Annotated in this window: 47 protein-coding genes and 5 tRNA genes (2 of these 52 running past the window's edge); 3 read left to right on the top strand and 49 right to left on the bottom strand. The window is 34.5% G+C overall.

Annotated elements, in window-relative coordinates; genetic code table 11:
* The 14 genes from rlmN to NQ558_RS10100 all read right to left on the bottom strand — a co-directional run.
* Positions 1-810 carry the 5' portion of a dual-specificity RNA methyltransferase RlmN gene (rlmN, locus tag NQ558_RS10035; protein ID WP_459539772.1) on the bottom strand. 249 nt of this gene lie to the left of the window's left edge, so the window shows 810 of its 1059 coding nt (coding positions 1-810); its start codon is at positions 808-810; its stop codon lies off the left edge, out of view.
* An 11-nt stretch (positions 811-821) separates the two neighbouring features.
* Entirely contained in the window at positions 822-2168 is a 1347-nt protein-coding gene (rsmB, locus tag NQ558_RS10040; RefSeq protein WP_005360735.1) for a 16S rRNA (cytosine(967)-C(5))-methyltransferase RsmB, read from the bottom strand.
* Entirely contained in the window at positions 2158-2865 is a 708-nt protein-coding gene (locus NQ558_RS10045) for a zinc metallopeptidase (RefSeq protein ID WP_005360732.1), read from the bottom strand. Before NQ558_RS10045 ends, rsmB begins: the two co-directional genes overlap by 11 nt.
* Positions 2866-3031: 166 nt before the next feature.
* A complete protein-coding gene (gene fmt, locus NQ558_RS10050) occupies positions 3032-3958 on the bottom strand; it encodes a methionyl-tRNA formyltransferase (RefSeq protein ID WP_005360726.1) in 927 nt (308 codons plus the stop codon).
* Positions 3959-3960: 2 nt separating this feature from the next.
* A complete protein-coding gene (gene def, locus NQ558_RS10055; protein ID WP_005360724.1) occupies positions 3961-4458 on the bottom strand; it encodes a peptide deformylase in 498 nt (165 codons plus the stop codon).
* A 21-nt stretch (positions 4459-4479) separates the two neighbouring features.
* The gene (gene priA, locus NQ558_RS10060) at positions 4480-6711 is read right to left on the bottom strand and encodes a replication restart helicase PriA (RefSeq protein WP_259907521.1); all 2232 of its coding nucleotides are present in this window, start codon (positions 6709-6711) and stop codon (positions 4480-4482) included.
* Positions 6712-6792: 81 nt separating this feature from the next.
* Positions 6793-7638 carry a bifunctional methylenetetrahydrofolate dehydrogenase/methenyltetrahydrofolate cyclohydrolase FolD gene (gene folD / locus NQ558_RS10065; protein ID WP_005360716.1) on the bottom strand — a complete coding sequence of 282 codons (846 nt, stop codon included), beginning with the start codon at positions 7636-7638 and terminating at the stop codon, positions 6793-6795.
* Between the two features lie 39 nt (positions 7639-7677).
* Entirely contained in the window at positions 7678-9348 is a 1671-nt protein-coding gene (locus tag NQ558_RS10070; RefSeq protein WP_005360713.1) for a formate--tetrahydrofolate ligase, read from the bottom strand.
* Positions 9349-9381: 33 nt separating this feature from the next.
* Entirely contained in the window at positions 9382-12150 is a 2769-nt protein-coding gene (locus NQ558_RS10075; protein ID WP_050750953.1) for an FtsK/SpoIIIE family DNA translocase, read from the bottom strand.
* A gap of 78 nt (positions 12151-12228) precedes the next feature.
* Positions 12229-13101, bottom strand: coding sequence for an undecaprenyl-diphosphate phosphatase (locus tag NQ558_RS10080; RefSeq protein ID WP_005360706.1), 873 nt, complete (start codon positions 13099-13101; stop codon positions 12229-12231).
* A 144-nt stretch (positions 13102-13245) separates the two neighbouring features.
* Positions 13246-14739 (bottom strand): threonine synthase, encoded by a 1494-nt coding sequence (thrC, locus tag NQ558_RS10085; protein ID WP_005360703.1) that lies wholly within the window; start codon positions 14737-14739, stop codon positions 13246-13248.
* A 39-nt stretch (positions 14740-14778) separates the two neighbouring features.
* Complete coding sequence (gene leuD, locus NQ558_RS10090) at positions 14779-15267, bottom strand: 3-isopropylmalate dehydratase small subunit (RefSeq protein WP_005360702.1); 489 nt, start codon at positions 15265-15267, stop codon at positions 14779-14781.
* A gap of 32 nt (positions 15268-15299) precedes the next feature.
* Positions 15300-16565: a 3-isopropylmalate dehydratase large subunit gene (gene leuC, locus NQ558_RS10095; RefSeq protein ID WP_005360700.1), complete on the bottom strand. Its 1266-nt coding sequence runs from the start codon at positions 16563-16565 to the stop codon at positions 15300-15302.
* 396 nt (positions 16566-16961) lie between these two features.
* A tRNA-Ser gene (locus NQ558_RS10100) sits at positions 16962-17047 on the bottom strand.
* Between the two features lie 60 nt (positions 17048-17107).
* On the opposite strand from NQ558_RS10100, the gene NQ558_RS10105 reads away from it, so the two are divergent.
* On the top strand, positions 17108-18013 hold the full coding sequence (locus tag NQ558_RS10105; protein WP_005360697.1) for a tRNA modification radical SAM protein MnmL/YtqA: 906 nt from the start codon (positions 17108-17110) through the stop codon (positions 18011-18013).
* Here NQ558_RS10105 and NQ558_RS10110 read toward each other — a convergent pair.
* From NQ558_RS10110 to NQ558_RS10195, 18 genes are all read right to left on the bottom strand, one after another.
* Positions 18010-19017 carry an anti-sigma-I factor RsgI family protein gene (locus tag NQ558_RS10110; protein WP_005360695.1) on the bottom strand — a complete coding sequence of 336 codons (1008 nt, stop codon included), beginning with the start codon at positions 19015-19017 and terminating at the stop codon, positions 18010-18012. The two genes, NQ558_RS10105 and NQ558_RS10110, sit on opposite strands and share 4 nt — an antisense overlap.
* A gap of 9 nt (positions 19018-19026) precedes the next feature.
* Positions 19027-19581: an RNA polymerase sigma factor gene (locus NQ558_RS10115; protein ID WP_005360693.1), complete on the bottom strand. Its 555-nt coding sequence runs from the start codon at positions 19579-19581 to the stop codon at positions 19027-19029.
* Positions 19582-19884: 303 nt separating this feature from the next.
* The gene (gene ilvC, locus NQ558_RS10120) at positions 19885-20910 is read right to left on the bottom strand and encodes a ketol-acid reductoisomerase (protein ID WP_040446384.1); all 1026 of its coding nucleotides are present in this window, start codon (positions 20908-20910) and stop codon (positions 19885-19887) included.
* 59 nt (positions 20911-20969) lie between these two features.
* The gene (gene ilvN, locus NQ558_RS10125; RefSeq protein WP_005360691.1) at positions 20970-21452 is read right to left on the bottom strand and encodes an acetolactate synthase small subunit; all 483 of its coding nucleotides are present in this window, start codon (positions 21450-21452) and stop codon (positions 20970-20972) included.
* A 510-nt stretch (positions 21453-21962) separates the two neighbouring features.
* Positions 21963-22035 (bottom strand) — tRNA-Thr (locus NQ558_RS10130).
* 62 nt (positions 22036-22097) lie between these two features.
* Positions 22098-22841, bottom strand: a complete 744-nt coding sequence (gene rlmB, locus NQ558_RS10135) for a 23S rRNA (guanosine(2251)-2'-O)-methyltransferase RlmB (protein ID WP_005360690.1) — start codon at positions 22839-22841, stop codon at positions 22098-22100.
* Positions 22838-23305, bottom strand: coding sequence for a Mini-ribonuclease 3 (locus tag NQ558_RS10140; RefSeq protein WP_005360688.1), 468 nt, complete (start codon positions 23303-23305; stop codon positions 22838-22840). The genes rlmB and NQ558_RS10140 overlap by 4 nt, the downstream gene beginning before the upstream one ends.
* A gap of 11 nt (positions 23306-23316) precedes the next feature.
* A complete protein-coding gene (gene cysS, locus NQ558_RS10145) occupies positions 23317-24729 on the bottom strand; it encodes a cysteine--tRNA ligase (protein WP_005360687.1) in 1413 nt (470 codons plus the stop codon).
* 4 nt (positions 24730-24733) lie between these two features.
* Positions 24734-25396: a serine O-acetyltransferase gene (gene cysE / locus NQ558_RS10150; RefSeq protein WP_005360686.1), complete on the bottom strand. Its 663-nt coding sequence runs from the start codon at positions 25394-25396 to the stop codon at positions 24734-24736.
* A 36-nt stretch (positions 25397-25432) separates the two neighbouring features.
* Entirely contained in the window at positions 25433-26449 is a 1017-nt protein-coding gene (locus NQ558_RS10155) for a GNAT family N-acetyltransferase (RefSeq protein ID WP_005360685.1), read from the bottom strand.
* Between the two features lie 17 nt (positions 26450-26466).
* Positions 26467-27378, bottom strand: a complete 912-nt coding sequence (locus NQ558_RS10160; RefSeq protein WP_005360684.1) for a DUF2156 domain-containing protein — start codon at positions 27376-27378, stop codon at positions 26467-26469.
* Between the two features lies 1 nt (position 27379).
* Positions 27380-27850, bottom strand: coding sequence for a 2-C-methyl-D-erythritol 2,4-cyclodiphosphate synthase (gene ispF, locus NQ558_RS10165; protein ID WP_040446382.1), 471 nt, complete (start codon positions 27848-27850; stop codon positions 27380-27382).
* Between the two features lie 154 nt (positions 27851-28004).
* Positions 28005-28078: transfer RNA gene (locus NQ558_RS10170), tRNA-Met, on the bottom strand.
* Between the two features lie 61 nt (positions 28079-28139).
* A tRNA-Met gene (locus tag NQ558_RS10175) sits at positions 28140-28213 on the bottom strand.
* Between the two features lie 26 nt (positions 28214-28239).
* Positions 28240-28312, bottom strand: a tRNA-Val gene (locus NQ558_RS10180).
* An 80-nt stretch (positions 28313-28392) separates the two neighbouring features.
* The gene (locus NQ558_RS10185) at positions 28393-31014 is read right to left on the bottom strand and encodes an alkaline phosphatase family protein (RefSeq protein WP_040446380.1); all 2622 of its coding nucleotides are present in this window, start codon (positions 31012-31014) and stop codon (positions 28393-28395) included.
* A gap of 198 nt (positions 31015-31212) precedes the next feature.
* On the bottom strand, positions 31213-31368 hold the full coding sequence (locus NQ558_RS10190; RefSeq protein WP_005360681.1) for a hypothetical protein: 156 nt from the start codon (positions 31366-31368) through the stop codon (positions 31213-31215).
* Between the two features lie 33 nt (positions 31369-31401).
* Positions 31402-33360 carry a discoidin domain-containing protein gene (locus NQ558_RS10195; RefSeq protein ID WP_005360680.1) on the bottom strand — a complete coding sequence of 653 codons (1959 nt, stop codon included), beginning with the start codon at positions 33358-33360 and terminating at the stop codon, positions 31402-31404.
* A 184-nt stretch (positions 33361-33544) separates the two neighbouring features.
* Here NQ558_RS10195 and NQ558_RS10200 point away from each other — a divergent pair, with 184 nt between their 5' ends.
* Complete coding sequence (locus NQ558_RS10200; protein WP_005360679.1) at positions 33545-34402, top strand: LysR family transcriptional regulator; 858 nt, start codon at positions 33545-33547, stop codon at positions 34400-34402.
* 3 nt (positions 34403-34405) lie between these two features.
* Here NQ558_RS10200 and NQ558_RS10205 read toward each other — a convergent pair whose 3' ends face one another.
* Positions 34406-36541, bottom strand: a complete 2136-nt coding sequence (locus NQ558_RS10205; protein ID WP_005360678.1) for a Tex family protein — start codon at positions 36539-36541, stop codon at positions 34406-34408.
* Positions 36542-36847: 306 nt separating this feature from the next.
* On the opposite strand from NQ558_RS10205, the gene NQ558_RS10210 reads away from it, so the two are divergent.
* A complete protein-coding gene (locus tag NQ558_RS10210; RefSeq protein WP_005360677.1) occupies positions 36848-37570 on the top strand; it encodes a phosphatase PAP2 family protein in 723 nt (240 codons plus the stop codon).
* 428 nt (positions 37571-37998) lie between these two features.
* Here the strand turns inward: NQ558_RS10210 and NQ558_RS10215 are convergent, their stop codons facing one another.
* The 16 genes from NQ558_RS10215 to infB all read right to left on the bottom strand — a co-directional run.
* Positions 37999-38751, bottom strand: coding sequence for a nucleotidyltransferase domain-containing protein (locus NQ558_RS10215; RefSeq protein ID WP_040446378.1), 753 nt, complete (start codon positions 38749-38751; stop codon positions 37999-38001).
* The gene (locus tag NQ558_RS10220; RefSeq protein WP_005360675.1) at positions 38729-39994 is read right to left on the bottom strand and encodes an RtcB family protein; all 1266 of its coding nucleotides are present in this window, start codon (positions 39992-39994) and stop codon (positions 38729-38731) included. The genes NQ558_RS10215 and NQ558_RS10220 overlap by 23 nt, the downstream gene beginning before the upstream one ends.
* 139 nt (positions 39995-40133) lie before the next feature.
* Positions 40134-40949, bottom strand: a complete 816-nt coding sequence (locus NQ558_RS10225; protein WP_252969519.1) for a WYL domain-containing protein — start codon at positions 40947-40949, stop codon at positions 40134-40136.
* A gap of 90 nt (positions 40950-41039) precedes the next feature.
* Complete coding sequence (locus NQ558_RS10230; RefSeq protein WP_040446376.1) at positions 41040-42278, bottom strand: WYL domain-containing protein; 1239 nt, start codon at positions 42276-42278, stop codon at positions 41040-41042.
* 105 nt (positions 42279-42383) lie between these two features.
* On the bottom strand, positions 42384-44468 hold the full coding sequence (locus NQ558_RS10235; protein ID WP_040446374.1) for a polyribonucleotide nucleotidyltransferase: 2085 nt from the start codon (positions 44466-44468) through the stop codon (positions 42384-42386).
* Positions 44469-44895: 427 nt separating this feature from the next.
* Entirely contained in the window at positions 44896-45162 is a 267-nt protein-coding gene (gene rpsO / locus NQ558_RS10240; protein WP_005360662.1) for a 30S ribosomal protein S15, read from the bottom strand.
* Positions 45163-45375: 213 nt separating this feature from the next.
* Positions 45376-46584 carry a M20/M25/M40 family metallo-hydrolase gene (locus NQ558_RS10245; protein WP_005360660.1) on the bottom strand — a complete coding sequence of 403 codons (1209 nt, stop codon included), beginning with the start codon at positions 46582-46584 and terminating at the stop codon, positions 45376-45378.
* A 78-nt stretch (positions 46585-46662) separates the two neighbouring features.
* Positions 46663-47946 carry an MFS transporter gene (locus NQ558_RS10250; protein ID WP_005360658.1) on the bottom strand — a complete coding sequence of 428 codons (1284 nt, stop codon included), beginning with the start codon at positions 47944-47946 and terminating at the stop codon, positions 46663-46665.
* Positions 47947-48016: 70 nt separating this feature from the next.
* Complete coding sequence (locus tag NQ558_RS10255) at positions 48017-49732, bottom strand: BCCT family transporter (protein ID WP_005360656.1); 1716 nt, start codon at positions 49730-49732, stop codon at positions 48017-48019.
* A gap of 21 nt (positions 49733-49753) precedes the next feature.
* Positions 49754-50764 (bottom strand): hydroxyacid dehydrogenase, encoded by a 1011-nt coding sequence (locus tag NQ558_RS10260; RefSeq protein ID WP_005360653.1) that lies wholly within the window; start codon positions 50762-50764, stop codon positions 49754-49756.
* Positions 50765-50859: 95 nt separating this feature from the next.
* Positions 50860-51972: a histidinol-phosphate transaminase gene (gene hisC, locus NQ558_RS10265; RefSeq protein WP_005360652.1), complete on the bottom strand. Its 1113-nt coding sequence runs from the start codon at positions 51970-51972 to the stop codon at positions 50860-50862.
* 982 nt (positions 51973-52954) lie between these two features.
* Positions 52955-53875 (bottom strand): bifunctional riboflavin kinase/FAD synthetase, encoded by a 921-nt coding sequence (locus NQ558_RS10270; protein ID WP_005360651.1) that lies wholly within the window; start codon positions 53873-53875, stop codon positions 52955-52957.
* Positions 53876-53888: 13 nt separating this feature from the next.
* Complete coding sequence (gene truB / locus NQ558_RS10275; RefSeq protein WP_005360649.1) at positions 53889-54797, bottom strand: tRNA pseudouridine(55) synthase TruB; 909 nt, start codon at positions 54795-54797, stop codon at positions 53889-53891.
* Positions 54798-54828: 31 nt separating this feature from the next.
* Entirely contained in the window at positions 54829-55779 is a 951-nt protein-coding gene (locus tag NQ558_RS10280) for a DHH family phosphoesterase (protein WP_005360646.1), read from the bottom strand.
* Positions 55780-55799: 20 nt separating this feature from the next.
* Positions 55800-56177: a 30S ribosome-binding factor RbfA gene (rbfA, locus tag NQ558_RS10285; protein ID WP_040446372.1), complete on the bottom strand. Its 378-nt coding sequence runs from the start codon at positions 56175-56177 to the stop codon at positions 55800-55802.
* A 32-nt stretch (positions 56178-56209) separates the two neighbouring features.
* Positions 56210-57671, bottom strand: the 3' portion of a protein-coding gene (gene infB / locus NQ558_RS10290; protein WP_005360643.1) for a translation initiation factor IF-2. 1511 nt of this gene lie beyond the right edge of the window; 1462 of the gene's 2973 nt are visible here — the last part of the coding sequence; its start codon lies beyond the right edge, outside the window — the gene reads right to left on this strand; it ends in the stop codon at positions 56210-56212.

The raw sequence follows: 57671 nt of genomic DNA on the forward strand, positions 1-57671 counted from the left end.
TTCCACTGTGTCATTTACACCTGCCACAAGACTGTATTCAAAAGTTATACGTCTGCCCGTCTTGTCGAAATAATACTTGCAGGCATCCAAAACTTCAGCTATGGTATATTTTCTTGCTATAGGTAAAAGTTCCCTTCTTGTATCATCATCTGAAGCGTGAAGTGACAATGCCAACGTAATCTGAGGATGCATATTTGCCAATTCCTTCATTCTTGGAACCAAGCCACAGGTTGACAACGTTATATTTCTCTGGCTTATGTTTAACCCATTTTCATCGCTTATTAATTCAAGAAACTTTGTCACATTTTCAAAATTATCAAGAGGCTCTCCACTTCCCATTAAAACAATGTTGGAAACTCTCTCTCCTATGTTCTTTTCTATTTCATATATCTGTTCTAACAATTCAGAAGGTCTTAAGTTTCTATCCAGTCCGTTAAGAGTTGAGGCACAAAATCTACAGCCCATTCGACATCCTGATTGTGTTGAAATACATACGGAATTACCGTGATGGTATCTCATAAGTACACTTTCGATTACTGCTCCACCTTTTATTCTAAACAAATACTTTCTTGTTCCGTCAATCTTTGAAATCAACACCCTTACAGGCTCTAATGTGACAATTTCAAACTGCTCATCTAATGTTTCTCTTAGGTTTTTTGAAATATTAGTCATTTCATCAAAAGACTGAACCTTTTCAATATGTATCCATTTATATATTTGTCCTGCCCTAAAAGGCTTTTCGCCCATATTAGCTAATTCCTGTTTTAATTCATCTAAATTATATGATTTAATATCCTTCTTTTCTGTCATAACCATAACCTTTATTCTCTTATAAATAATGACACGAAAAATCCATCCATGCCATATTGTCCCGGATAAATCTGAAGACAACCCTTTTCACATTTAAGCTGCTCCGGCACAATTCCATTTAATGATTGTAATTTAAAAGGAAGATTGTCCTGTATCCATTTAACATTACTATCATTTTCCTGTCTGTTTACCGTGCAGGTACTATACAAAAGCTTTCCACCTTGCTTAACATATTTGCTTACCTGCTTTAGTATCTTTCTTTGTAATTCTACTAATTCATCGATCTGATTCTGTGTTACATTATACTTTATATCACTTTTATTGCCAATAACTCCAAGTCCTGAGCATGGAAGATCAGCAATAACAATATCCGCTTTCTCAATTGCTTCTTTATCTAATACTGTGGCATCACTTACTTTTGTTATTATGTTTTCATTACCTACTCTGGCAACATTTTCTTCTATAAGCCCTATCTTATACTCTGTTAAATCTCTCGCCTCAACAGTTCCTGTTCCATTAAGAAGTTCTGAAACGTGAAGACTCTTTCCTCCCGGTGCAGCACACACATCAATTATATAGTCTTTTTCTTTAGGATTTGCTGCAATTCCTACCATCATTGAGCTTTCATCCTGAACGGTAATCATTCCTGCCTTAAAAACATCAAGATTTTCTAACTTGTCATAGCCTGATATTTTAAGTGCCTTATCATAAAGTTTAGATTTTTCAACTGTTGTTCCCTGATATTCAAGACTTTTAACAATTTCTTCTACAGTTGCCCTTGATGTATTGCATCTAACAGAAGTTGCTTTCGGCTTATATAACCCTTCAAGCATCTCTTCTGTTTTTGAAATTCCATACTCTTTTGTCCATTTTTCAATTATCCACTTAGGAACAGAATAAATAACCGACAGTCTTTCTTTCTGTTCCTTTGGATATTCTATTTTTTCAATATTTCGTGCGATATTTCTTAAAACTCCATTTACAAATCCCTTAAGATTTCTAAATTTTCTTTTTTCAGCCAGCTTCACCCCTTCGTTGCAAACTGCCGAAACAGGTACATTATCCATATACTTAATTTGATAAACACCCATTCTCAAAATCTCCCTTATTACAGGTTTCATCTTATTAACCGGAGTTTTTGAAAACTGATTTATAATAAAGTCAATCTCAATTCTTCTCTCTAATGTTCCCTGAAAAAGTCTTGTAATAAAAGATCGTTGATGTTTGTCAAGGCTAACATTTTTGTCTAATGTGCTTTTTAATGCAACGTGACTTTTTTCTCCTTTATTAACCTGCAAAAGCATTTCCAAAACTATATTTCTTAAATTTACCTGATTTACCGGCTTACTAGTCGTCATTTCTTCCTCCAAAAAGAATTCCCAATCTTAATAACTGTAAAATCGATGAAGCTGCTGCTGCAACATAAGTTAAAGCTGCTGCTCCCAAAACTTTTTTAGTATACTTTAATTCAGTATTTCCAAATATTCCTGTGCTTTCCAAAACTCTAATTGCTCTTCCTGATGCATTAAATTCTACAGGCAATGTTACTAACTGGAACAATACTGCCAATGAAAAAGCAATAATACCAAGGTCAAGCAATGTCTGTCCTGTCCCATTACCATAAAATAATATTCCTACAATAATCAAAATCCATGATAATCTTGAGCCCCAGTTTGCAAAAGGAACAAGGGCGTTTCTAACACTTATAGGTGCATATCCTTTTGCATGCTGCATTGCGTGACCGCATTCGTGAGCCGCAACACCAATTGCCGCAACATTAGTCTGATTATATGTTGCATCTGAAAGGCTTAAAACCTTGTTTGAAGGATTATAGTTATCTGTTAAATCTCCACCTATATGCTGAATTGTAACATCATAAATACCCTGTGATTCAAGAATCATCTTAGCCGCCTGGGCACCTGTTAATCCTGAATTACTTCTGTATTTAGAATATTTTCTAAAAGTAGAATTTACATGGGCTGATGCAGCCATGCAAATAACCATACCGATTACAATAAGTACATAGGTTGGATCAAAATAATATCCGTAAAGCATAATATCGTCTCCTTTCTACTATGCCATATGAAAACTATAACGCAAGCACGCTCCCGCTGCCTTCAGCTCGTAGCGGTACTAAGAAGCCGGTGACAGCTTCGCTATCCCCACCTTCTAAGGACCGACGGCTTCAGAGCACTTGCTAATATAGTTTTCATATGTCACATTACAAGCCTAATATATTTTCTTTAATAGTGTAACCATTCAAGAACGCATCCATTGGCATTCGCTTTTTGCCTGCAAGTTGAATTTCGTTTATCTTTAAATAATTCTCTCCTGTGGCTACTTTTATATAGTGTTTTGCGATTTCTACGATTTCGCCGGGTTGTTCTGTTACGTTTCCTTCCTCTACTGTTGCATCCCATACTTTCATGGCCTTGCCATCTAGTGTTGTGTATGCACTTGGCCAAGGGTTTAGTCCTCTAATTAATCTTTCTATTGTAACTGCCGGTTTTGTAAAATCGATTTGCCCTAATTCTTTTGTTATCTTTCCTGCATATGATGATTTTTCATCATCCTGTGGGGTTCTTGTAGCTGTTCCATTTTCAAGTTTTGATAATGTTTCAACTATTAATTTTCCACCTTCTATTGCAAGCTTGTCGAAAAGACTTCCACCTGTTTCTTTTTCATCTAATTTTATGACTGCTGTGTCTATTACGTCTCCTGTGTCAAGTCCTTCTGCCATGTACATTGTTGTAACGCCTGTTTCTTCTTCGCCATCTATTACAGCCCACTGAATTGGTGCTGCTCCTCTATATTTAGGTAATAATGAAGCGTGAACGTTGATACAGCCGTACTTTGGAAGGTCTAATATTTCTTTTGAAAGTATCTGTCCAAAAGCTATTACAACTATAACGTCAGGATTTATCTCTCTTAGTATATCCACAAACTCAGGATTTTTTACTTTTTCAGGCTGATAAACAGGAATATTCAATTCTAATGCTTTCTCCTTAACAGGTGTATACTGCATCTTGTGACCTCTACCCTTTGGTCTATCCTGCTGTGTTATAACTGCTACCACCTGATGTACTTTTGCAAGTTCTTCTAATGCCGGAACTGAAAAATCAGGTGTTCCCATAAATACTATTTTCATTCTTACTGTTCCTCCTCAGGATACAATTCTGAATTATCATAAAGTTTTCCTTCAACTTTGTCTACATAAACAATTCCATCTAAGTGGTCATTTTCGTGAAGAATACATCTTGCAAGTAAACCTTCTGCTTCCATTTCGAATTCTTCCATATTTTCATTAAAAGCCTTAACCTTTACTTTCTGTGCTCTTGGAACCATACCTGACTTGCCCGGTACGCTAAGACAGCCTTCGTATCCTGTCTGAACACCTTCTCTATCAATAATTTCAGGATTGATAAATACATATGGTACTGAATTACCTTCTTCATCTCCACAGTCAACTACAAATATTCTTTTTAAGATTCCCACCTGAGGTGCTGCAAGTCCTACTCCGTTAGCCTCATACATTGTATCAAACATATCCCCAATTAAGATTTTCGTTCTTAGATTAACTTCCTTAACAGGTTTACAAATCTTTCTTAAACATGGTTCTCCTAATTCTCTAATATTTCTTATTGCCATTTTATCTTCCTTTCTGCATATCTATGCTTTAAAATCAAATTGTACATTAATATTTTTGAAATTCTGTGAACTATTTATTACATATTCTAAATAATCCTTTAATCTTATAAGATGTACTCTATTATCACTTTTTAAATATATGATTTTTCTATATATGTCATTTATTTTTGAAACGGGTGGATCAGCCGGTCCGATTACGAACAGTTCATTATATTTCTGCTCTTTTACTTTTCTAATTAATTGAACCACTGATTCTGTAGCCATTTCAAGCTCTGATTCCCCGGAACATTGTAACAAAACCGATACCATGTTTGCAACCGGCGGATATCCCATAAGCTTTCTATAAACTATTTCCTGCTCAAAAAACTCATCATAATCCTGGTGACTTGCAGCTATTATACTGTAATTATCCGGTGCATAAGTCTGTATTACTACCTCTCCCGGATTTTTACCACGGCCTGCCCTTCCTGCTGCCTGACATAAAAGCTGAAATGTTTTTTCTGCCGCAGTATAATCTGATGCATACAAAGACATATCTGCTGCAAGCACTCCAACTAAAGTAACATCAGGAAAATCATGCCCTTTTACTATCATCTGCGTTCCAACCAAAATATCTGCCTGATGGTTGGCAAAGGCTGACAGGATTTCATCGTGACTACCCTTAGTTGATGTTGTATCCGCATCCATTCTGAGAACTCTTGCTGTAGGACATAACTGTTTTATAAGCATTTCTATTTTTTGAGTTCCTATTCCAAATCCTCCTAAGTATGTTGAACCACATTCAGGACATTTGGTTGGAAGCTTTGTTGTGTAGCCACAATAATGGCACACTAGCTTCTTGTTATTATGAAGTTTCAGTGTAACATCACAATGAGGACATTTTATTGCTTTTCCACAATCCCTGCAGGAAACAAATCCCGCAAATCCTCTTCTATTAATAAAAAGCATTGTCTGCTCTTTTTTCTCTAATCTGTCATTAATTAATGTTTGAAGTTTATTACTGAAAATAGATTTATTTCCCTGCTGTAACTCTTCCCTTAAATCTACAATTGATACTGATGGAAGATTGCCTTTCTCTCTTGTTGTTAACTTATGAAGAATATAGGTTCCATTCTTAGCCTTATAATAAGATTCAAGAGATGGCGTTGCCGAGCCTAAAACCACTGTTGCACCTGTGTCATATGCTCTCTTCTGCGCCACTTCAATAGCATGATATTTAGGAACCGATTCACTTTTGTAAGCACTTTCGTGTTCTTCGTCTATTACTATTAATCCCAAATTGGAAAAAGGCGTAAACAAAGCTGATCTTGGACCTATCATTATGGTTACGTCACCATTTTTCGCTCTTTCAAACTGGTCGTAACGCTCTCCTGATGACAGCCTTGAATTTATTATTGATACCTTTTCTTTAAATCTTCTTGTAAATCTCATTACAGTCTGATATGTAAGGGCAATTTCAGGAATCAGAACAATTACTGATTTGCCTTTTTTAATAGTATAATCTATTAAATCCATATAAACTTCTGTTTTTCCACTTCCTGTAATTCCATGAATAAGATGCACATTCACTTTGTCTTTTTTCTTAAAATCCATTGTTTCCTTAATTGCTTCTGAAACTTTTCTCTGATTTTCATTAAGAACTATGTCATATTCAGGCTGTTCTTTTAATTCAATAGGATTTCTGTAATTAATTGTTTTCTCAATTACAATGTCCCCTAACTGTTCCATTGACTTAAGAGTACTTGGTGAAACATTTAATTTATCTACCACAAGCTCTCTTGCCATTCTGTTGTTTATCTTTAATTCTTCTAACAACCTAAGTCTTGCTTTTGCATTTTTCTTTTTATATTGTTTTATTTTTTCTTCCAGTTGTTCACTGTTCAAATTTAATACTATTGTCTTTTTTTCAATATTTCTAATCTTATTCTTTACCGGTATTACAGTTTTTAATGCCTGATTCATTGTGGAGCCGTAATTTTCTTTAATCCAATAAGCCAAATTAATTAACTGACTTTCAACCTTGGCTGCTCCCTCTTCAACTGCCATAATCTCTTTCATTTTTGATATGTCAAAAGATGGCTGGTCTGTTATTTCAATTACATAGCCTTTTATATGTCTGTTGCCTTTACCAAATGGTATGGTAACAGCGGTTCCTACCGTAATCTCTTTTTCCAATTCATCAGGTATAATATATCCAAAGGGTCGATCTAACTTTTCGTGTGAAATGTCTACAATGACATTGGCAAACTTCATATTCTCATTAAACCTCCCTTCAAATATTTTTAATCTTGTATAAGCTATTTGAGCCTATCATATTCGACAGGCTCAAAAATTTTATTTGTTTAATTCAACGCTTCTTAAGCAGTTTACCAAAAGCATTGTTACTGTCATTGGTCCTACGCCACCAGGTACAGGTGTAATGGCTGATGCCACTTTTGAAACTGATTCAAAATCAACATCACCACATAACTTACCATTTTCATCTCTGTCCATTCCAACATCGATTACAACAGCGCCTTCTTTCACGTAATCTGCTGTTACAAACTTAGCTTTTCCTATTGCTGCCACAATAATGTCTGCTCTCTTTGTAACCTCTTTTAAATCTTTAGTTCTTGAATGTGCAATAGTAACTGTTGCATTTTCCTTAAGCATTAACATAGCCATTGGTTTTCCAACAATATTGCTTCTTCCAATAACCACACATTCCTTACCTTCAATATCAATATCTGTTCTTTTAATCATTTCAATAATTCCAGCAGGTGTACAAGGTAAAAATGTATCTTCACCTATTACCATCTTTCCAACATTTACAGGATGAAAACCATCCACATCTTTTGTGCTGTCAATTGTAAGAAGAACCTTGCTTTCATCAATATGTTTAGGAAGTGGTAACTGAACTAAAATACCGTTAACATTTTTGTCTTCATTTAATTCCTTAACAACATTTAAAAGCTCTTCTTCTGTTGTTTCTTCAGGTAATGCTAAAGTCTTTGAGTTTATGCCAACATATTCACAAGCTTTCTCTTTGTTTCTAACATAAACTGCTGATGCAGGATCATTTCCTACTTTTACTACTGCAAGAGTAATCTCAATTCCCTGCTCTTTGTATTTTGCAACCTTTTCTTTTAATTCATTCTTAATGTCTAATGAAATCTGTTTTCCGTCTATAATTTTTGCCATTTCTTTATTGCCTAAAAGGCTCCTCCACTTTTGTATACTTTAGAATAATCCTGTGATTTTTCCATCGTCTGTTAAGTCTATTCCAAATGCTGCAGGAGACTTTGATAAGCCAGGCATTGTCATAATGCTACCTGTCAATGCAACTACAAATCCTGCACCTGCTGAAACATAAACGTCACGAATATTAATCTTAAATCCTGTAGGTCTTCCTAACTTAGTCTTATCATCTGAGAATGAGAACTGGTTCTTTGCCATACATACAGGATATTCTTTGTATCCCATTTTTTCAATATTTGCAATAGCTTTCTCGGCTTCAGGAGAATATGTAACACCATCTGCTCCGTAAATCTTTGTTGCTATTGTTTCAATCTTTTCTTTGATTGACATATCATCAGGATAAAGAGGTGCATAGTTAGATGGCTTGTTTTCAATAGTTTCAATAACTTTTTCTGCTAATGCCTTTCCACCTTCTCCACCTTTAGCCCAAACTTCTGCTAATGCAAATTCGCATCCTCTTTCTTCGCAGAAATTCTTAATATATTCATATTCTGCTTCTGTATCTGTAATAAACTGATTTAATGTTACAACTACAGGAACTCCGAATAACTGAAGATTTTCAATATGTTTTTCAAGGTTTACAATACCTTTCTTTAATGCGTCAAGATTTTCTTCTGATAACTGGTCTTTTGGAACTCCACCGTTGTATTTTAATGCTCTAACTGTTGCTACTAATACAACACAGTCAGGCTTAAGACCTGCTTTTCTGCACTTAATGTCCATAAACTTTTCAGCACCGAGGTCAGCACCAAAACCTGCTTCTGTTATAACATAATCAGCCATCTTTAATGCTGTCTTTGTAGCCTTAACCGAGTTGCATCCATGAGCAATATTTGCAAAAGGTCCACCGTGAACTAATGCCGGTGTATGCTCTAATGTCTGAATAATGTTAGGCTTCATTGCATCTTTAAGAAGTGCTGCCATTGCGCCAACTGCCTTAACGTCTTTTGCTGTAACAGGCTGTCCGTCATATGTGTATGCAACAATAATCTTTCCTAATCTTTCTTTTAAATCCGCATAGCTTGTTGCAAGACAAAGAATTGCCATAATTTCTGACGCAACAGTAATTACAAAATGGTCTTCTCTTACTGTTCCGTCTACTTTTCTGCCCAGACCAACAACAACGTTTCTTAAAACTCTGTCGTTCATGTCAACGCATCTCTTCCAAACAACCTGATTAGGATCAATGTTTAATACGTTGCCCTGCTGAATTGAATTATCAAGCATTGCAGCCAATAAGTTATTAGCTGATGTGATAGCATGAAAGTCACCTGTAAAATGAAGGTTCATATCTTCCATTGGCACAACCTGTGCATATCCGCCACCTGCTGCTCCACCTTTAATACCAAAACATGGTCCAAGTGATGGTTCTCTAAGCGCGATAACTGCTTTCTTATTTAACTGACCAAAAGCTTCTCCAAGTCCAACTGTTACAGTTGTTTTTCCTTCACCGGCAGGAGTTGGGTTAATTGCTGTTACAAGAATCAGTTTTCCATCTTCATTGTCTTTGATTTTTTCATAGTATTCATTGGAAATTTTTGCCTTATACTTTCCGTATAATTCAATGTCATCTTCTGTAATTCCTAACTGTTCTGCCACGTTCTTAATTGGCATCATTTCAGCTTTCTGTGCGATTTCAATATCAGTCTTCATCTTTTTTCCTCTCTTTCACAACATCATTTTTGCTTACTGACCACCGTTAACCATTTGCTCAAAGGCTTCAATGGACATAATAACCTTTCTTGGTTTGTTTGACTCTTCCTGTCCTACAACTCCTGCATCATAAAGCTGTTCCATAATTCTTGCAGCCCTGTTGAAACCAACTTTAAACTGTCTTTGAATCATACTTGTAGAACCTTTTTGCTTCTCAATACATAATCTTCCTGCTTGGGCAAAATAAGGATCTAACTCTCCTCCGTTTGCCATTGCTTCCTGATCCGTTGTAAGTTTTGCATCAATGGTATCGTCATATTCTGCCTCACCACTATGCTCTTTTATATAATTAACGGTATCTGAAATTTCTTTTTCTGAAACGTAAGCTCCCTGTATTCTTACAGGTTTAACGTAACCTGCAGGATAAAACAGCATGTCACCGTTTCCTAAAAGCTTTTCTGCACCGTTCATATCAATAATAGTACGTGAATCCGTACCTGATGCAACTGTTAATGCTACTCTTGATGGAATGTTAGCCTTAATCAGACCTGTAATAACATCAACAGAAGGTCTTTGAGTTGCAATAACCATATGAATCCCCGCTGCTCTTGCAAGCTGTGCAAGACGACATATTGCCTCTTCAACTTCTTTTGCAGCAACCATCATAAGGTCAGCCAACTCATCTATTATAATAAGAATCTGAGGCATTTTTTCAACCTGTTCATCTTCTGAATAGTCGCCACTTTCCACTTTGGCATTATAGCTTGAAATGTCTCTTGCTCCAATATTGGCAAATTTCTTGTATCTTGTTGTCATTTCAGCAACTGCCCAATTTAAAATTCCAGCAGCCTTCTTTGGATCTGTAACAACATCGTACAACAAATGTGGAATCTTATTATATACCTGAAATTCTACCACCTTAGGATCAATTACAATAATTCGTACTTCCTCAGGTGTTGTTCTATATAGAATACTCATTAAAATTGAGTTTGTAAATACTGATTTACCTGAGCCTGTTGTTCCTGCTATAAGCATATGTGGCATCTTTGCAATATCTGCCACAACAACTCGTCCTGCAATATCCTTACCTGCCGGAAAAGCAAGTTTAGATTTATGCTCTTTAAGTTCCTTAGACATAAGCAACTCTTTCAGATACACTGTATCTCTGCTGTCGTTAGGTATTTCAATTCCCACTGCTGCCTTGCCCGGAATTGGTGCTTCAATACGAATATCTGCTGCTGCCATATTAAGCTTAATATCATCAGCCAAACCTGTTATTCTGCTAACCTTTGTTCCCATTTCAGGCTGCAATTCATATCTTGTAACTGAAGGTCCCTTGCTTACATTAGTAACTTCAACTTTTACACCAAAATTAGTCAAAACTTCTTTAAGCTTGTTAGCTGTCTGCATTAATACAGCCTTTGTTGTTCCATTAGAACTTCCAGGATTGTCCGCCAATAACTTGTATGGTGGTTTCTTGTAGCTCATTTTTTTCTTCTTTGGTGCTATTATTTTTCCTTCGGAAGAATTTTTCTTTACCTCAGTCTGCGCTGTTACACCTGATTGCTGCATATTCTCAGCCTCTAAATCAATCACTGCATCACTCTGTCCGGCTGTAGCATTTGCACATGACGAAACACTTGTTCCTGATGTTCCCCCTATTCCTGATGCAGCCTGTGCCATTCCATATGGTTTGCGTTTCATTGCATCCTTTGCAGACTGACTTACAATAATTCTCTCTTTTGGAACAAATTCTCCATTTAAAACAGATTCATCATTCAAACTTTCTTCACCTGAATTGTAACTCTCTTCCGGCTCATATGCCATAGGTTCAGGCTCATCCAATCCTTCAATCTTAATCTGCTTGTTTCCTGCCATTTCTTCATATGTATATGTAACAGGATCCTGTTCCATCTCTTTAAGTGGCTGCTCATCAATACCTTCTATATGTATCTCATGAACATCCTGATTCTTATCCTCAGCTTTGCCACTTTCAGCAGCTTCAGGCTCAATTATTGTGTCTTTAAAATTAACTCCAACAGCCTTCTGTTTTTTCTTTTCAAGACGTCTCTGTTCCCTAATAAGATTGTTCTCTTCTCTTCTATTATTGGCTTCTTCTTTGGCACTCTTATAAGCTTTCTCGCCATTCTTCTTAATAACAGACATAATTGACTTCTCTGTTAAAATCACAACTGAAATCATAAGCAATACTATTGCAATAATATAAGCGCCTGTTAACCCTAATAATGAATGTAATGTCTTCCCTAGGACACTTCCTATAAAGCCTCCACCAAACTCATTAGCTGCACCAACTTTGTAATAATGTGAATATTTATCGTTATCACTACCATAAGCTATTAAGTGGAACAATAATGTCCCATCCATAAAAAACAATAAAAATCCTGTTATTTTTGAAACAACTAAAATGTTAGCTTCATTATACGCCATTAGTCCTACTACTATTACAAGTATAATTGGAAAAACGTATCCCATTGAGCCAAAAACCCCAAGCATTACACCTCTAAGAGTATTTCCCACAATTCCGCAAATTCCAAAATTGCTTAAAAAGAGTAAAAGTGAAACTGCCACAAAAATCCAAAGATACACTTCCTTAACGATTTTTTCATTTTTCTTTGCCAGTTCAGCTTTTCTCTTTCTTTCGGCTGCATTTTGTCTTCTTGTTTCTGCTGCTTTTTTAGCACTAGTTGAACTACTTTTGCTTGTATTTGTAGTCTTTTTTTTAGCTGTAGCCTTTTTAGTATTTGATTTTTTGCCATTACTCTTTGATGTTGTATTGGCCACTTTTCACACCTCGTTTTTAATTTATACTTATTCCTCTTATTCTCTTCTTATTGTAATTCTATTGTAATTTAAATCTAATTATTTAATTACAAATGATGCAATAATGGCTACCAAACCTACTACTGCACAATAATATGAGAAATACTTAAATTTTTTATTTCTAACTACTACTAACATAGTCTTAATACATATGTAACCTACAACTGCTGCAACAATCATTCCCACTACATATGATGCCACACCTGTTGTTGCCATATCTTTTCCCATATCAGGAATTTCTAAAACTGCTGCACCAAGTATAGCCGGAATAGACATTATAAATGAATATTTTACTACAAAATCTCTTCTTAATCCACATAAAAGTCCTGCAACAATTGTTGTTCCTGAGCGTGATAATCCCGGCAATGTTGCTATTCCCTGACAGATTCCCATAAATACTGCATTAAAATAACTTGTATTCTTTGGTGTCTTCTGTCCGTCAGGCATCTGATCTGATATAAAAAGTAAAACTGCTGTAACAAGCAAGCATATGCCCGGAATAATAAGCGTATCACTTGCGTTGCTTACTAATTCCTTTCCAAGATATCCAATAATTCCTGTTGGTATAGTTGACACAATTACAAGAAGTGCGAACTTTCTATATGCTGTTCTTATAACCCTTATGTATTCTACAGGTTCTTTTTTATTCTTGCTTCTAAAAAATCTGTAAACATTAACACATGAATCTGCTACAATTCCTACTCCGTCTACAAAAAGTCTTAAAATATCTTTCCAGAAAACTATAAAAACTGCAATTAATGTTCCTATATGAAGAAAAACATCAAATGATATACCTACTTCATCCATTCCAAACAATTTCTGAAAGATTGCTAAATGTCCTGAACTACTAATTGGCAGGAACTCTGCTATCCCCTGAATAATTCCTAATAGTATTGCTTCTAATATTCCCATAATAATCTCCTAAACTCTTTTGTAACCATAGTCTTTATTATTGTACTATTAAATCGATTTCAATTCAAGAAGATAAAAAAGCTGTGAACACAAGGCCTTAAAACAAGCACTGTGCCACAGCTTATATTTATCTTCTTATATTCATTACATTCCTAAGAATTTCTTTACGATATCCTTCATTCCTGCTACTTCACATAAGTTGTTATGTCTGATTTCTGCATTTCTGATTTCTTCAATAGCATTAGGGACTTTTACATTTCCAATCTTAGATAATTCATCAACTAATTCAAAGTCACCCATTGAGTCATATTTTGGATCAATAGCATTCATTACGCTTCTTGTGAATTTGAATGGACTTGCTGTTGAAGCAATTACAGTTACATTGTCATCCTTTGTTTCTTTCTTGTATTTTTCATATACAGATGCTGCAACTGCTGTATGAGTATCCATAACATATCCTGTTTCTTCATAAATCTTCTTAATGATTGCTGCTGTTTCTTCTTCTGAAGCATAATTTCCATAGAAGTCAGCTAATTTAGCTTTCATTTCAGGTGTAATAGAATACTTTCCGTCTTTTGAAAGTTCTTCCATCATCTTCTTGTTAGCTTCCGCATCATCTCCTGCAATTCTATAAATCAATCTTTCAAGGTTACTTGAAATAAGAATATCCATTGATGGTGAGTTTGTAAGAATAAATTCTCTGTTCTTGTCGTATTCACCTGTTGTAAAGAAATCATATAATACTCTGTTTTCGTTTGATGCACAGATTAACTTATCAATTGGAAGTCCCATGTTCTTAGCATAATAAGCTGCTAAAATATTTCCAAAATTTCCTGTAGGAACTACAACATTAATCTTCTGGTCTTTGCTTACTTTTCCTTCTGCAAATAATTTTGCGTAAGCATATACATAATATGCCACCTGCGGAATAAGACGTCCAATGTTAATTGAGTTAGCTGATGAGAACTGAAATCCCTTTTCATCCATTTCTTTTGCAAGCTCTTTATCACCGAAAATAGCCTTAACCGCACTCTGTGCCTGGTCAAAGTTTCCTTCAATTGCAACAACGTATGTATTGTCACCCTTCTGTGTTACCATCTGTTTTTCCTGAATTGGACTAACACCACCGTTAGGATAGAAAACAATTATTCTTGTTCCCGGCACATCTGCAAAACCTGCCATAGCAGCTTTTCCTGTATCTCCTGATGTAGCTGTTAAAATTACTATTTCATTCTTTACACCATTCTTCTTAGCTGATGTTGTAAGAAGATGTGGTAAAATTGATAAAGCCATATCCTTGAAAGCAATAGTCTTGCCATGGAATAATTCAAGGAAATATGTTCCTTCAACTTCTGCCAAAGGTGCAATTTCTTCTGTATCAAATTTTGAATCATATGCATTGTTGATACAATTCTTTAATTCTTCTTCCGTAAAATCTGTGAAGTATAATTTCATAACTTCATATGCAACCTGCTGATATGTCATCTTAGATAATTCTTCAACTGTTACATCAAGTGCCGGTATTTCCAAAGGAACAAAAAGTCCGCCGTCATCTGCCAATCCCTTTAAGATTGCTTCTGATGCCTTTAAAGTTCCTTCTGTGCTTCTAGTACTCTTATAAAGTATTTCTTTCATCATTGTCTCCTTTTACATTCATTGCCACAAAATAGTTGCGTATTACTTAGCATTATTTATGTAATTAATTAATCCACCGTTTGAAATAATCTTCTGCATAAACTCAGGGAAAGCCTGTCCTTTGTACTCTGTTCCCTTAGTTTTGTTATAAATCATTCCACTGTCAAAATCAACTTCAACCTGGTCTCCTTCTTCGATACCCTTTGCTGCTTCAGGGCATTCAATAATAGGTAAACCAATGTTAATGGCATTACGATAAAAAATTCTTGCAAATGTTTCTGCAATAACACAACTTACTCCTGCTGCCTTAATAGCGATAGGTGCATGTTCTCTTGATGAACCACATCCAAAGTTCTTATCTGCCACAATAATATCTCCCTTAGATACTTTGTTAACAAATTCTTTATCTATATCTTCCATACAATGCTTTGCAAGCTCTGATGGATCCGGAACATTTAAATATCTTGCCGGAATGATAACGTCTGTATCTACGTTGCTTCCAAATTTAAAAACTCTTCCTTCTGCTTTCATAATATGAACCCAGCCTTTCTATAAAATATCTACTATAATCCAAGTTCTTCCGGACCCGAAATCTTTCCTGTAATTGCACTTGCTGCAGCAACAGCAGGGCTTGCAAGATAAACTTCAGATTCAGGATCACCCATACGTCCTACAAAGTTTCTGTTAGTTGTAGCAACTGCTCTTTCACCCTTTGCAAGAATACCCATATGACCACCAAGACAAGGTCCGCAAGTTGGTGTACTTACAGCACATCCTGCCTTGATAAATGTTGTCATAATGCCTTCTTCAATACACTGTAAATAAATAGCCTGTGTTGCAGGGAAAACAATACATCTTACTCCCTTGGCTACTTCTCTGCCTTCTAAAATCTTAGCGGCTGTTCTCATATCTTCAATTCTACCATTAGTACATGAACCGATAACAACCTGATCAATCTTCACATCGCCAACTTCATCAATTGTACGTGTATTTTCAGGAAGATGTGGAAATGCTACTGTTGGTCTTAATGTACTTAAGTCAATAGTATATTCTTCATCATATTCTGCATCTTCATCTGCTTCATATACTGTATATTCTTTTGTTGAATGTTCTTTCATATATTCAATAGTCAAATCATCAACAGGGAAAATACCATTCTTTCCACCTGCTTCAATAGCCATGTTAGTCATGGCAAATCTGTCATCCATTGAAAGGTACTTAATACCGTCTCCAACAAATTCCATTGAACGGTATAAAGCTCCGTCCACACCGATTAAACCGATAATGTGAAGGATAACGTCTTTTCCGCTAACCCACTTAGCAGGCTTTCCTGTCAAATTAAACTTAATAGCTGATGGTACTTTAAACCAAGCCTTTCCTGTTGCCATACCGGCAGCCATGTCTGTACTACCTACACCTGTTGAAAATGCACCAAGTGCACCATATGTACATGTATGTGAATCTGCACCAATAACAACGTCACCAGCAACAACCAGACCTTTCTCAGGTAGTAAAGCATGTTCAATACCTACCCTTCCTGTTTCAAAATAATTAGTAATCTGATTTTCTTCTGCAAAATCTTTAACACACTTGTAAAGTTCTGCTGACTTGATGTCTTTATTTGGTGTAAAGTGGTCAGGTACTAATGCAATCTTATCTTTGCAAAAAACACAATCCACATTCATTTTTTTCATTTCACCAATAGCAACTGGAGCTGTAACGTCATTTCCAAGTACTAAATCTAAGTTAGCTTCAATTAACTGACCGGCTTTAACTTCATCAAGACCTGCATGTTTTGCAAGAATCTTCTGTGTCATTGTCATTCCCATAATGCTTTCCTCCTAGTTTATATTTAAGTTGCCACAAAACCTAAAGTTACGGCAAACCTAATTTTTATTATAATCCCTATTATTCTAAAACAAAAACATTTCTTAGTCAATGATGTAAAGCCACCATATCTTGATTTTAATTAATTACATTTCCATCTTTTAATCTAATTATTGCAACTCTTTGCTGTTGCCCAACGGATAATTCACCCGGCTTTTTATTTATATGTTCCTTTAACCCCATGTCTTCCAAAACTCTGTTGCTTTAATATTAGTGACATTATGCCTATAAATATTAACATTACAATAAAAAAACAGGCTACTATAACATAGAAGTCTGCATTTCTTATACCTTTTTGTAAAATTTTATTTTATAATAGTCTGTAAGTTTCTAAATAGCGGAGACGGTGGGATTCGAACCCACGTGCCCGGGTGGACAACTTGATTTCGAGTCAAGCTCGTTACGACCACTTCGATACGTCTCCATATTTTTACAACATTTATTTTATACCATATTTTGACTTTTGTTACAAGGAGATATTACAATGAGGTACAATTCCCTTAATTCATATTTAAAAGAAAAATTCGGATGCAAAATATATAAACTTGCCCTTTCAGGCGGTCTGTCCTGCCCTAATCGTGACGGAACCATTAGTACAGGAGGCTGTATCTTTTGCAGTAATGGTGGTTCAGGAGATTTTGCTGCGGACAAGATGTTGTCTATTACTGAGCAGATTGAAAGTGCCAAGAACAGAGTTTCAGCCAAAATCAAAAATGGAAAGTATATAGCTTATTTCCAGTCTTTCACTAATACTTATGGGGATATTGATTATCTTAGAAGTATCTTCACGGAAGCTATTAATCACCCGGATATTGTGGCTCTTTCCATTGGCACCAGACCTGATTGCCTTCCTGATGAAGTTTTAAACCTTCTAGGTGAATTAAACAAAATTAAGCCTGTGTGGGTTGAGCTTGGACTTCAGACCATTCACGAAAATACTGCCAAGTATATTAACCGTGGTTACACTTTGGACGTTTTTAATACAGCTGTTAATAACCTGAACAAAATTAACGTTGATGTTATTGTTCATTTAATTATCGGTCTTCCATTTGAATCCAAAGAGGATATTCTTGAAAGTGTTAAGTATGTTTCGTCTATGAATATTTCAGGCATAAAGCTTCAACTTTTACATGTATTAAAAAATACCCCTTTAGAAAAGGAGTATTCTTTAAATAAATTTGAAGTTCTGTCCATGGAAGAATATGTAAACATTATTGCTGAATGTTTACGTTATATTCCCAAAAGCATAGTTATCCATCGCCTAACCGGTGATGGTCCTAAATCAATTCTCGTTGCCCCTCTGTGGAGCGGTAACAAGAAAGCTGTTCTTAATTATATGAACAAGCGCTTCAATGAACTTAATGTTATCCAGGGAAGTCTTTGTTCTTAAGGTTGACTATTCTGTACTGTTTCCGGAATAGTTTCATTCTCATTAACATTCTCTGAAACAGGTGAAGTCTCCTCACCTGTTTCAGTTTCCATATTTTCTGTAGATGATTCGCTTCCAATCTCTGTTGTTTCCTCAATTATTGCTGATTCCGTTTCTCCTGTAGGTTCTTCCGGAACAACATTTATTTCATCATCAATTTCAATATCCGGCTCAACATCTATCTTTGTTTTTTCAACCTGTTTAATAAGTATAAATATGCTCTTCTTGCACATTTTCTTAATACTTACTTTTTCTTTCTTAGCAATCTTTATACAAAGAGCTGCCTTACCTTCTGAAACCTTATTCTTCTTAGCTACTTTCTTTATTTTTTCATTGCTAACACAATTCTGATAAATTGTTGCACATTTTACTTTTTTATCTTTCTTTATCTGCTTTGTGTAGCCTTTTACTTCTTTAAGCTTTTCTTTTCCGGCCTTGCCATCTTCAGTAACTACTGAAACAAGCATTGCACTGTTGTCTTTCTTAAGATATCCTTTCTTTTTTAAGCCTGACACAACCATTTCGACAGCTTCGCCATAAGTTGTATCATCTTTTAATTTTTTCTTAACCTTTTTAACTACTTTCTTTGCATCCTTGTTTGATGCTTTAATACTTTCAACCGTATTATCTTTCTTTACTTTCATTGTAATGCTTGGATTTACGTCTATTGTAATTGTAAAAGCTGTAGCCATCTTTGGATCCGGTGCCGTTGGTGTAACGTTAGGCTTAAACCAAATTGATGACAATACTGCTACAAGCACTAAGCAGGCTACTACTGCAATAACCTGTGGAATCCATAAGTATTTGCCCTTGTCTTTTTTTTCTTCAAATAAAGGTTCGTTGTTAAACAAATTCTCTTCTGATTCTATTGGTTCAATTGGTTTTGCTAAAACCTTTTCTAAAATATCAGGAGCCATTTTGTCAAGTTCCTGATTTAATTTTTCTTTAATATCTTTTTCCTGCATAATGACCTCCTATTCTTTAATAAATTCCCTTAGTTTCTTTAATGACCTGTTATACTTTGAAAGAACCGTCGATAATGGTATTCCTGTTATTTTTGATATTTCCCTGTGTTTCAAACCATCAATCATATGTAATACTACAATTGTCCTTTCCTGTTTATTTAGGATTTCAAATGCCTTTTCTAAAACCATTTCATTCTCTACATCCTTATGTTGCTTAACTCCGGTTCCAAGTCCCTCTGAAACGTATTTTTCAACTTCATCAAAATCAACGCTTACACCTTTGGATTTCTTTCTTACAAAATCCAAGAACTGATTCTTCGCCACCGCACACATCCAGGTCATAGGTGTGCCCTGTTTTCTGTACAAATGACTTCCATTTCTTATTCTTATATATGTGTTCTGTAACAAATCTTCAGCATCTTCCTTATTCTTAGTCAGTGCCAAGAGAAAACCATATATTTGTCTGTATGATGCATAATACAATTCAGTAAAAGCGGCATCATCCCCATTTGCTATTTTTTCAAATAGTCCTTCATCAATGATATTAGTCTGTTCTTTCTCCATAATTAACCCTACTCTTCATTGGTCTGTTATATATAATACGTATGTAATTGCATTTTTATTGCAAACCTTTTTTAATTAATAATCTACTTGTGCCATATATAGATTATAATACATTCCTCTTTTTTCTAAAAGCTGTTTATGGCTTACTTCTTCCATTATTTTTTTAAAAAAAGCGGGTAAGCTAAAAAGCAGCCTACCCGCGTATGATTCAACTTCTACTCTAATAAGAATTATATACCAAACATATCCACTAAAGAGGGCTATGATTAGACTTATGTACCATTCTTATTATTAATAAAAATATTAGTTGTTGATTAACTTATCATTTTCATTGTTCCAGCTGTAAAGTTTTCTGATCTGTTCACCAACTTTTTCTGATGGATGTTCAGATGCTAACTTTCTCATAGCCTTGAAGTGTACCTGACGTCCTGCTGGTGACATATCAAGTAAGAATTCCTTAGCAAATGTTCCATCCTGGATATCTGTAAGAATCTGCTTCATAGCTTTCTTTGTTTCAGCAGTAACAATCTTTGGTCCTGTAATATAATCACCATATTCTGCTGTGTTTGAGATTGAATATCTCATTCCTGCAAAACCTGACTGATAAATTAAGTCAACGATTAATTTCATTTCATGAATACATTCGAAGTATGCATTTCTTGGATCATATCCAGCTTCGCATAATGTTTCGAAACCAGCCTGCATAAGTGCACAAACACCACCACAAAGTACTGCCTGTTCACCGAATAAGTCAGTTTCTGTTTCTGTTCTAAATGTTGTTTCAAGAACACCGGCTCTTGCTCCACCAATACCTAAAGCATAAGCTAATGCAATATCTAAAGCCTTACCTGTAGCATCCTGTTCAACAGCTACTAAACAAGGTGTTCCCTTACCTATCTGGTATTCTGAACGTACTGTATGACCTGGAGCCTTAGGAGCGATCATTGTTACATCAACATCCTTAGGTGGCTTAATACAACCAAAGTGAATATTGAAACCATGAGCGAACATTAACATATTACCTGCTTCAAGGTTTGGTTCGATATCTTTCTTATACATATCTGCCTGAAGTTCATCGTTAATAAGAATCATAATAATATCTGCTTTTTTAGCAGCTTCTGCAGCTGTATATACTTTAAATCCCTGCTTTTCAGCCTTAGGCCATGACTTACTTCCTTCATATAAACCAATGATAACATCACATCCTGATTCCTTTAAGTTTAATGCATGTGCATGTCCCTGGCTACCGTAACCGATAATAGCGATTTTCTTTCCATCTAATAATGAAAGGTTACAGTCTTCCTGATAATAAATTTTTGCTTCTGACATAATTATTGCCTCCATCTGTAAAAATGATTTATTATAATCTGTTAAAAACAGATATAAAACTACTTTTCTCCTCTTGCAAGACCTGTAATACCTGTTCTTACAAGTTCAAGGATTTCATAATCCTCTACTAAACTTAAAAATGCTTTAAGCTTAGACTGGCTACCTGTAATCTCAATCATAAGACTATCCTTAGCCACATCAACTATATTAGCTCTGAAGATTTCTGTAATAGATATTACCTGCTGTCTCTGTGCAGGCTCTGCCTTAATCTTTACAAGAATTAACTCTCTTGTAACTGAATCTGATGGCTCTAAAACGTCTACTCTACGAACATCTTCTAACTTTGTAATCTGTTTAACAATCTGTTCAAGGATATCATCATCACCTGTAACCACTATTGTCATTCTTGAATACTTCGGATTTTCTGTTTCACCAACAGTAAGACTGTCAATGTTGTAACCTCTTCTGCTGAATAATCCTGCTACTCTATTCAATACACCTGATGTATTGTCTACTAAAACTGATAATACTTTTTTGTTCATATGTATATCCTCTTTTCTTAGCGTTGTGCTCCTATAATCTTATCACATATGTATTTTTTGTCAATAAGTTAGGCACTGATGTACCTTGATTATTTTTAACCTTTTGTATGACAATTTTTAATCTGTAAAATGCTTAAAATCGCTACATTCGTGTTTATAGTTCAAACTCGACTATTGATTTTAATTCGTGTTCTTTTCGTTTTCAAAAGCATTGTGGTGTGCGAAAATCTTTTGCGCAATGCTTTCTATTGAAATCAACATAACTTTCGTGCAAAAATGTACCTAAAGTTATGAAATTCACAACATTTCATTATATGTTTCCTTTACTAATCATAACTTTACTTAAATTCTCTATCTAAAGTTATGAAAATATCATTCATTTTCTTGCTTATACATTCTTCAATTCATAACATTTAAATGAACGAACCGGACCAGCTAACACTGGTCCGGTTCATCTCAACACAATATCACATTGATTAAAAAATCATATATTTCTTATTTCATTCTTAAAGCTGTCTAGGGGACTTGAACCCCCGACCTCCGCCTTACCAAGGCGACGCTCTACCGACTGAGCCAAGACAGCTTATCTACAAAAGACTTAGAAAGTATATCATAATAGTTGTTTCTTAACAAGTCATTTTTCTTCTACTTTCCCATTCTCTGGCGTACTATTTCGTAAGCCAAAACTCCTGTTGCAACTGAAGCATTAAGGGAATCGATATCTCCAAACATTGGAATTGAAGCAACAAAGTCACACTTTTCTTTTACAAGTCTGCTGACTCCTTTGCCTTCGTTTCCGATCACAAGTCCAATTGAGCCTTTAAGGTCAAGGTCATACATTGTTGTTCCGCCCATGTCGGCGCAGACGAACCACATTCCCTCTTTCTTTAATTCTTCGATTGTCTTTGAAATGTTTGTTACTTTGGCAACAGGTGTATAGTTTAATGCGCCTGCTGATGTTTTTGCAACTGTTGCAGTAAGTCCTGAAGCACGATGTTTTGGAATAATTACGCCATGTGCTCCTGCAAGGTTTGCTGTTCTTATAATCGCACCAAGATTGTGAGGATCTTCAATATCATCAAGTAAGATTACAAAAGGTGATTCGCCTTTTTCTCTTGCCTTATCTAAGATTTCATCAACTGTAGCATACTCATAAGCAGCAAGATAGCCGATTACTCCCTGATGCTTTCCTGTTTCTGACATTTGATCAAGACGTTCTTTTTTAACATAGTTAATTACTGTGTCATGTTTTTTTGCTTCACGAAGCACTGTGTTCATTGAACCTTCTTTGCAATGTTCCAAAACAAAAAGCTTATCTATTGTTTTTCCGGCACGATATGCTTCTATTACCGCATTACGTCCTTCTAACGTAAATTCCTCGTATCTCATTTGCTATCTTCTTCCTTTTCTATAATACTTAAGCCTTCTTTAATTAAAAGCATCATTCTTTCAGACTTATTTGTTAAATACAGCCATCCCATTAAAGCTTCAAATCCTGTAGCTGTTCTGTAGTCAGACATTGACGCATTCTTTGCACGGGTTACTGCCTTGGCATTTCTGCCACGCTTGTAAATGGCAAGTTCCTGTTCAGTAAGCTTATCCATTATTGCAAAAATCATTTCTGCCTGAGTGTGTGCCTTTACAAGATTTGATGCTGCCTTATGAATCTTGTTAACCTGTCTGTTTGCCTGGTCAACAATTATGGTTCTAATTACGATTTCATAAATTCCATCGCCTATATATGCCAGAGTCAAAGGTGAATAATTAATTATGTCAATATCCTTTAACTCCATTGTATCTTTTATAATTTGGAACAAATCACTATGTTCCCCTAAAATTTTATTTTCTTCCATATTACCACTAATTAAGCTCTTGACCACTTTGTTCCTTCTCTTGTATCTTTTAATACAATTCCTTTTGCTGCCAATTCATCACGAATCTGATCAGCCATTGCAAAATCTCTATCTTTCTTTGCCTGAGCTCTCTTTGCAATCATTTCTTCAATGTAATCTTCATCGCCTACTTTTTCTTCTTCCTTTTCAAGAATAATTCCAAGTACATTGCAAAGCTTATCTAAAATTTCATATACACCTGCAGCAAATTCTTTTGTGCTTCCTTCATTTAAGTTACTGTTAGCAAACTTAACTAATTCAAATACTGCTGAAATTGCATTTGCTGTGTTGCAATCATCATCCATAGCTTCTTCAAACTTAGTAATATATTCTTTTGCTTCATCTAATAACTTAGCTTCTGCATCTGTAACTTTTCCGTCTTTGCCATTAGAAATAATATCTCTAATTTTTGCTCCTGATGTGATTATTCTTTCAAGTCCGTTCTTTGCTGATTCCATAAGGTCATCGCTAAAGTTAAGTGGGCTTCTGTAGTGTGCACTAAGCATAAAGAATCTTAAAACCTGAAGGTCATATTTTTCTGAAATATCTCTTACTGTAAAGAAATTGCCTAATGATTTTGACATCTTCTTATTGTTAATATTTAAGAAGCCATTATGCATCCAATATTTAGAGAATTCACATCCGTTTGCAGCTTCGCTCTGTGCAATTTCATTCTCATGATGTGGAAATATTAAATCCTCTCCACCTGCGTGAATGTCAATTTCATCTCCTAAATATTTCTTTGACATAACTGAACATTCAATATGCCATCCCGGTCTTCCGTCACTCCATGGTGATGGCCATGAAGGTTCTCCTTCTTTCTTAGGTTTCCAAAGCACGAAATCAAGAGGATCTTCCTTTGATTCTTCTCCTGCAACCTTTATATCTCTATGACCTGCTTCCAAATCATCAATATTCTTCTTTGAAAGTTTTCCATAATCCTTAAACTTTCTTGTTCTGTAATATACTGTTCCGTCAGCATCATAAGCATAACCCTTATCAATTAATGTTTTAATCATTTCAATCATTCCATCAATTTCCTGAGTTGCAAGTGGATGAGTTGTTGCAGGTTCAATATTTAAATCATGCATATCTTTCTTGCACTCTTTAATATATCTCTGTGAAATTTCTTCTGCTGTTGTTCCCTCTTCAATCGCTTTCTTGATAATCTTGTCATCTACATCAGTAAAGTTTGATACATAGTTAACATCGTATCCCTTATATTCCAAATATCTTCTGAAAGTGTCAAATATAATCATTGGTCTGGCATTTCCAATGTGAATAAGGTTATAAACTGTAGGTCCACAAACATACATTTTTACCTTTCCCTCTTCAAGAGGTACAAATTCTTCTTTTTTCTTTGTTAACGTATTGTATATTTTCATAGCTTTACTCCTTAATTTTGTTGTTAATTTGGTCTATCATTTCTCTAAGTTTTGTATTTTCGTCACTTAATCTCTTTAATTCATTCTGTACAGGATGTGGAATGTGAACCTGATCAAGATCATAACAAGGAACTGCCTCGTCATTTCTCTTAACTACAATTCCCGGAACTCCTACAACTGTAGAATAAGGTGGCACTTCTTCAAGTACAACAGAACCTGCTGCAATCTTTGAATTTCTGCCTATTGTAAAGGAACCAAGGACTTTTGCTCCTGCACCAACCAAAACGTTGTCTTCAAGCGTAGGATGACGCTTACCCTGTTCCTTTCCTGTTCCTCCAAGAGTAACTCCCTGATACAAAGTAATATTGTCACCTAAAATAGCTGTTTCACCAATAACAACGCCATGCCCATGGTCTATAAAAAGTCCCTTGCCAATCTTGGCACCCGGATGTATTTCTATTCCTGTCTTTCTGGCTGTTCTCTGAGAAATCCTTCTTGCCTTAAAAACCTTTCCCCGTTCATAAAGTTTGTGAGCCCTTCTATAATTATATATCGCCCAAAAACTAGGATAAAGTATAGCTTCAATGTCCTTCTTAATGGCCGGATCCCTATCCCTTATAACTTTAACTTCTTCTTTGTAATAACTCCAAAATCCCACTTTATACACACTTTCACTTTTTATTTATATATATATGTTAATATCTTACAAATAGTCATTAATAAAAAAGCTGTCCTTCTTACATACCAAAGGTAAACCTTCTATTATTTTGTAACCAAAAATATGAGCTGTCAACTCTCCAATAGTCAAATCAAACTCAATATCTTCCATTAACTGTTCTTCTTTTACTTTATCCAATTTTACATTACCGTGTCCATATGTCAATATAAAGCAACCGTTATTTTCCTCAAGAACCGGATCTGTAATCTTTAAAATCTTTCTTCCTTCTCCCTGAAATCCTAAAAGTCTTACTGTCTTTCTGATGTTTATGATTCTTGCCATAACATAAGGTTTTCCTGTGCTTTCAAGCCAGTTAAGACTCTGTATTGACGGATCAAGAACTTCTTCAAGGATTTCACCATCTATCCATATTCTATACCCTACAATAACCTTATTTTCAACATAAATATCAATGTCGCCACCTTCGATTTTTATAAGTTCATTAATCTTCTTAAAATAATCGCTGTCTTTTGCAAGGCTTACGCTATAATTTTTTTCCATTGATGCCTGAGCAAATATGGCAAGTCTGATTAAGTCTGACTTTTCAGCTTTTCTGTAAATAAGGGAATGAGTAGCTTTCTTTCTTTGATCAACAGGTTTTAAATCCTGCTTATCCATAACATATTCAAATCCCAATCCGCTATAAACCTTTGCCTTTCCTTCATCTGAAGGTATCAGATATGTGAAAGCTTCCATATCCATAAACATATCTTTTAGCAAATATTTAAATGTTTCTGACATAATTCCCTGTTTTCTATACTCTTCATAAGTACCAACACCATATATATAAATAATGTTTGTCTTTAGTTTTCCAAGTATAACTGTCTTTGGGATAAGATGAACACAATTCACTATCTTGTTATCTCTTTCATTTACAATAACATGATTGCCCGGCAATCTATTTTGAAAATAGTAATCAGTGTACTCTTTTGTATCATCAAAACAGTGCTCATATAATGGTCTGATATTTTGTTTTTCATTATTTTCAAGATATCTAATCATAACGTTTCCTAAGCCCTTTATTTTTGAATTATAGTATATTTTTCCACCATATAAATCGGATTATATGATAATTTTGATTTTCTAAGTCCTTCTAATCCCATATCATCTTCCCTGTTTTCTTTTCCTGCTTCAGGAAAAGCTTCTATCAGAAACTGGCTGCAAATATATGGATAAAGCCCTCTGATTTCAGGATTCGCCTTCTCAACCGGAATATAAACCATATCTTCCCTACTTTCGTAATTACCGATTGTAAAAGCTTCCAGCTTATTATCCACATAAACTGCGCCTATTTTATAATCAAACACTTCTTCATGTTCAAGAATATATTTAATTCCAACAGCTTCACTGTCAATAAATTCATGTTCCTCAGTATCACTCTTGTGCTTCTTCCAATCTTCTAAAAAATCCAATATTTCAGGTTCATCTTTTTTGCTTAAAAATTTAAACTCATATCTGCCTTCATATTCCCTCTTAAAAGCATTTAAGTGATTCTTCTTTTTGTGGTATTTTTTCCCGCTAAATGTACGTAATTTTTCAGCATCATAAACATAATCTGCATATGTTCTGTCAGGAACTACAACATATTCATCTTCCGGAAGTTGTAACAAGTCAACTGCTGCCCTGTCCACCACATACATAACAAGCTTCTTTTGAAGTACTTCATTAAAATACTTCTGAGTTTCAAGAAAACATTCTTTTAAATCTTCATCTTTGCAACAGGGTATTGAAGAATAATATTGTCCATCTTCACTTTTTGCTACCCACATCAATCCTTTATCATTAGTAAAATACCATGTTGGATAACAGTTAAGCCAAATGTATAAATCAAGTATATTGCTGTCTGCCGTCTCCGGCCTTCTCATCTGATAATATTCTTTTATACTATTATAATCCTCTATTCTTATTTCCTGTAAATTATATTCTTCCATTTTAATTTTCCAATAAGGCTATGGCCTGTGATGAAATACCAAGCCCTTCTCCTGTAAATCCAAGTCCTTCTTCTGTTGTTGCTTTGATACAAACCTTTGATGTATCTACGTTTAATGCCTTAGCAACATTTTTTATCATCTGTTCTCTGTATGGTGCAAGCTTTGGTCTCTGACAAATAATTGTTGCATCTATATTTCCAATTCTGTAATTGTTCTCATCTAAAAGTTTTCCAACATGTTTAAGTAATTCAATGCTTGATATATCCTTATATTTAGGATCAGTGTCCGGAAAATGTTTTCCTATATCTCCAAGTGCAGCTGCTCCAAGTAATGCGTCCATAATGGCATGTACTACAACATCCGCATCTGAATGACCAAGCAATCCCTTCTCATAAGAAATTTCCACTCCACCAAGTATTAATTTTCTATCTTCAACAAGCTTATGAACATCATAGCCCATTCCTATTCTCATATTACATTCACCTCGCTCAACGCACATTCTGTTTTAGTATACCACATTTTTCGATAAATGTATCAATAGAATAAAAAATGAAATAATTTTAGATAAAAAAAGGAATGTAAAAGTGATTCTGCCATTTTTACATTCCATATTTGCATAAAAAAAGTAGCGAGAGGGGGATTCGAACCCTCGACACCGCGGGTATGAACCGCGTGCTCTAGCCAACTGAGCTATCTCGCCATAATCGTATATTACTATTGAAGTTAATTCTTCAATTCTTATTGCAATAAGCAATAAAAAATAGCGAGAGGGGGATTCGAACCCTCGACACCGCGGGTATGAACCGCGTGCTCTAGCCAACTGAGCTATCTCGCCGAAAAGTTGCTTATTTAAAAATGTAATGGGACCTACAGGGCTCGAACCTGTGACCCCCTGCTTGTAAGGCAGATGCTCTCCCAGCTGAGCTAAGATCCCTTACAGATTTAAACTGCTCTATTAATATATACGTTTAGGCAACATTTGTCAACAACTTTTTTTATTTTTTCAAACTTTTTTTAATTATCTTCTTTCACTTGATAATCTCCATCTTTTAGGAAGAAGAAATCCTCCACTCTATGTTTTTTATCAAATAAACCATTATACTGAACTTTTGAGTATTCATTTATGTATTTAGTATATTTTGACTTTTCATCTATATTTCTAAATTCTCCATCATCTCCCTGGTAGAACAATCCGGTAAGAACAGGTATCTTTTTCTGTAAGTCTAAAAGATACTTGTTATATCCTGTCATATCCGCTCCAATAAGGTTTAAAAGATATGAAGATAAATAGTTTGCACTCATATCCTCATTCTGCTTTTCTTCTATATCATAGTTAGCCCAGATTACGTATGGTGTTGAATACCACGTTGCAGTATCCTTAGCTGTAAAATTATCTATTTTCTTTCCAAAAATATTACTGTAAAAATCTGTGCTAAGAGGTGGCTGGTGATCTCCAAACATTACAATAATAGTTGGCTCATCCACTTTTTCAAAATATTTTGTCAACTCCTCGAAAGCTTCATCTGACTTCTTTGCCAATGTAACATACTGTTCTACTTCATCTGAGCTTAACATACTGTTTGTTACCTGAATGTCAGCATCTACAAAACCTCTATTTCCAACATAACCGCCGTGGTTCTGAACTGTAACATTAAACAAATAAAACGGATCAGATGACTTGCTTCTTGCCTTTTCATAATCTTTTGTAATCTGTTCCATGTCTGTTTTGTCAGAAATAAAGTTTCTTATAAACTCAGGTTTTTTGTAATATTCCATTGAATAGAAATGATTAAATCCTAAGCTGTTATATACATTCTCTCTGTTCCATCCGCTTCTCTTATATGGATGATATGAATTATTGCCCATATATCCCTGAGATACAAGAGTTCTTGTTAATGAAGGAACAACGCCCTTAACATAATTGTTATATGGTACTGCTCTTGGTGCAAAAAACGCCAATGAATTTCCTGTTAAGAATTCAAATTCTGAGTTGGCAGTATTTGCTCCTTCAATCGACACATAAAGTTTACCCTTAATTGTATTTTTTGTAAGACTATGAATAAATGGCAAATAATCCTCTGATGTTTCAAAAGGTCCATCCACATTTAAATCTGCCAATGATTCATTCATGATTGCAATTACATTAGGCATTTTCTTTGTTTTTGCAGAATTTTTGTCTGTTGAATCTGACTTAAAATTCTTTGCTATTTTTTCAACGTCGTCTGTTGAGTATTCATCCGGTTTATTATTCTTAATATATTTCCAAGATGTTGTAAATGACAACACACTGCCATTCTGAGCATATGTTAACTGTGGTTTCCACTGACTGTCAATAATGCCAGCATTTACTACCCCACTTGAATTAATATAGAAATTATATCCACCGATAACAATAGCAATAATAACTGCTACTGATACCAAACGTTTCTTTAATTTTAATCCTTTATAGCTCTTTAAGCTAAACATTGCTCCTGAGAATGCCACTAAAAAGCTTACTGCCCAAAGAACATATATATCAAATGTATACTCAAAACTATCTGCCACATTTAAAGCTGTTCCAATTGATAAAACATCTGCCGCAAGCACAGGTATTCCTCTAAAGCCAAATACAAAATAGTTAGTTAACGCAAGAACAAACATTGCTATGCACATTAAAATAGCTGAATACTGTGTCTTGTTCGTAATTGCAAAAAATACAAATAGCACAATATAATAAATAATAATATTTAACAATCCTCTTACTGTAAACAAAGACTCTAAAATAGGTCCTACAGTAAAAGATGACAAACTTTCAACCATAAAGTAAGCAACTATAGGAGATACCCAGAATAAAATTCTCGAAAGAATCTTATCAAGTGATATGTTCTTGTTAAACTTCTTATTAAACTTTTCTTCTATTACTCCAAAAGGTACTAAAACAAAAATAAGAGAAAGAATAAGCATTCCAAACATTATTCTTAAAGCACCTGTGTTATAAAACTGAAATTCCATGGAAATGGCTATTTTTTCTCCATCAGCCAACTTCTGCCCATCAATTGTTCCACTCTTTAAGTAACTGTTATTTTTGTCTGTTGTATATACACCAAATTTCTGTGGATTATAAGCATCTTCACACTGAATTATAAGTGTATAATATTCATTTCTTTTTAGTTTAGCAGGCTTCTCAAAAGTAAAATGAGTATACTTTCTTGTTTTCATTCCTGTTAACGGTTTTGAAGTAGTTGCAAGTTCATTTCCATCCTTGTCAACTACAGTAAGAATCATTGAACCCTTTGAACTTTCTCTTCCCTGATTGTCTATATAAATAGACATATCTTCCAAGGTTCCGTCATAACCTTTAAATTCCTGTGTACATTTACTATCTGATTTTAAATAATAAACCTTGGCATCTTCGTACTTCTTGTGTCCTGTTCTAACAGTACTATATGCCAATCCGTTGTTTACTCCTATAAAAATAATGCCAGCCAATAAAAGAATTATGGAAATAATCCACTTAGTTCTGTCCCATTTTACTTTGTTATTCTTCTTTTTATTAAGATATGACTGAACCTCTTGTTTTTCCTGCTCATTGCTTTTCAACGCAGATTCAATTTCTTTACGAGTTGTGTCTACTTCGCTTTTAATATTAAACTTCATTTTAACTTCTCCGTTCATTTTATCTTTTTGTCTATCAACTACTCTGCTTAAAGAAAAAGATAGATGGTCTTAATTTCGGCCATCTATCTTTTACAAAAACGTCCTGCCAAACATTAAAGTTTTTTTCTAACTAATTACGTATCAAATATTTAAGCAACGTTTTTATATTAACACAATATTTTCACATTTTAAAGTTTTTTATTTAAATTCATCAAACCATCCTTCATCATCTAATGTTGGAAGCCCATTAACATCTATCAAGCCATCACTTGTTCCGTCTGCATAACTAATCTTTAAATAAGCTTTTGCAACATAATCTCTTACATAGTTGCTTTCTGAAACCTTCAACAACATACTCTGAATTTATTCTAATTTAAGTAACTTTCTTTAAATTCTTTTAGGTTTACTCCATAAACCATAAACTTTTGTTTTTCCTGTTTTTCTGACTGCTCTTACTTTAATGTAATACTTTTTGTTCTTCTTTAACTTTTTCAATGTAAATGTTGTTAATTTTACATTTTTTGTTATTGTTGTTTTCTTTTTAAATTTCTTTGAAGTTGATATTTTTACAACATAACCTGTTGCACCTTTTACCTTCTTTAATGAAATTTTTGCTTTTGTACCCTTAGCTTTTCTTGCAACTTTTTTAACCTTAACTTTAGCTGGTGTTATTTTTACTGTAGGTCCAACAGTTGTTTCAGTTCCAATTTCTGTAGAAGCATTCTGAATATTTTTAGTTGTGGTGGTTGCTTCTGTTATTGGTGTTTCTGTTGTTGGCTTAGCCGTTGTTGGTGCTTCCGTTGTTGGAGACTCTGTTGTTGGCTCAGTAGTTGTAGGCGCTTCTGTCGTTGGTGCCTCTGTTGTTGCCTCGGCTGTTGTTGGTGCTTCCGTTGTTGGAGCCTCTGTTGTAGGCGCTTCTGTCGTTGGTACCACTGTTGTTGGTGCTTTTGTCGTTGGTGCCTCTGTCGTTACATCAACAGTTGTAGTTGTTTCTGTTGTTGGAACTTCTTTAGCTTCCCATACTCCCATTTCATACATTGAATATCCGTAAGCGTCTAATCCTCTTCTTGTTCCATACATTCTTACGTATCTTGCGCTATATGTTTTATCCAATGTTATCTGAACTGTTTTCGCACTTGTTGCTTTTACTGCTGCAACTGTCTTCCAGTCTGTTGCATTATTGGAAATCTGTACATAATATCTTTTTGCGTAAGCACCTTCCCATGAGAAACCTACTTTGTTGATGTTTTTTACGCTGCCAAGGTCAACATATAACCACTGTGGATCAACATTCCACTCTGATTCCCATCTTGTGCCAAGTTTTCCATCTGTAACATTTGCAGCCTTGTCATTTTTTTCTGATGATGCTACAACGCTACAACCTTTTGCAATATTTTCGGTTGCTTCGAATATACTTCGGTCAACATCACTACCTGTTATTGGTTCTAATTCGTCAGGATTTACTTCTGCATCTGCATCAACATATTCTCCTGCGACAGATGTATAAGTTGTATTTGCTTCAATTACTTCATTTACCTGATGTGCTCTTGTATATGAATACTGTGATATTTTATTTAGCTCATCATTGTCGTAAACTTCTGTATTACTTGCTCCTACATATGCAATGTTTTTGTGTATTAAATTTGTTACGTATGTATAGTCGTCTCCACTAAAAGTTTTCTGCGCTTCTTCCGGGAATATTGTATAGAATACACTTGTTGCCGAAACAAAAGTTCCAAGTGGCATTGGATGCTTGCCATCTGTGCAGTAGTAATCTTTTCCTTCTGTTTTATACATATCGTAGAAAGCTTCTCCTGCCGGTGCCACACCATTACAATATTTTTTTGCTGCCTTTATGTAATAATATGTAAAATATGGAAGCTTACTGTTTTCTCCAAGAATTGAATCTTTAGTTGGCCATGGTTCATATGAATAAATCTTTGCATCAGGGCTGTACTGCTTAATCATTTCAGTAATAGTCTGAACACCTTCCATATGATTATCTGCATCAAAACTTCCAACTATGTCCTGAATAATTACCTTGTCATATCCACCTTTTTGTATTGCTGTTATTACATTATCGGCTTTTGCATTTCTGATAAGTGTATAGCCACCGTTTGTTGCTGCTGTACACTTAACTTTATGTCCGTAATGATTTGCAAGGCCTTCAACTACGCTGCAAAGCGTATTGTAATATGTCATTGAATTTCCTATAAACAAAATATTCATTGTGTCATCCCCTTTGTCTGCTGCATTTGTTTCCATCCCTTTAAAAAAGGTTAATCCTGAAAAAACAAGGCAAACACTAAGTATCATTGCTAATATTTTCTTTAATTTCACGTTCATTTTTTACCTCCTAAATTCACTTTCTTTATCTAATTCAAATATAATTATTTTTCTTTGCTACGTAAAATACAAAAAAGGTTATATCATTATACCTTTAAAGATATATATATTCTTTAATATTAGTTGATTTATATATTTTTCTATACTACTATGGATATATATTTATTATAGGGAGGCTGTTATTATGGAGTTACTTCAATTAAGATATTTTAAAGATGCTGCAGAACTGGAGAATTTTTCTATGGTCGCCAAGAAAAACATGGTTCCACAGCCATCTATTAGTAAAACAATTGGCAAATTAGAAGATGAGCTTGGAGTTTTGCTTTTTGACAGACAGGGCAAAAGAATTGTTTTAAATGACAACGGGAAATTTTTCTACGAGAAAGTTTCTACTGCTCTTAATAATATTGACAGTGGCATTGAGCATTTTAAAGCCCCTGTACACAAAGATATTAAAATTTATACTCAGGCGGGAAGTCGTTTTGTTTCTCTTCTTACCGCTGATTTTCTATATTCCACAAGGGATATTTTTATTTCTTCTGTTAATCAGTTGTCATTAGATAATAAAAACGGATATGACTTTACTTTTATGCAACCTCAAAAAGATATGAACGAATTAAAATATGAAAAGCTTATGGACGATCCTATTGTTGCTGTTATTTCAACGAAAAATCCTTTAAGCAGTTCTTCTCTTCTTAGCATTAAAGACCTTCGGGATGAAAAGTTTGTTGCCTATTATCGTTCTATTAATTTAAGAGATTTTACAGATGATTTTTGTAAGAATGTTGGTGGATTTGTTCCTAATGTAGCTTTTGAGTCCCACGATTATTCTTCCATTCGTTATATGATTAGCAAAAATAAAGGGATAGGATTGATGCCTGAAAAATTCTTCAGACTTCAACCATATCCCAACATTAAAATCGTACCTTTAAAAGAACAGGTCTTTAGAACCTTAGTTATTGCCTGGGATGAAAACACTTCGCTTAGCAAACAGGCCATTAATTTTCTTCAGTTTACAAAAAACTGGTTTGAAAATATTTAATTTTTATTTCTTCATGGAGAGTTGTATACGTTTTCTTTCTTTGTCTACACTAAGAACTCTTACGTCTACAACGTCTCCTACAGAAACAACATCTAACGGATGTTTTATAAATTTGTTACTCATTTCTGATATGTGTACAAGTCCGTCCTGATGTACACCAATATCCACAAAAGCACCAAAGTCTATTACATTTCTTACTGTGCCTTTTAATTCCATTCCTTCTTTTAGGTCATCAAAATCTAAAACATCACTTTTCAAAACAGGCTTTGGCATTTCTTCTCTCGGATCTCTTCCCGGCTTTTCCAATTCTTTAATCATATCTCTTAATGTTATTGGATCAGTGCCTATTTCTTTGGCAACTTCCTTAACATCTTTTATTTCGTCAGTTAAATGAATATTTCCACCAAGAATATCCTTAGTTGTAAATCCGTATTTTTTTAAAAGTTTCTTTGCTGATGAATAACTTTCAGGATGAACACTTGTATAGTCAAGTGGTTCTTTTCCTTCTCTTATTCTCATAAATCCGGCACACTGTTCAAAAGCTTTAGGTCCAAGCTTTGCTACTGAAAGCAAATCTTTTCTGCTTTGAAACTGTCCGTTTTCTTCTCTATACTCAACTATGTTTTTTGCAATAGTCTTACTAATACCTGAAACATATTCAAGTAACGGTGCTGAGGCTGTATTTAAGTCAACGCCTACATTGTTAACGCAATCTTCAACAATGTTAGATAATGCTTCATCCAGTTTCTTCTGGTTCATATCGTGCTGATACTGACCAACCCCTATTGCTTTCGGTTCTATTTTTACAAGTTCAGCCAATGGGTCCTGTAATCTTCTTGCCATTGATGTGGCACTTCTTTGTCCAACATCAAAATTAGGAAATTCTTCTGTTGCAAGCTTACTTGCTGAATATACGGAAGCTCCCGCTTCATTTACAATAATGTATTCTACCTTTGTAGGGCATTCTTTTATAATGTCAACAATTACTGCTTCTGATTCCCTTGAAGCTGTACCGTTTCCAAGGGAAATAAGACTAACATTGTATTTCTTAATTATGTCAAGAACAATCTTCTTTGATTCAGCCACCTTATTCTGCGGTGCTGTAGGGAAAATTACCGTTGTATACAATACTTTTCCTGTGTTGTCTACAACTGCAAGCTTACATCCTGTTCTAAACGCCGGATCCCAGCCCAAAACATTTCTTCCGGCAATAGGAGGCTGCATAAGTAATTGTTTAAGATTCTGTCCAAATACAGTTATTGCTCCATCTTCAGCTTTTTCCGTAAGCTGACTTCTTATTTCTCTTTCAATTGCCGGTTTTATAAGACGTTTAAAGCCATCTTCAATCGCCTCTTTTAACAGCGGTTTAAATTGAGATTCGCCTTTTATAATAACTTTGTCTAAGGATGCAATTATATTTTCTTCCGGCATTTCTATTTTTACATTTAATACTTTCTCTTTCTCACCTCTGTTAATGGCAAGGATTCTATGCCCCGGAATTTTATTTACCCCTTCGCTATAATCATAATAGTTTTCATATGGTGTTTTTTCCTCAGGATTTTTAGTATTGGAAACAATTAAACCATGTTTAACAACTATATTTCTAATAGCCTTACGGAACTCATCATTATCTGATACCGTTTCTGCAATTATGTCTTTTGCTCCCTGAATTGCTTCTGCAACATTGGCTACACCTTTTTCTTCATTAACAAAAGCTTTCGCCTCTTCTTCCAGATTTTTGTTTTTTTCCTGTTTTAAGAAAATATCAGCTAAAGGTTCAAGTCCTTTAGCCTTTGCCTCTGTGGCTCTTGTTTTTCTTTTAGGTCTGAAAGGTCTGTAAATATCATCCACTGCAACAATTGTTTCTGCCATGGCAATTTTAGACATTATTTCGTCTGTCATCTTGCCCTGCTCTGTTATGGAATCCACAACTGTTTTCTTCTTTTCTTCCAAATTTCTAAGATATTTCAAACGCTCATCAAGTGTTCTTAACTGCTCATCATTTAATTCACCTGTTACCGGTTTTCTATATCTTGCAATAAACGGAATGGTGTTTCCTTCATCTATAAGTTTTATTGCTGCATCAACCTGCCAAAGCTTAACTGAAAGCTCATTTGCAATAATATGATTAATGTTCATTACTAATTTCTCCTTTTTCGTTTTTGATGTTTTGTATCATTTCTTTTCTTATACGATTTATGTGTCAAAACACTCAATTTTGATTTTTTTATATTCATTGTAAATGTCTGCTTGTATTTTTTCACAAGGATGTTATACTTCTTTTTATGTGTTTCTAAAGATATGTATATGTTTTTTTCAAATTCTTTAGTATTATAACAGATTTTTAATAATTTGTTTTTATTTTATGATATTTTTCTATGTAAAATATTGTGGCAGTTACTCATTTAGTTTCTGCTATTTCCATACAATTTTAGAAGGTGAGTTATGAATAGAGTAAAAAAAGAACTTCCAAAGTACAAACACGCCTGGCCTTTATTGTATTTTTTTATATATTTGCCATGGTTTTTAATATTAGAGCAAAAAATAACTCCGGATTATGCCGGATTACATATTATACATTGTCCCCTTGATGACATGATTCCATTCTGTGAATGGTTTGTAATACCATATCTGATTTGGTTTCTGTACATACCTGCTGTTTTTCTTTTTTTGTTTTACCATTCAAAGAAAGAATTCTATAGAATGTGTGCCTATGAGTTTACAGGAATGACAATTGCACTTATTGTATACACAGTATTTCCTAACGGACTTAATTTAAGATTGACAGATATTGGTCGCAACAACATTCTAGTAACTATCGTTCAGTTCCTTTACGCTAGCGATACACCTACTAATGTTTGCCCAAGCATTCACGTTTTTGCCACAATTTCTGCTCATCTTTGTTTGGTTAAAAGTAAGCATATGCAGAAACTTAATTCAAGAAAACGCATTAAGAAAGTTTCATGGGTTCTTACGGTTCTCATTTGCCTTTCAACTGTTTTCCTGAAACAGCACTCAGTCATTGATTTAATCTGCGGAGCCATACTTTCAATTGGATTATATTTTGTAGTATTTAAGTGGTGGTTCGGCAAGGTTAAATTCCCTGCACCAAATGTAAAAGACCCACGAAAACATGAAGTATTGTACTTCTTGAATAAGAAAAAATAGATAAAAAATTACAAGGGGCCAAGAGACAATGTCATTAAGTTAATTTGTAAAAACTACCTATTACTTGCAGACATTCTATCTCTTGGCCCCTTTTTTGCGCCCTGTACCCAGATATAATTATTTTCTTGATTTTTGGGGTACGTAATCATCAATTTCCGCCTTCAGAATGTAATGTATTGTATATATTAGCAATTGAAATACCCCGACATATGATTTTTTTCTAAAATCGGGGTACGTTTTGAGAAAAATTCCATTGAGATATGCAACATAAAGTATTAACAATCAGTAAATATACCCCGATATATAAAACTTTTCGATTTTCTGGGTACACTCGACTATATTTCCATTGTTTTCACGCAACATATAGTTTGAGTTTGATATAAACGTACCCAGACATTTCAAATTTTTCATTTTTTGAGGTACATATGCTAATCAATCTCTTCCAAAAACACTTTATTCAATTCTTCCCACTGCACTTCCTTATTTTCTCCCACTGATTTTAACTTAAATTTTATTTCCTCAATTGATTCATTTAAGTATTCATTGATTTTGTCAACGCGTGGAATTTCTTTTATTTCCGGTGAGTTCATTTTCAAGTCCAGAAGTTTTTCCACCTCCGGCACTAGTTCTTTTGGAAGTTCACTTTCCATTAATTCTCTAAACAACATCGGTGGCGGTGTTCCCCTTTCAAGAATCCATCTGCATGTCAACACTGGTCTTAGTACGTAGAAATATTTCTTTGCCCTTACCATTTCAGTTTTTAGATATTCACGATAGTTTCCCTCTGCCATACTTATATAGTGATACAGGCTTTTCTTTGTAGAAAAATATTCTCCCATAATTTTTCTAAATCTGTCAGCAAAGTCTGTTTCTAAATATACTATTGGAGAAGAAAACCATTCAAACAATGTTGGATTTGATTTATAAAGCAGTCTAAGTGTTTTCTGCAAATCCCAACCATTAATATCTAACACATCATCAATTGGCAATTCTATAACGTCCCTAACATTTTCAAGACGAAGGTAATCTTCCTTTGGTCGTACATATATAAATCTTACATCATAATCGCTGTCAGGGGAAGCAAATCCCCAGGCTCTGCTTCCCGATTCAACTGCCAGCAATATTTTAACATTATTCTCTTTCTCAATTTCATGAAGCTTACTGCAAATCAGCTTTTCCATTTGATTCATCTCCTTCTTTTTTCCATGGTCTTTGATCCTCTGATGCCTTAAAATTAAATACCGGTTTTATTACTTCAATTATATCTACGGACTCATTAATTACATCAATTATATCATCTAAAGATTTATAAACCATAGGTGCCTCATCAATTGTATTTTCGTTTACTGATGTTGTATAAATACCTTTCATTGCCTCCCTATACTCATCCATATTTACTGTCTGCTTAGCCGTTGCTCTTGACATTACACGCCCTGCCCCATGAGGTGCCGAATAGTTCCATTCCGGGTTACCTTTCCCCATAGCAATAATTGAGCCATCACGCATATTAATTGGAATCAAAACTTTCTCACCCTTATGAGCTGCAATTGAACCCTTTCGAAGAATCATCTCGTCAACATCAATATAATTATGAATTGTATGGAAGTGCTCCTTAGCCGTCATTCCTGTTCTTTCCAAAATAATCTCAGCCATTTTTTCTCTGCTTCTCTTGGCAAATCTTTGGCATATTTCCACATCATAAAGATAATCTTCCATAAAATTTCCATATAACCAGCAAAGATCCATAGGCACATCCGGTTCATTTGATGTATATTCTTTTTTAAGTTCTTTCAAAACATTCTGTATTTCTGCTCGTCGTCCTTCTGCTTTATATGTACTTATAATTTCATCTCTTTTTTTGAAATACTCCTCTTTTCCTGAATGAAGATCAATTGCAAGCTGCTGGTATATTTCTGCTACCTGTTTTCCCAAATTTCTGCTTCCTGAATGAATTACAAGATAATACGTTCCATCAGATGACTTATCAATTTCTATAAAATGATTCCCCCCTCCAAGTGTTCCCAAAGAACGCTCAAGTCTTTTTGAATTTTTCAAAGCTCGGTAACAGCGAAGTTGTGTAAGGTCAAATCTTTCCATTCTTCCTTCCCACACTTTCATTCCTGATGGAATATAATGACACGCCTCATCTATTTTTTCAAAATCCAACGTTTTATCAGCCAACTTCACAGTGTACATTCCACAGCCAATATCAACTCCAACAATGTTAGGACAAACCTTATCCTTAACCGTCATTGTTGTTCCTATGGTACAACCCTTTCCCTGGTGCACATCAGGCATAATTCTGACTTTGCAGCCTTCTGTTAAATTATAATCACACATTCTTTGAATCTGGTCTATTGCCCCCTCATCTATAACTTTAGCATAACATATTGCTGTGTTTACTTTTCCTTTTATTTCCAACATAATACCACTCCCTCTTTCTTAATTGGTATGCCAAAAGTATTATCCACTTATTTTTTCTTATCGCTTACTTTTTGATTACACCGTTATTCTATAAAATTTTCATTTATTTATCACGGAAAAAAAGTTGCGAACATAATGCTCACAACTTCTTTTGCTCAATTAATCTTTGTTTTATTAAATCTATAAAATGCACAGGTGCCGTAACTTTAATCATTGGACCAAATGATAATATGCGGATTACTATCTCTGTTTCATCCTCTTTGTCATAATAAACTTTTATTGAATATAGATTTTCGCCTATTCGCTCGGCTGTCTTTTCAAAGTGTGCAAAATGCAAAAGAACACGTTCCATTGCATTCCTTTCATCTTTTAATTCAAATATTACACTTCTTGGTCTTGCCTTACTTCTTTTCTCAGGCACTCCTTCAAATGCCTTTTCTTCCCTCTTGCAACTAACAATTCTGCCAAGATTTATTGTGCTGCCAAATCGCTTTCCTGCACTGATTAATCTAAACTTATCATCTTTTTCTGAATACTCAAGATACTCAGGCAAAACAACCTGCCCTACTAAATTTCCTTTTCTATTTAAAGTTTCAATCCTTAACGGATGTTTGTTTTTTATTGCATCAAGGATTAGTCTAAAATTCGAAATATAATTTTCGTCTGTAAAATCATCACCGTCAGAATATTTGTCAAAAATAATATAATCCGTTGGTAAAAAAAGGGGTTCAACATCAGCATAGTCAAAATCAAAATCACCAAAAAGTTTTATTCTTGGATCACACCCTATAGCTTTCAGCCATTGTTTTTGTAATAGTGTAATTGGCATGGAAGGTTTATTTTTAATTGGGGTTGTTCCATCAGGCAATATTAATTGCCATCTTTCTTCCTTTATGGCATCTGGAATTGCCCATATACTTTCAGAAAAAGCATATTTCTTTATAATTTCATTCATACATCGGTCAGTTAGGGGATGAGCAATGGCTTCCGTAAGAATTGCCGCAACTGTATTATAATATGCTCCATAAAGTTCACTGAAAATCATTTACTCATCACCTCCTATGCCATACAACCTGTTCATATCTTCAATATCTTTTTTAAACTGATTTTCCAATTCTTTATTTGAAAACTGAATATCCATAATTCTACAAATAAAAGTTCTAATCCACGGAATAACCTCACTTGAATCAAACACATCCACCGAAAATCTACTTGTGTTGTCATCAATGTGTTCAACTATTCCGCAACGCTTTTCTCTCTCCAAACGCCTTCTGATAAACTTTTCATCATCTGCATAATGAATTGTAAATTCCACATGCTCCATTCTTGAACCGGGACTTCCCTGAGTGCTTACTCCCCAAATATGTGGCTGCATCTTTTTTAATTGTTCCTGAAGTTCATCAAAACGTTCACATTTATCTTTAAGTTTAACAGAAACTATATTGTCTGTTCTAAATGATTTTATTCTCTTAATTCGTGGTGCATATGCCATAAGATACTGTCTGCCACTTTGCGCACTTATCATTACCTTAATTGGAATCACATTATCTTCAGTAATCAACATCTTCTTTTTGTTAACCGTTTCAAGTGTTACACTTTTCTTTTCTCTAATTGCATTAAAAATCAAATAAAGAATTTCGCTGTCCATTGTCCCAGTTATGTAATGATGTTTAAAAGCAAAATTACTCTCACTACTCTCCGTCTTATCAAGTAAATAGGAACCTATAACTCCACAGGGAAGCACCTCCGAAAAATAGTCAAGCATACTTTTGTCAGGCAAATCTACGCTTTCAGCTCTTTGGTAATACACTGTCTTTCCCTGTTTCTTTGACGACAAAATACCCAAGGACACGTATTTCTTAAGTTTCTTTCTAACTGTAGATTCATCAAACATTCTTGGATTAGAAAACTTAGATAAATATTCATCAATAACATCTGTTATTTCTCCAAGTGCCATACTAATTCCCGGCTCTGACAATATATCCATAATAATAAAGTGTAAGGTAATATCTCCATCTGTGAAGCTTTTCGTTTTCCACGCTTTAAACAGTGGATTATGTTTAGTTAAACGACTGTCGATTGAGAGAAACATATTTTTGCCTTCTGCTGTCTGGCGAAACTGCATATAATCACCAAGCCAGCTTTCCAAACGGCGCCGTTCATCGTCATATGAGCGTGCGCTCTTTTTGTTAAATTCATCTCGGCTTTTGAATCCGTAAACATAAAATTCTCTCATATAATCACGTATTCGTTTGAAATTTTTAACCAACTCATTATATGCCATATTTTCACCTTCTTCTTTTGTTTATTTAATGCTGTTTTTAAAAAACCTGCATCAGCAAAGCCAATGCAGGTTAATATTTTTAATGTATTTATTTCAAGTAAGTTCTTACTGAGCATCCTTAATTGAGAAGCTGATTCTTCCCATTTTATCTTTTCCAAGACACTTACATTTAACCTTGTCACCAAGTGTAAGGTAATCTTCTACATGCTCAACTCTTTCCTTAGCAATCTTAGAAATGTGAACCATTCCTTCCTTGCCAGGAGCAAATTCGATGAAAGCACCAAATTCTTTAATGCTTACAACTGTTCCTTCAAGAATCATTCCTTCTTCGAAATCAGTTACGATTGTCTTAATGTACTTAAGAGCCTTATCAATCATATCCTTGTCAACGCCACATACTGAAACCATTCCTTCATCAGAAATGTCAATCTTAACGCCTGTTTCTTCGATAATGGCATTGATAACCTTACCACTCTTACCTACAACATCACCAATCTTATCAGGATTAATCTGGATTGTTTCAATCTTTGGTGCATATGCGTTAACTTCTTTACGAGGTTCAGCAATTGCTGGTTTCATACATGTATCCATAATGAATAATCTTGCTTCTCTTGTTCTTGCAATGGCACCTTCAACGATGTCTCTTGTAAGACCGTGAATCTTAATATCCATCTGAATAGCTGTGATACCTTCTGTTGTACCTGTTACCTTAAAGTCCATATCACCGAAGAAATCTTCAAGTCCCTGAATATCTGTAAGTAAAACATAATCATCATCTGTTTCGCCTGTAACAAGACCACATGAAATACCTGCAACCATTGACTTAATTGGAACACCTGCTGCCATTAATGACATACATGATGAACATGTACTTGCCATAGATGTTGAACCGTTTGATTCAAATGTTTCAGAAACAGTTCTGATAGCATATGGGAACTCTTCTTCTGAAGGAAGAACCGGCATTAATGCCTTTTCTGCTAAAGCTCCGTGTCCGATTTCTCTACGTCCCGGTCCTCTTGATGGCTTTGTTTCACCAACTGAGTATGATGGGAAGTTATAATGATGCATATATCTCTTTGTCTTAACATTTTCGTCAAGTCCGTCAATCTTCTGTGCTTCTGATAATGGTGCTAAAGTACATACGTTACAAATCTGTGTCTGTCCTCTTGTAAACATAGCTGAACCGTGAACTCTAGGTACAATGTCAACTTCTGCTGCAAGTGGTCTAATCTGGTCTAATGCTCTTCCGTCAGGACGCTTGTGATCTTTAAGAATCATCTTACGAACTGTCTTCTTCTGATACTGATAAATTGCTTCACCAAGTACTGCAAGCCATTCTTCATTGTCAGCAAAAGCTTCTTCTAACTTTTCTGTAATTTCCTTAATATTTGCTTCTCTTGTCTGCTTATCGTCTGTAAATACAGCAACTTCCATTTCTGCTGGAGGAACAATTTCCTTAATTGCTGCAAATAATTCTTCAGGAATTGCACAACTTTCATATGTGTGTTTTTCTTTTCCAACTTCTGCAACGATTTTTTCAATAAATTCAATAATTGTCTGGTTGATATCGTGTGCCATATAAATAGCTTCAATCATCTTTGCTTCAGGGATAATGTTTGCACCTGCTTCAATCATAATAACTTTCTGTTTTGTTGAAGCAACTGTAAGCTGTAAATCACCATTGTCCCAAACTGCCTGACTTGGGTTAACAACAAATTCTCCATCTACCATACCAACCTGTGTCATTGCACATGGGCCATCAAATGGAATGTCTGAAATACATGTTGAAATTGCTGAACCAAGCATTGCAACTAATTCAGGTCTGCACTCAGGATCAACTGACATTACTAAGTTGTTAAGTGAAACATCATTTCTGTAATCCTTAGGGAATAAAGGTCTCATAGGACGGTCAATAACACGTGCTGTAAGAACTGAATTTTCTGATGCTTTTCCTTCTCTTTTATTAAATCCACCAGGGATTTTTCCTACTGAATACATCTTTTCTTCAAACTCTACTGAAAGTGGGAAGAAATCAACACCTTCTCTAGGCTTATCTGATGCTGTTGCTGTTGATAATACTGTTGTATCACCGTAGTGCATAAATGCTGCACCGTTAGCCTGCTTTGCTACACGTCCTACATCAACTGTAAGTGTTCTGCCTGCAAGCTCCATACTAAAACTCTTATACATAACTCTCTTTCGTTACTTCCTATAGTAACTTCTCCTTTTTATTTTCTCTCTGCAGAAGAATCCGAAACTACTGTAAAAATCACTATGTAACTAATAATTACAATAACTAGCTTAAATCATAATAGTCTTTACAGTGGCTTCGGCTAGGTTCTTCTGCAAAATGTGCATTGCTTTCATAAAGTATATTTTCATAAATATACGCAATCCTTTACATTATAAACAAAACAATAATAAAAAGCAAGTACGCATAACTGTACTTGCCTTCATTTTTTAGTATTTTTCTATATTTTTATTGTTTTATTTTTATCTTTTACTCTATCTTCCAAACAAAGAAAACTTCTTCTTATCCAAATAAAAGAAAAACAGAATATGTATTTCTACACATTCTGTTTCTTTGTTCATAAAAACTCTCAAATAAAATTTATTATTATTTACGAATTCCTAATTTTTCAATTAAAGCACGGTATTCTTCAACATCGTTTTCTTTAATGTAGTCAAGTAAACCTCTTCTCTTACCTACCATCTTAAGAAGACCTCTTCTTGAATGATGATCTTTGTGGTTTGTCTTTAAATGTTCAGTTAAATCTTTGATTCTGTATGTTAAGATTGCAACCTGAACTGCTGGTGAACCTGTATCTGTAGGTGTCTTACCATATTCTGCTGTTAACTGAGCTTTTACTTCTTTTGAAATCATTTATATTTCCTCCTAAATTTTAAAATATCCCCATACACTGAAGTATCGGATGGAGTATCCAAGTACTGCGTGTAGGTTAAACATACTCGTTTATACTAACAAAGGTAATTGCAAATGTCAATAATTTTTATATGATTTTACAATATTTTTTTTGCATAAATTTTTGTATTTTTTCAAATATCAATTATTAGATATTAATCTATTTTTCAAAAATCACTCTAACACATTGCTTCTATATTCCCTATGTTCTTCCTTTACTTTTTCAAGTAAACCTTTCTCAAATGCCATTTTTTCAATTATCCTTGCCATAACTTTTGCTCCGGTAACCATTACGTGTGTACCCTTTTCTGTCTTCATTAATTCTGCAAACTCTTTTGAATAAAGTTTTGTTTCCGACACTTCTGTTGCTATAACAGGATTAAACACAGGTATTATTGTATCAAGATTTCCAACATCACTGGAGCCTCTTGGTTCATCTGCTATTTCCCAGTTAAGATTTAACTCATCCATTATATCACAAACAATTTTCTTTTCAGTATTTCCAATAAATACTTCTGCATAATCAGGATTATTCTGTGAATAATCATACTTATTATCAACAGCCATTGCACACCCTTTTGCGCATTGTTCCACTTTCTTTTTCAACTTCATAAGTCTGTTAATTGTTTTTGAACGAAGATAAACATAGGCTGTAGCCTTTTCAGGTATTACATTTGGAATTTTTCCACCATCTAATATAACTCCCTGAACATCATCGCCCTTTTCAAGACCCACACGAAGCATATCAAGTCCATGGAAAAATAATTGAACTCCGTTAAGCGCACTTACACCTTCCCACGGATTCATTGACGCGTGAGCCTGCTTTCCATAAAAATTAATAAGCATATCACTTGATGCTAATGTTCTAAAAAATGGCTGATTAACTGAGTTTGCCTGAATCACCACTGCAAACTCATAATCATCAAAAGCACCATGCTCCATCATTTTTATTTTTCCACCACCTATTTCCTCATCAGGTGTTCCTATTAAATCTATTTGAAACGGAAAGTCCTTATATGTTTCTTCCATTGCTAATGCACAAATAATACTTGCTGCACAACTTGCACTGTGTCCACATCCGTGACCTATATCTTCCATTGCATCATATTCACATATTATTGCAACTTTTGGAAGATTAAGCTCTGATTTTTCTTCTTTTGTTGCATAAAAAGAATATTTCATTCTAGCTCTTGGTGATACAATTTTATATCCCTGTTCCTTTAGAATATTAATAAGAAATTCGCTGGTTTTCTTTTCATTGCCTGAAACCTCTGGATTTTCGTTCATCCGGTCAAGAATTCTCTGTCCTAACGGCTTATACTTATTTAATATTTCATCAAACCTTGTTTCTTCTAAATTATTATTTAATTTTTTATTCTCCATTTTATCCCCTCTTTATTCTAAAACAAACCCGAAAGGCAGGGGCGTTCCTGCTATTCCCGGGTTTCATATTTATTTTAATTATTTATTTGCCTTTCTTACAGGTTTAACATATTTTGCATAAAGGTATGAACAAATTACAACTACGATTACACAAAACGCTGCAAGTATACCAAATATCTGGAAGTATCCACTTGCTCCTGATGACTTATCAAGAATGTTACCAAAAATTGTGTTAAGGAACATATCAGGAAGGTAACCTACGATTGATGCAATACCAATTGCCGTACCTGCTACTTTTACAGGAATGTTTATTTCATGCATTGTAGAGAACATTACTCCATAAAGACACATACTGAATAATCCGGGAATTAATGTTAATACTGCAATTAACATTGAAGGTGCACCTGTTCCTACTAATATAACAAGAATAATTGAAATTGCCAAGATGACTCCACCACATCTGAACCAACCAAGTGTTGATTTAAATACTTTATCTGCAAGAATGCCACCAAGAGGTGCTGCTACAAGCATTACTATGTACTGACGAAGAATTGCACAAACACCTGCTGCTGTTGTCGATAATTTTACTATGTCTGTAAGGTATGGTGTAAAGTATGATGAGCAACTATATACACCGTATACACAGAAGAATACTACTGAAATCATCCATACTGCCGGATTCTTTAGTACTGTAACTACATCTCCAAAATGGAACTTATCTTCCTCTGCTGTTGATAAATCCTTATCTGACTTTCCTTCTAAGAATATTGCTATTAAAATTGTTGCCAATAATGTAAATGCTGCCATTGAAACTACTGCCCAGAAGAAGCCTGACTTCATATTGGAATCTCCACCACCGGCATTGTAAGCCCATAAGTTTACTGCTGCAATAATTGCTGCTGTTGTACCATTTGCAGCATAATAAATTCCATACATTGTACCCTGTTCTTCTTCAGTTCCTATTATTCTTATAGCTTTAAGAATTGCTGTCCAGAATACAAATCCTGACGCAAAAGCTATAAGCAACCATATTACTAATGAAATACCATAAGCAACGCTTCCAGGTAAATCTAACAAAATTGTTACTGCAAATGCACCTGTTAATATTGTTGCCACTGCCAACGACAACATCAGTGCTTTTTTAGGATTCATCTTATCTGCTAAAATTCCTCCTGGAATATAAAGAATTACACATCCTATTGCATACATTGTAAGTAATAAACCAGACTGTGTATCTGAAATGTGCAATACCTGAATTAGTGGGTCATAAAATACATATTTTAAATAGGGGAATATATAAATTGAGCCACCTGCCAAACCAAGTATTATAAGGGTTAAATACTTTTTTAAATTATTGTTCATAATTTCAGTCCTTCCTTTCTTTTTGTACTCTACGTACTTTTTTATTGTGTACCTAATTTATTAAAAGATTTTATGCTTTCTGGCATTTCATCTTTTTAATAGTTTTCTGTTCCTGTTTTTCATCTCTTGTTGCTTTTGATTGTTTACTGTTTCCATCTGTACTTTTTGCTAATTTAATCTCTGTCTTTTCTTCTGTTTCATTTGTTTGTGTACTTTCACCTGTGCCCTGACATACAGCTATAATTTCTTCTTTTGTCATCTTCCCAAAATCCTTTTTCATGGCTTTTATTGCCGAATATGATATTAAGAAAACTATAAATATTAGTGGAAATCCCAGTACTATGGCAAACTTTTGTATAAGTTTTAATCCTCCAACTGTTGACAATCCGATGGCTATGGCAAATATTGCTATTGCCCAGCTAAAACGATTAAGCAAATGAGGATCTTCCTCAGAATCTAAGTTTTTAGACGTTGCCGTTCCAAGTACCATTGCTGTTGAATCTATTGTTGTTGCCAGAAATACAAAACAAAGTATTACAAGAAGTACTATCAATATTTTGCTAAAAGGTAAAGTCTGCATTATTGCAAGAACAACTCCTTCATTACCTTCTTTTTCAAGAATTGAAACTAAGTCTACAATTCCGTTTTTCTGAAGATATAATGAATATCCTCCAAGGATTCCAAGGAATGTGCAACATCCAAGACTTCCCCAAACCATTTGTCCTAAAATAACCTGTTTTAATGTTCTTCCTCTTGAAACCTTGGCTATAAAAATTCCCATAATCGGTAAGAAAGATAACCACCATCCCCAGTAAAACATTGTCCAATCATGAACAAAATTCTGATTGCCAAATGGGTCTGTATAAAATATCATTCTTGGAAGATTCTGAAGATATAAGCCTATGCTGTTTAATTCCATTTCAAAAATTTTTGATATAGAAACAAGCACTCCTACAACTCCAAGGAATATGAAAATTATTAGCATATTTACATCTGTTAATTTCTTTATTCCTTTTTCAAGTCCTCTGAAAACGCTCCAACCGAAAATCATAAACCATATAAGATATACAGCTATCTGTAATGATAAGCCATCCTTTATATGTAATACGCTTGAAATAAGTTTTGACATTACCGGAACTCCCAAACCTAATGAAGTGGTTATTGATGCAATAATTCCGAAAACTACTACAATGTCAATTATCTTTCCAATTATTCCATCTTTAAATTTTTCTCCAAATATTGGAGTTAGTGTTCCTGACAATTTTACATCTCTTGTTTTTCTTACATATAACATATATCCGATTGCGGTAACTGCCGGGATATAAAAAGCCCATGCACTGAATCCCCAGTGAAACTGTCCATACATATGAGCATATTCATAAGCCTGCGTTGACATTGCCTTTATATGAAATGGTGTATTTTTTAGGTAATATATTGGCTCTGCAAATCCAAGAATTACTGTACTAGATCCTGCTCCTGATGTAAAAATCATTGCTGCCCAGCTAAACGTTGAAAATCTTGGTTTATCATCAGGATTTCCAAATTTTATGTTGCCATATTTTCCAAAATAGAGATAAAAGAAAAGTCCGAAACAAAAAACACTTACAAGTATATACATCCAACCAAAGTGGTTTATGCAAACATTAAATGTACTTTCGATTGCAATTTTTACTGTGTTTGGTATGAAGATTAAAGCCAAAACCATTAAGACAACAATAGCCAGACTTGTGAAATATACTTTTTTATCCATTTGTTCCAATGCTTTTCTTATCTCTAGTTTCTTCATTGTCTTTCGTATGCCTTTCCTTTATTTTGCAAACTTTGTAACATCTACATCGTTAACCATTCTAAATACCTTGTCCTGCTCACCTCTTAAGATGTAACATAAGTTTTCTGCACCTATTCTCTGACATTCATATAATGCAAAGTCTGAATAAAATGCTGTATGTGGTGTTAATACTACATCTTCACGTCCAACAAATGGACACTTTAATGTATTTTCATTAGTTTCTTCAACCAAAACATCAAGTCCTGCGCCGAAAACCTGACCATTATCTAAAGCTTCAAGCAAAGCCTCTTCGTCTATCATGCTTCCTCTTGAAACATTCACAATAATTGGTTTCTTTTTCATCATTGCAAAGGCTTCACGGTTTAACATATTTTCATTTTCAGGTGTAAGTCTCATATGAACACTAATTACATCGGACGTTTCAAATAATTCTTCTTTGCTTACAAGTTTTACTCCTAAGCTTTCAGCTACTTCCGGTTTGCAACTTGGACTATAGGCTATAACATTCATTCCAAATCCCTGTGCTCTTCTGGCAACTGCTTTTCCGATTTTTCCTAAACCTAAAATTCCAAATGTTGAACCTTCAAGTCTAATCATTCCTGATGTTGAGTTGTAATCATATACATGTTTGTATTCTATTTCTCTGTCATAATGTTTTAATTTTCTTGCAACTGCAAGCATTAATGCTATTGAATGATCTGCAACTTCCTGTGTACAATATTCTCCGATAACCGCTACTGCTGTTCCCTGTTCTTGTGCTGCATCCGCATCTACGAAGTTGTAACCTGTAGCTTCAATTGAAATTCCTTTTAAATTCGGATTGCTGTTTATTATTTCTTTTGGAAACTCCAAATATGATGTAAGTATTCCATCTACATCTTTAATTGCTTCTTTAAATTTCTCATTATCACCTTCATGTACATAAAGAGAAATTTCTGTGTCTTCTCCAAGGAATTTTTTAAAAACTGATTTTTCAATTTCCAAGTCTCTGTTAAGAGGTTCTTTATAATCACAAATTGCTACTTTCATATTTTTCTCCTGTTTTTTGTTGATTGAATTTTTCTACGATAATTCAATTTTTAATGTAAGTCTAATTCCAATTTTCTTATGTTTAATATGGATTTTTATTTGCTTAATGTTTCAAGAACTTTCTTAAATTCTTCAAGGAAAATCTTGTTCTGTTCTGTTGTACCAATTGATACTCTAAGATGTTTGTTGTATCCCCAACCACCGCAAGGTCTTACAATAACACCAACTCTTAATAACATTTCTGCGATTTCACCGGCATCATATGGTGTACTGAAGAATACGAAGTTAGCCTGTGATGGGAAACATTCACATCCTAATTTTGTAAGTTCTTCATTTAACATTTCTCTGTCAGCAATCATCTTATCGCCATATTTTTTACATTCAGCCTGTCCTTCTTCGCTCATTAATGCAACTGCTCCGGCAAGACCAATTCTGTTAGCATTAAATGGTTCGCTTACTGTGTCATACCAGTTTACAAATTCAGGATTTGCTACAAGGTAACCAATACGTCCACCTGCTAAACCATAATATTTTGAAAATGTTCTAATGTTAATTACCTGCTTACCTGCTTTAATATATTTCATTACATCAGGTAAATCATCAGGATTGGCAAAATCAGCATATGCTTCATCAATTACTAACCAACATTTTTCAGGAAGCGCCTCTACGAAATCATCAAATGTATCTTTGTCAATTACTGAACCTGTTGGGTTGTTTGGATTACAAATCCATACGATTTTTGTTTTATCTGTAAGTTTTTCCTTAAAATCTTTTAATTCCATTGTGTAGTTATCATTTAATGGTACTTCAATTACTTTAGCACCCATAATTTTTGAAATTTCACGATACAATCTGTATGACTGCTGTGGTACTAATACTTCATCTCCATCTTCTAATAATGTCTTTGCAACTTCATCAAGCACATTTCCTGCACCATGTCCAAGGCTTACCCAATCACCGTCAACACCAAATTTCTCTCCTACAACTTTTTTTAATTTTATATAATTCTTTTCTGGATATATATTAAGCTTTTTAACTTCCTCTCCCATTGCATTAAGTGCAATATCATATGGTCCATACATATTTTCATTTGAACCTAACTTTACAACACTTGTAAGACCATAGTCAGCCATTACATCTTCCATGCTCTTACCTGATACATACTTTTCACAATTAAATGCCTCATGTCTAATACCTTTTACTTCCATCTCGTTTCTCCTTTGTCCTAAAATATTTTTCAGTAAAAGAAAAAGGCGCGTACAAAAATCTCTGTACGACGCCTTTGTCTTATGTGACCCATTATAAAAAGCCGCAAAAAAATGTCAATGTATTTTCTTTGTTTTTTTAACTTTCTAAAGTTTAAAATTAATTATTTTAATTTTATTTGTTCTTTTTATTAATATAGTTAATTTTTTGTGAATTTTAAAATAGCATTTTTGATTACAGTGTGCCAAGGTCATAGATGTGTCTGTGCTTGCACAAAGGCACATTTATGACCTTGGCACACTGTAATCAAACTTTAAACTATATCATTAATTCATTTTATGCCTGTTTTTTATTTAATTTACCTGCGTACCCAGATATTTTCCATTCTATATTTTTTTGGGTACGTTTTTTATTCATTTATACAATGTGTTATATATTTTTAATGATAATTTAGTGAGATGTACCCAGAAATTCAAACTTTTTTCTATTTCGGGGTACGTTTAGCTTTTCTATATATGTTATGTTGTATTTTTTGCTTGATAATTCGGCAAAACGTACCCAGATATTTTAACTTTTTCCTATTTTGGGGTACATCGACTGTTTGCATATATATTATGTTGTATATTTCACCTGATAATTCGGCAAAACGTACCCAGATATTTTAACTTTTTCTTATTTCGGGGTACATCGACTGTTTGCATATATATTATGTTGTATGTTTTACCTGATAATTCGGCAAAACGTACCCAGATATTTTAACTTTTTTCTATTTTGGGGTACATCAGTTGCTTTAACATATGATTTGTTTATATTTTGTCTATAATATAGTTAAATGCAACCAATTTTCAGAAAAACTATATATTGGGCTTAGAAATGTTTCTCTTAGAAACACATTACAATTCCTAGCATCTGCTATGGACAAAAGAAGCTACGCATTACGCGTAGCTTCTCACAACATTTTATTATTAACTTGTTATAATCTATTTACTTATTATTCCCAACAATTCTTCTGCAGGTTTCTATATCTGCTTCGATTTGCTGTTTCAATTTCTCTAAGCTGTCAAATGTTCGCTCCGGTCTTATGAAATCATAAAACTGTACCTGAACGATTTCATTGTAGATATAGTTCTCATAGTCAATTATGTGGGTTTCAACTTTTATCTTTGTACCTGTTTCAACTGTAGGATTTACGCCTACGTTGCTTATGGCATTAAAAGTCTGACCTTCAACTACCACAACTGTTCTATAGACACCATTAGGAGGCAATAACTTAGTTTCGTCAGGAATGATATTAGCTGTTGGAAGTCCGATTGTTCGTCCCAAGTGCTTGCCCTGCTCAACCTTACCGATTATCCTGTAAGGATGTCCAAGCATTTCATTTACATCCTGCATCTTGCCTTCTGTTATTTTTTTTCTAATACTAGTACTGCTTATATCTTTGTTGTGATACTGTTCCTTCTCTACAACTATAAGATTATAACCATATTTTTTCTGATTGTCCTTCAAAAACTTAACATTTCCGGAAGCCTTTGTTCCAAAATGGAAATCCGGTCCACATACAATTGTTGTTGCACCTATTTTATCTTTTAAAATTTTTGATACAAATTCATCCGGAGAAAGTGCAAGAAACTCTTTCTTCATAGGCATTTTCATATACACATCAACGCCCTGCTGTTCACAAAGAATCTGCTTCTCCTCTTCTGTCACAATTGTTTTGTTGGCATTATTATTAAGGAATGCTGAAGGTGTAGTTTCAAAAGTAAGAACTACTTTCTGTCTACCATTAGCATTGTTAACTATAACTTCAAGAAGTTTTTCGTGTCCCTTATGTATTCCATCAAACTTTCCAATTGTTACAATTGTATTTTTTAATTTTATGTTATCATCTAAAGAAATGCGTTGCATAATTTCTCCATTTCTATAAGAAAATCTTAATTGGTTTGTATATCTGTTTTTCTGCAATATACATATATAAACCAATGAATTTGCCATCGTGAGTATATACTCTTACTGTCTGACCATCCTGATGATTCATCTTTAACAATGTGTTTCTCGAAGTAAAAATATTACCGTTATAAAGTAACTTTTCAGCTTCCTCTGAAACCATACATTTTGAATACATATCCAAAATCTCGTCAACAGGAGTAATATACTGTTCCAAAATTCCCTGGTCCCTAATTTCTTCTATCTGAGATAGAGAAATACTGTCCTTTATGTCAAATCTTTCAACTCGTGTACGTGTAAGTTTTTCCATACATGCCCCAACACCTAAATCCTTTCCTATGTCGTAGCAAAGGGTTCTTACGTATGTACCCTTAGAACATGTTACGTGAAAACTTACTCTTGGCAAATCAATTTTTGTTATTGTAATGTCTATAATTTTGCAATGTCTTGGAGGTCTTTCTATTTCTTCTCCCTTTCTTGCAAGATTATATAATTTCTGACCATTTATTTTTATTGCTGAAAACATTGGTGGAATCTGGTCATATTCGCCTATATAGCTTTTAATCACATCAAAAACCTTTTCTTCGGAAAGCTTCATAACTTCCTCTTCAGGTGTCTGATTAGTAATCTGACCTGTTGTATCCTGAGTATCTGTCTCTGTTCCAAGCAACATTGTAGCTGTATAAGTTTTGTCCTTTTCAGACAATAAATTGCAAAGCTTCGTTGCTTTTCCAAGACAAACCGGCAACACTCCTACAGCATTGGGATCAAGGGTTCCCATATGGCCTATTTTTTTCTGTTTTAGGATTCCTCTTAACTTTGCCACTACATCGTGAGATGTATAGCCGGGTTCCTTATAAACATTAATGACTCCATTAATCATTTATACCATCAACTCCTTCAACAGTTTCATTTTAAATGTCCTGTTTTATTCTGTTAAGCAGTTTGTTTATTATATCGTTAAGTTCGCCGTGTATCTCTGCTCCTGCAGCCCTTACGTGACCGCCACCACCGTTTTCAACGGCAATCTTGCTTACATCCACGTAATTCTTTGAACGTAGACTGACTTTGTATGAATCCTCACTTAACTGGTACAAAAACATAGCCACTTCAACACCGTCAACATTTCTTATTGATGCCACAACTGCATCTAAATCCTTAGTTGTAACACCGTACTCTTCCATCATTTCTGATGTGCAGTAACCATAAATACATTTTCCATCTAATGCCAACACTGCTTCACTTTGAATTTTCGCAGTAACCATCATCTGGTTATATGTTTTTCTAAAAAATGTTTCTTCAAGAATCATATTCACATTAACACCTTTTTCAATCATGTTAGCAGCGATTCTCATAGTTTTTGGTGTTGTACTTTGAAATCTGAATACGCCTGAATCATGTGCGATTCCCATATACATTGGTTCTGCAATTGATTTATCAATTAAGTCTTCATCTAACAAATCATATAATACTTCACTTGCTGAACTTGCCTTTGGCAAAATATAATTATAATCTGCATATCCGTCATTACTTGCATGATGATCAATGCAGGCTGTTCTTTTGGCATTCTCATAAAAAGGCAAATTAAGTCCTAATCTGTCAAGACTTGCCGTATCGAGTGATATAAACAAATCAAATTTAGTACCGTCATATCCTGTTGTGATAATCTGGTCTGTATTTTCAATAATATTGAACTTTTTGTCCACAAACTCTAAAAATACCCTTACATCTAAATCCGGTCTGTTCTTTTTAAGATAATTATACAAAGACATACATGAACCCATGCAATCTCCGTCAGGTCGCACGTGACCTGCTATACCAATAGTCTTTGCATCTCCAATAATATCGTTAATCTTCTTCATCATTCAAATTAATTCCTTTATGCTTATTCGTTATCCTCTGATTCTTCTTTATTATTCCCATTAACTTCGTCTATTAATTTTGACATCTTCATACCGTATTCAATAGACTGGTCCATAACGAATTTTAATTCCGGTGTATTTCTAAGGTTAACTGTTCTTGCTAATTCACGGCGGATAAAACCGGCAGCACTTTTAAGTCCTGCCATTGTATCTGCCTTTGCTTCTTCGTCACCTAATACACTAATATATACCTTACAGAACTTAAGATCAGGTGTAACTTCAACACCTGTTACACTTGTCATCATTCCAATTCTTGGATCTTTAAGTTCTCTGATAATTACACTTAACTCTCTCTGAACTTCCCCGTTAATACGAGTGTTCTTTATACTGTTTTTTCTCAATTTTTAATCCTTTCCGGACTAGGTTAAAGTTCCTATCTTGGCACTTCTACCATAATATATGCTTCAACCTGATCGCCTTCTACAATGTCATTGAATTTTTCAAATACAAGACCACATTCGTAACCGGCTTTAACTTCCTTAACATCATCCTTAAATCTCTTAAGTGATGCAACCGGTCCTTCATAAATTTGTTCTCCATCTCTTGTAACTCTTGCTGAACATCCTCTCTGCATAGCACCATCTAAAACATATGAACCGGCAATGTTTCCAACACCTGAAGCCTTGAAAATCTGACGGATTTCTGCATGACCGATAACTTTTTCTTCGTAAACAGGTTCAAGCATACCCTTCATAGCTCTTTCAATGTCATCAATAGCGTTGTAGATTACAGAATAAAGTCTTAAGTCAACTCCTTCTGTCTTAGCTGTTTCTTCAGCCTGTGCATCAGGTTTTACATTAAATCCGATAATAATTGCGTTAGATGCTGATGCTAAGATAACGTCAGATTCGTTAATTGCACCTACACCACCGTGGATAACCTTAACTTCAACTTCTTCATTTGAAAGCTTAACAAGACTCTGTCTTACAGCCTCAACTGAACCCTGAACATCAGCCTTGATAATAAGGTTAAGTTCCTTAAGTTCTCCTGCTTCAATCTGTGAATTAAGATCATCAAGAGAAATTCTAAATTTATTTGATTCCATAAGCTTAGCCTTGCTATCTTCAACGAATGTGTTCGCAAAGTCTTTTGCTTCATTAGCTGTTGCAGTTGATACAAATACTTCACCTGCGTTTGGAACACCACTAAGACCTAAAATTTCTACAGGTGTTGATGGGCCTGCTGTCTTAATTCTGTTTCCTCTGTCATCAGACATAGCTCTCACTTTACCGTGGTTAGCTCCTGCTGCAATATTTGCTCCAACCTTTAATGTACCTTTCTGTACAAGAACTGTAGCAACAGGTCCTTTACCCTTATCAAGCTTAGCTTCAATAATAATACCTCTTGCCTGACGATTAGGGTTAGCCTTTAATTCTAATACATCTGCCTGTAAAAGAACCATTTCAAGAAGATCATCAATGCCTTCCTTAGTGTGAGCTGATACAGGAACCATTTCAACGTTTCCGCCCCAGTCTGAAGCTAATAATCCATGTTCTGCAAGTCCCTGCTTAACACGGTCAATATTTGCTCCCGGTTTATCAATTTTGTTAATTGCTACGATAATTTCAATTCCTGCTGCCTTAGCATGGTTAATAGCTTCTACAGTCTGTGGCATAACACCATCATCTGCTGCTACAACAAGGATTGCAATATCTGTTGACTGGGCACCACGCATACGCATTGATGTAAATGCTTCATGTCCAGGTGTATCTAAGAATGTAATAGTCTGGTCATTAATTTTAACAACTGAAGCACCGATATGCTGTGTAATACCACCTGCTTCTCCTGAAATTACATTTGTTTCTCTAATTGCATCAAGAAGTGATGTTTTACCA

The sequence above is a fragment of the Eubacterium ventriosum genome, assembly GCF_025150745.1.
Classification (GTDB): domain Bacteria; phylum Bacillota; class Clostridia; order Lachnospirales; family Lachnospiraceae; genus Eubacterium_G; species Eubacterium_G ventriosum.

Excerpts from the sequence above, each read along its gene's own strand:
- rlmB (WP_005360690.1), bottom strand. The coding sequence starts at position 22,841 with ATGAGATACGAGGAATTTACGTTAGAAGGACGTAATGCGGTAATAGAA.
- hisC (WP_005360652.1), bottom strand. The coding sequence starts at position 51,972 with ATGGAAGTAAAAGGTATTAGACATGAGGCATTTAATTGTGAAAAGTAT.
- NQ558_RS10205 (WP_005360678.1), bottom strand. The coding sequence starts at position 36,541 with ATGAACATTAATCATATTATTGCAAATGAGCTTTCAGTTAAGCTTTGG.
- truB (WP_005360649.1), bottom strand. The coding sequence starts at position 54,797 with ATGATTAATGGAGTCATTAATGTTTATAAGGAACCCGGCTATACATCT.
- ilvN (WP_005360691.1), bottom strand. The coding sequence starts at position 21,452 with ATGAACAAAAAAGTATTATCAGTTTTAGTAGACAATACATCAGGTGTA.
- NQ558_RS10185 (WP_040446380.1), bottom strand. The coding sequence starts at position 31,014 with ATGAAGTTTAATATTAAAAGCGAAGTAGACACAACTCGTAAAGAAATT.
- NQ558_RS10160 (WP_005360684.1), bottom strand. The coding sequence starts at position 27,378 with ATGGAAGAATATAATTTACAGGAAATAAGAATAGAGGATTATAATAGT.
- folD (WP_005360716.1), bottom strand. The coding sequence starts at position 7,638 with ATGGCAAAAATTATAGACGGAAAACAGATTTCATTAGACATTAAGAAT.
- thrC (WP_005360703.1), bottom strand. The coding sequence starts at position 14,739 with ATGATGAAAGAAATACTTTATAAGAGTACTAGAAGCACAGAAGGAACT.
- NQ558_RS10255 (WP_005360656.1), bottom strand. The coding sequence starts at position 49,732 with ATGAAGAAACTAGAGATAAGAAAAGCATTGGAACAAATGGATAAAAAA.
- NQ558_RS10155 (WP_005360685.1), bottom strand. The coding sequence starts at position 26,449 with ATGATTAGATATCTTGAAAATAATGAAAAACAAAATATCAGACCATTA.
- NQ558_RS10235 (WP_040446374.1), bottom strand. The coding sequence starts at position 44,468 with ATGTATAAGAGTTTTAGTATGGAGCTTGCAGGCAGAACACTTACAGTT.
- NQ558_RS10045 (WP_005360732.1), bottom strand. The coding sequence starts at position 2,865 with ATGCTTTACGGATATTATTTTGATCCAACCTATGTACTTATTGTAATC.
- NQ558_RS10280 (WP_005360646.1), bottom strand. The coding sequence starts at position 55,779 with ATGATGAAGAAGATTAACGATATTATTGGAGATGCAAAGACTATTGGT.
- NQ558_RS10070 (WP_005360713.1), bottom strand. The coding sequence starts at position 9,348 with ATGAAGACTGATATTGAAATCGCACAGAAAGCTGAAATGATGCCAATT.
- fmt (WP_005360726.1), bottom strand. The coding sequence starts at position 3,958 with ATGAAAATAGTATTTATGGGAACACCTGATTTTTCAGTTCCGGCATTA.
- NQ558_RS10140 (WP_005360688.1), bottom strand. The coding sequence starts at position 23,305 with ATGGAAGAAAATAAAATTTTAGGGGAACATAGTGATTTGTTCCAAATT.
- leuC (WP_005360700.1), bottom strand. The coding sequence starts at position 16,565 with ATGGGAATGACAATGACACAGAAGATTCTTGCAAAACATGCAGGTCTT.
- NQ558_RS10190 (WP_005360681.1), bottom strand. The coding sequence starts at position 31,368 with ATGTTGTTGAAGGTTTCAGAAAGCAACTATGTAAGAGATTATGTTGCA.
- NQ558_RS10270 (WP_005360651.1), bottom strand. The coding sequence starts at position 53,875 with ATGCAACGCATTTCTTTAGATGATAACATAAAATTAAAAAATACAATT.
- rpsO (WP_005360662.1), bottom strand. The coding sequence starts at position 45,162 with ATGATTTCAAAAGAAGTAAAAGCTCAGTTAACAGCAGAATATGGTAAG.
- leuD (WP_005360702.1), bottom strand. The coding sequence starts at position 15,267 with ATGAAAGCAGAAGGAAGAGTTTTTAAATTTGGAAGCAACGTAGATACA.
- ilvC (WP_040446384.1), bottom strand. The coding sequence starts at position 20,910 with ATGTCAGAAGCAAAAATTTATTATCAGGAAGACTGTAACCTTTCATTA.
- NQ558_RS10105 (WP_005360697.1), top strand. The coding sequence starts at position 17,108 with ATGAGGTACAATTCCCTTAATTCATATTTAAAAGAAAAATTCGGATGC.
- ispF (WP_040446382.1), bottom strand. The coding sequence starts at position 27,850 with ATGAGAATAGGAATGGGCTATGATGTTCATAAGCTTGTTGAAGATAGA.
- NQ558_RS10225 (WP_252969519.1), bottom strand. The coding sequence starts at position 40,949 with ATGAATGAAATTATAAAGAAATATGCTTTTTCTGAAAGTATATGGGCA.
- NQ558_RS10215 (WP_040446378.1), bottom strand. The coding sequence starts at position 38,751 with ATGGAAAAGCTGATTTGCAGTAAGCTTCATGAAATTGAGAAAGAGAAT.
- def (WP_005360724.1), bottom strand. The coding sequence starts at position 4,458 with ATGGCAATAAGAAATATTAGAGAATTAGGAGAACCATGTTTAAGAAAG.
- NQ558_RS10115 (WP_005360693.1), bottom strand. The coding sequence starts at position 19,581 with ATGGAGAAAGAACAGACTAATATCATTGATGAAGGACTATTTGAAAAA.
- NQ558_RS10200 (WP_005360679.1), top strand. The coding sequence starts at position 33,545 with ATGGAGTTACTTCAATTAAGATATTTTAAAGATGCTGCAGAACTGGAG.
- NQ558_RS10260 (WP_005360653.1), bottom strand. The coding sequence starts at position 50,764 with ATGAAAGTAGCAATTTGTGATTATAAAGAACCTCTTAACAGAGACTTG.
- cysS (WP_005360687.1), bottom strand. The coding sequence starts at position 24,729 with ATGAAAATATACAATACGTTAACAAAGAAAAAAGAAGAATTTGTACCT.
- NQ558_RS10220 (WP_005360675.1), bottom strand. The coding sequence starts at position 39,994 with ATGTTGGAAATAAAAGGAAAAGTAAACACAGCAATATGTTATGCTAAA.
- NQ558_RS10250 (WP_005360658.1), bottom strand. The coding sequence starts at position 47,946 with ATGAACAATAATTTAAAAAAGTATTTAACCCTTATAATACTTGGTTTG.
- NQ558_RS10210 (WP_005360677.1), top strand. The coding sequence starts at position 36,848 with ATGAATAGAGTAAAAAAAGAACTTCCAAAGTACAAACACGCCTGGCCT.
- NQ558_RS10110 (WP_005360695.1), bottom strand. The coding sequence starts at position 19,017 with ATGCAGGAAAAAGATATTAAAGAAAAATTAAATCAGGAACTTGACAAA.
- NQ558_RS10230 (WP_040446376.1), bottom strand. The coding sequence starts at position 42,278 with ATGGCATATAATGAGTTGGTTAAAAATTTCAAACGAATACGTGATTAT.
- NQ558_RS10080 (WP_005360706.1), bottom strand. The coding sequence starts at position 13,101 with ATGGGAATATTAGAAGCAATACTATTAGGAATTATTCAGGGGATAGCA.
- NQ558_RS10245 (WP_005360660.1), bottom strand. The coding sequence starts at position 46,584 with ATGGAGAATAAAAAATTAAATAATAATTTAGAAGAAACAAGGTTTGAT.
- rsmB (WP_005360735.1), bottom strand. The coding sequence starts at position 2,168 with ATGACGACTAGTAAGCCGGTAAATCAGGTAAATTTAAGAAATATAGTT.
- priA (WP_259907521.1), bottom strand. The coding sequence starts at position 6,711 with ATGAAGTTTGCCAATGTCATTGTAGACATTTCACACGAAAAGTTAGAT.
- NQ558_RS10195 (WP_005360680.1), bottom strand. The coding sequence starts at position 33,360 with ATGAACGTGAAATTAAAGAAAATATTAGCAATGATACTTAGTGTTTGC.